General features: G+C 72.7%; 55 protein-coding genes and 2 riboswitches (1 of these 57 running past the window's edge). Of the genes, 24 read left to right on the top strand and 31 right to left on the bottom strand.

Annotation, left to right across the window (positions count from 1 at the left end; all coding sequences use genetic code 11):
• The 5 genes from ACFYVL_RS20455 to ACFYVL_RS20435 form a co-directional block, all read right to left on the bottom strand.
• Positions 1 to 136, bottom strand: partial view of an ABC transporter ATP-binding protein gene (locus ACFYVL_RS20455; RefSeq protein WP_389246690.1) — the beginning only. 668 nt of this gene lie to the left of the window's left edge; 136 of the gene's 804 nt are visible here — the first part of the coding sequence; it begins with the start codon at positions 134 to 136; the stop codon falls past the left edge of the window.
• On the bottom strand, positions 133 to 1,062 hold the full coding sequence (locus ACFYVL_RS20450) for a FecCD family ABC transporter permease (RefSeq protein ID WP_389247115.1): 930 nt from the start codon (positions 1,060 to 1,062) through the stop codon (positions 133 to 135). The genes ACFYVL_RS20455 and ACFYVL_RS20450 overlap by 4 nt, the downstream gene beginning before the upstream one ends.
• A 209-nt stretch (positions 1,063 to 1,271) precedes the next feature.
• Positions 1,272 to 2,294, bottom strand: coding sequence for a FecCD family ABC transporter permease (locus tag ACFYVL_RS20445; protein WP_389246688.1), 1,023 nt, complete (start codon positions 2,292 to 2,294; stop codon positions 1,272 to 1,274).
• Positions 2,291 to 3,298 carry an ABC transporter substrate-binding protein gene (locus ACFYVL_RS20440; RefSeq protein WP_389246686.1) on the bottom strand — a complete coding sequence of 336 codons (1,008 nt, stop codon included), beginning with the start codon at positions 3,296 to 3,298 and terminating at the stop codon, positions 2,291 to 2,293. The genes ACFYVL_RS20445 and ACFYVL_RS20440 overlap by 4 nt, the downstream gene beginning before the upstream one ends.
• A gap of 156 nt (positions 3,299 to 3,454) precedes the next feature.
• Positions 3,455 to 4,312 (bottom strand): siderophore-interacting protein, encoded by an 858-nt coding sequence (locus ACFYVL_RS20435; RefSeq protein WP_389246684.1) that lies wholly within the window; start codon positions 4,310 to 4,312, stop codon positions 3,455 to 3,457.
• A gap of 612 nt (positions 4,313 to 4,924) precedes the next feature.
• Between ACFYVL_RS20435 and ACFYVL_RS20430 the strand changes: the two genes are divergently transcribed.
• The gene (locus ACFYVL_RS20430) at positions 4,925 to 5,296 is read left to right on the top strand and encodes a phage holin family protein (RefSeq protein WP_389247113.1); all 372 of its coding nucleotides are present in this window, start codon (positions 4,925 to 4,927) and stop codon (positions 5,294 to 5,296) included.
• Positions 5,293 to 5,619, top strand: a complete 327-nt coding sequence (locus tag ACFYVL_RS20425; protein ID WP_389246682.1) for a DUF3618 domain-containing protein — start codon at positions 5,293 to 5,295, stop codon at positions 5,617 to 5,619. Before ACFYVL_RS20430 ends, ACFYVL_RS20425 begins: the two co-directional genes overlap by 4 nt.
• A gap of 70 nt (positions 5,620 to 5,689) precedes the next feature.
• On the opposite strand, the gene ACFYVL_RS20420 is transcribed toward ACFYVL_RS20425, so the two are convergent.
• The 3 genes from ACFYVL_RS20420 to ACFYVL_RS20410 form a co-directional block, all read right to left on the bottom strand.
• The gene (locus ACFYVL_RS20420) at positions 5,690 to 6,772 is read right to left on the bottom strand and encodes a GNAT family N-acetyltransferase (RefSeq protein ID WP_389246680.1); all 1,083 of its coding nucleotides are present in this window, start codon (positions 6,770 to 6,772) and stop codon (positions 5,690 to 5,692) included.
• A 117-nt stretch (positions 6,773 to 6,889) separates the two neighbouring features.
• A complete protein-coding gene (locus ACFYVL_RS20415; protein ID WP_389246678.1) occupies positions 6,890 to 8,050 on the bottom strand; it encodes an FAD-dependent oxidoreductase in 1,161 nt (386 codons plus the stop codon).
• A 47-nt stretch (positions 8,051 to 8,097) separates the two neighbouring features.
• Complete coding sequence (locus tag ACFYVL_RS20410; protein ID WP_389246676.1) at positions 8,098 to 8,856, bottom strand: TetR/AcrR family transcriptional regulator; 759 nt, start codon at positions 8,854 to 8,856, stop codon at positions 8,098 to 8,100.
• A 98-nt stretch (positions 8,857 to 8,954) separates the two neighbouring features.
• Between ACFYVL_RS20410 and ACFYVL_RS20405 the strand changes: the two genes are divergently transcribed.
• Both ACFYVL_RS20405 and ACFYVL_RS20400 read left to right on the top strand, forming a co-directional pair.
• Positions 8,955 to 9,572, top strand: coding sequence for a TetR/AcrR family transcriptional regulator (locus ACFYVL_RS20405; protein WP_389246674.1), 618 nt, complete (start codon positions 8,955 to 8,957; stop codon positions 9,570 to 9,572).
• Between the two features lie 108 nt (positions 9,573 to 9,680).
• The gene (locus ACFYVL_RS20400) at positions 9,681 to 10,448 is read left to right on the top strand and encodes a DUF3159 domain-containing protein (protein WP_389246672.1); all 768 of its coding nucleotides are present in this window, start codon (positions 9,681 to 9,683) and stop codon (positions 10,446 to 10,448) included.
• A 28-nt stretch (positions 10,449 to 10,476) separates the two neighbouring features.
• Here ACFYVL_RS20400 and ACFYVL_RS20395 read toward each other — a convergent pair whose 3' ends face one another.
• The 6 genes from ACFYVL_RS20395 to ACFYVL_RS20370 form a co-directional block, all read right to left on the bottom strand.
• The gene (locus ACFYVL_RS20395) at positions 10,477 to 11,292 is read right to left on the bottom strand and encodes a MerR family transcriptional regulator (protein WP_389246670.1); all 816 of its coding nucleotides are present in this window, start codon (positions 11,290 to 11,292) and stop codon (positions 10,477 to 10,479) included.
• A gap of 138 nt (positions 11,293 to 11,430) precedes the next feature.
• The gene (locus ACFYVL_RS20390) at positions 11,431 to 12,309 is read right to left on the bottom strand and encodes an enoyl-CoA hydratase (protein WP_389246668.1); all 879 of its coding nucleotides are present in this window, start codon (positions 12,307 to 12,309) and stop codon (positions 11,431 to 11,433) included.
• Positions 12,306 to 13,253 carry a 3-hydroxyisobutyrate dehydrogenase gene (gene mmsB / locus ACFYVL_RS20385; protein WP_389247111.1) on the bottom strand — a complete coding sequence of 316 codons (948 nt, stop codon included), beginning with the start codon at positions 13,251 to 13,253 and terminating at the stop codon, positions 12,306 to 12,308. The genes ACFYVL_RS20390 and mmsB (ACFYVL_RS20385) overlap by 4 nt, the downstream gene beginning before the upstream one ends.
• On the bottom strand, positions 13,250 to 14,317 hold the full coding sequence (locus ACFYVL_RS20380; protein WP_389246666.1) for an enoyl-CoA hydratase/isomerase family protein: 1,068 nt from the start codon (positions 14,315 to 14,317) through the stop codon (positions 13,250 to 13,252). The genes mmsB (ACFYVL_RS20385) and ACFYVL_RS20380 overlap by 4 nt, the downstream gene beginning before the upstream one ends.
• On the bottom strand, positions 14,314 to 15,474 hold the full coding sequence (locus ACFYVL_RS20375; protein WP_389246664.1) for an acyl-CoA dehydrogenase family protein: 1,161 nt from the start codon (positions 15,472 to 15,474) through the stop codon (positions 14,314 to 14,316). Before ACFYVL_RS20375 ends, ACFYVL_RS20380 begins: the two co-directional genes overlap by 4 nt.
• Positions 15,471 to 16,970 (bottom strand): CoA-acylating methylmalonate-semialdehyde dehydrogenase, encoded by a 1,500-nt coding sequence (locus ACFYVL_RS20370; protein ID WP_389246662.1) that lies wholly within the window; start codon positions 16,968 to 16,970, stop codon positions 15,471 to 15,473. Before ACFYVL_RS20370 ends, ACFYVL_RS20375 begins: the two co-directional genes overlap by 4 nt.
• A 267-nt stretch (positions 16,971 to 17,237) precedes the next feature.
• A riboswitch (cobalamin riboswitch) is annotated at positions 17,238 to 17,433 on the bottom strand.
• Between the two features lie 172 nt (positions 17,434 to 17,605).
• Positions 17,606 to 17,829: riboswitch (cobalamin riboswitch) on the top strand.
• A gap of 164 nt (positions 17,830 to 17,993) precedes the next feature.
• Here ACFYVL_RS20370 and metE point away from each other — a divergent pair.
• On the top strand, positions 17,994 to 20,312 hold the full coding sequence (gene metE, locus ACFYVL_RS20365; protein ID WP_389246660.1) for a 5-methyltetrahydropteroyltriglutamate--homocysteine S-methyltransferase: 2,319 nt from the start codon (positions 17,994 to 17,996) through the stop codon (positions 20,310 to 20,312).
• Positions 20,313 to 20,393: 81 nt separating this feature from the next.
• On the opposite strand, the gene ACFYVL_RS20360 is transcribed toward metE, so the two are convergent.
• Together ACFYVL_RS20360 and ACFYVL_RS20355 are read right to left on the bottom strand one after the other, a co-directional pair.
• The gene (locus tag ACFYVL_RS20360) at positions 20,394 to 21,257 is read right to left on the bottom strand and encodes an SMP-30/gluconolactonase/LRE family protein (RefSeq protein ID WP_389246658.1); all 864 of its coding nucleotides are present in this window, start codon (positions 21,255 to 21,257) and stop codon (positions 20,394 to 20,396) included.
• Positions 21,254 to 22,033, bottom strand: coding sequence for an IclR family transcriptional regulator (locus tag ACFYVL_RS20355; RefSeq protein WP_389246656.1), 780 nt, complete (start codon positions 22,031 to 22,033; stop codon positions 21,254 to 21,256). Before ACFYVL_RS20355 ends, ACFYVL_RS20360 begins: the two co-directional genes overlap by 4 nt.
• A 247-nt stretch (positions 22,034 to 22,280) precedes the next feature.
• On the opposite strand from ACFYVL_RS20355, the gene ACFYVL_RS20350 reads away from it, so the two are divergent.
• The 6 genes from ACFYVL_RS20350 (at position 22,281) to mmsB (ACFYVL_RS20325) (ending at position 29,632) form a co-directional block, all read left to right on the top strand.
• Positions 22,281 to 23,435: a mandelate racemase/muconate lactonizing enzyme family protein gene (locus ACFYVL_RS20350; protein ID WP_389246654.1), complete on the top strand. Its 1,155-nt coding sequence runs from the start codon at positions 22,281 to 22,283 to the stop codon at positions 23,433 to 23,435.
• Positions 23,432 to 24,478, top strand: a complete 1,047-nt coding sequence (locus ACFYVL_RS20345) for a zinc-binding dehydrogenase (RefSeq protein WP_389246652.1) — start codon at positions 23,432 to 23,434, stop codon at positions 24,476 to 24,478. The genes ACFYVL_RS20350 and ACFYVL_RS20345 overlap by 4 nt, the downstream gene beginning before the upstream one ends.
• 145 nt (positions 24,479 to 24,623) lie before the next feature.
• Positions 24,624 to 25,670, top strand: coding sequence for a hypothetical protein (locus ACFYVL_RS20340; protein WP_389246650.1), 1,047 nt, complete (start codon positions 24,624 to 24,626; stop codon positions 25,668 to 25,670).
• A gap of 4 nt (positions 25,671 to 25,674) precedes the next feature.
• A complete protein-coding gene (chvE, locus tag ACFYVL_RS20335) occupies positions 25,675 to 26,787 on the top strand; it encodes a multiple monosaccharide ABC transporter substrate-binding protein (protein ID WP_389246648.1) in 1,113 nt (370 codons plus the stop codon).
• Between the two features lie 56 nt (positions 26,788 to 26,843).
• Positions 26,844 to 28,391, top strand: a complete 1,548-nt coding sequence (gene mmsA / locus ACFYVL_RS20330; RefSeq protein WP_389247109.1) for a multiple monosaccharide ABC transporter ATP-binding protein — start codon at positions 26,844 to 26,846, stop codon at positions 28,389 to 28,391.
• Between the two features lie 8 nt (positions 28,392 to 28,399).
• Complete coding sequence (mmsB, locus tag ACFYVL_RS20325) at positions 28,400 to 29,632, top strand: multiple monosaccharide ABC transporter permease (RefSeq protein WP_389246647.1); 1,233 nt, start codon at positions 28,400 to 28,402, stop codon at positions 29,630 to 29,632.
• Between the two features lie 7 nt (positions 29,633 to 29,639).
• Here mmsB (ACFYVL_RS20325) and ACFYVL_RS20320 read toward each other — a convergent pair whose 3' ends face one another.
• Positions 29,640 to 30,470 (bottom strand): AraC family transcriptional regulator, encoded by an 831-nt coding sequence (locus ACFYVL_RS20320; RefSeq protein ID WP_389247107.1) that lies wholly within the window; start codon positions 30,468 to 30,470, stop codon positions 29,640 to 29,642.
• 363 nt (positions 30,471 to 30,833) lie between these two features.
• Here ACFYVL_RS20320 and ACFYVL_RS20315 point away from each other — a divergent pair, with 363 nt between their 5' ends.
• A complete protein-coding gene (locus ACFYVL_RS20315; RefSeq protein ID WP_389247105.1) occupies positions 30,834 to 31,955 on the top strand; it encodes an MFS transporter in 1,122 nt (373 codons plus the stop codon).
• A 100-nt stretch (positions 31,956 to 32,055) separates the two neighbouring features.
• On the opposite strand, the gene ACFYVL_RS20310 is transcribed toward ACFYVL_RS20315, so the two are convergent.
• Entirely contained in the window at positions 32,056 to 33,489 is a 1,434-nt protein-coding gene (locus ACFYVL_RS20310) for an MFS transporter (RefSeq protein ID WP_389246645.1), read from the bottom strand.
• On the bottom strand, positions 33,486 to 36,302 hold the full coding sequence (gene nirB, locus ACFYVL_RS20305; RefSeq protein WP_389246643.1) for a nitrite reductase large subunit NirB: 2,817 nt from the start codon (positions 36,300 to 36,302) through the stop codon (positions 33,486 to 33,488). Before nirB ends, ACFYVL_RS20310 begins: the two co-directional genes overlap by 4 nt.
• A 223-nt stretch (positions 36,303 to 36,525) precedes the next feature.
• On the opposite strand from nirB, the gene ACFYVL_RS20300 reads away from it, so the two are divergent.
• The 5 genes from ACFYVL_RS20300 to ACFYVL_RS20280 all read left to right on the top strand — a co-directional run bounded on the left by ACFYVL_RS20300 (position 36,526) and on the right by ACFYVL_RS20280 (position 40,055).
• A complete protein-coding gene (locus ACFYVL_RS20300) occupies positions 36,526 to 37,311 on the top strand; it encodes a sirohydrochlorin chelatase (RefSeq protein WP_389246641.1) in 786 nt (261 codons plus the stop codon).
• A 170-nt stretch (positions 37,312 to 37,481) separates the two neighbouring features.
• Positions 37,482 to 37,979: a hypothetical protein gene (locus tag ACFYVL_RS20295; RefSeq protein WP_389246639.1), complete on the top strand. Its 498-nt coding sequence runs from the start codon at positions 37,482 to 37,484 to the stop codon at positions 37,977 to 37,979.
• 178 nt (positions 37,980 to 38,157) lie between these two features.
• Complete coding sequence (locus ACFYVL_RS20290; protein WP_389246637.1) at positions 38,158 to 38,721, top strand: hypothetical protein; 564 nt, start codon at positions 38,158 to 38,160, stop codon at positions 38,719 to 38,721.
• A 105-nt stretch (positions 38,722 to 38,826) separates the two neighbouring features.
• Positions 38,827 to 39,351 (top strand): helix-turn-helix domain-containing protein, encoded by a 525-nt coding sequence (locus ACFYVL_RS20285; RefSeq protein ID WP_389246635.1) that lies wholly within the window; start codon positions 38,827 to 38,829, stop codon positions 39,349 to 39,351.
• Between the two features lie 26 nt (positions 39,352 to 39,377).
• A complete protein-coding gene (locus ACFYVL_RS20280; RefSeq protein ID WP_389246633.1) occupies positions 39,378 to 40,055 on the top strand; it encodes a formylglycine-generating enzyme family protein in 678 nt (225 codons plus the stop codon).
• Positions 40,056 to 40,092: 37 nt separating this feature from the next.
• Here the strand turns inward: ACFYVL_RS20280 and ACFYVL_RS20275 are convergent, their stop codons facing one another.
• The 4 genes from ACFYVL_RS20275 to ACFYVL_RS20260 all read right to left on the bottom strand — a co-directional run bounded on the left by ACFYVL_RS20275 (position 40,093) and on the right by ACFYVL_RS20260 (position 43,868).
• Positions 40,093 to 40,581 carry a carboxymuconolactone decarboxylase family protein gene (locus ACFYVL_RS20275; RefSeq protein ID WP_389246631.1) on the bottom strand — a complete coding sequence of 163 codons (489 nt, stop codon included), beginning with the start codon at positions 40,579 to 40,581 and terminating at the stop codon, positions 40,093 to 40,095.
• 86 nt (positions 40,582 to 40,667) lie between these two features.
• On the bottom strand, positions 40,668 to 41,561 hold the full coding sequence (locus ACFYVL_RS20270) for a pirin family protein (RefSeq protein ID WP_389246630.1): 894 nt from the start codon (positions 41,559 to 41,561) through the stop codon (positions 40,668 to 40,670).
• A gap of 367 nt (positions 41,562 to 41,928) precedes the next feature.
• A complete protein-coding gene (locus ACFYVL_RS20265; RefSeq protein WP_389246628.1) occupies positions 41,929 to 42,576 on the bottom strand; it encodes a LuxR C-terminal-related transcriptional regulator in 648 nt (215 codons plus the stop codon).
• A complete protein-coding gene (locus ACFYVL_RS20260; RefSeq protein ID WP_389246625.1) occupies positions 42,561 to 43,868 on the bottom strand; it encodes a sensor histidine kinase in 1,308 nt (435 codons plus the stop codon). The genes ACFYVL_RS20265 and ACFYVL_RS20260 overlap by 16 nt, the downstream gene beginning before the upstream one ends.
• Positions 43,869 to 44,114: 246 nt before the next feature.
• Between ACFYVL_RS20260 and ACFYVL_RS20255 the strand changes: the two genes are divergently transcribed.
• Positions 44,115 to 44,507, top strand: a complete 393-nt coding sequence (locus ACFYVL_RS20255) for a hypothetical protein (RefSeq protein ID WP_389246623.1) — start codon at positions 44,115 to 44,117, stop codon at positions 44,505 to 44,507.
• A gap of 57 nt (positions 44,508 to 44,564) precedes the next feature.
• Here ACFYVL_RS20255 and ACFYVL_RS20250 read toward each other — a convergent pair whose 3' ends face one another.
• The 6 genes from ACFYVL_RS20250 to ACFYVL_RS20225 form a co-directional block, all read right to left on the bottom strand.
• Complete coding sequence (locus ACFYVL_RS20250) at positions 44,565 to 44,897, bottom strand: DUF4288 domain-containing protein (protein ID WP_389246621.1); 333 nt, start codon at positions 44,895 to 44,897, stop codon at positions 44,565 to 44,567.
• Between the two features lie 36 nt (positions 44,898 to 44,933).
• On the bottom strand, positions 44,934 to 45,221 hold the full coding sequence (locus ACFYVL_RS20245; protein ID WP_389246619.1) for a hypothetical protein: 288 nt from the start codon (positions 45,219 to 45,221) through the stop codon (positions 44,934 to 44,936).
• Between the two features lie 177 nt (positions 45,222 to 45,398).
• On the bottom strand, positions 45,399 to 45,878 hold the full coding sequence (locus ACFYVL_RS20240) for a DUF6247 family protein (RefSeq protein WP_389246617.1): 480 nt from the start codon (positions 45,876 to 45,878) through the stop codon (positions 45,399 to 45,401).
• Between the two features lie 133 nt (positions 45,879 to 46,011).
• Positions 46,012 to 46,581, bottom strand: coding sequence for a nucleotidyltransferase domain-containing protein (locus ACFYVL_RS20235; RefSeq protein ID WP_389246615.1), 570 nt, complete (start codon positions 46,579 to 46,581; stop codon positions 46,012 to 46,014).
• The gene (locus ACFYVL_RS20230; RefSeq protein WP_389246613.1) at positions 46,581 to 47,222 is read right to left on the bottom strand and encodes an NAD(P)-dependent oxidoreductase; all 642 of its coding nucleotides are present in this window, start codon (positions 47,220 to 47,222) and stop codon (positions 46,581 to 46,583) included. The genes ACFYVL_RS20235 and ACFYVL_RS20230 overlap by 1 nt, the downstream gene beginning before the upstream one ends.
• A gap of 130 nt (positions 47,223 to 47,352) precedes the next feature.
• The gene (locus ACFYVL_RS20225) at positions 47,353 to 48,363 is read right to left on the bottom strand and encodes an EamA family transporter (protein ID WP_389246611.1); all 1,011 of its coding nucleotides are present in this window, start codon (positions 48,361 to 48,363) and stop codon (positions 47,353 to 47,355) included.
• 46 nt (positions 48,364 to 48,409) lie between these two features.
• Between ACFYVL_RS20225 and ACFYVL_RS20220 the strand changes: the two genes are divergently transcribed.
• From ACFYVL_RS20220 to ACFYVL_RS20200, 5 genes are all read left to right on the top strand, one after another.
• A complete protein-coding gene (locus ACFYVL_RS20220) occupies positions 48,410 to 48,967 on the top strand; it encodes a MarR family winged helix-turn-helix transcriptional regulator (protein WP_389246609.1) in 558 nt (185 codons plus the stop codon).
• 128 nt (positions 48,968 to 49,095) lie between these two features.
• Positions 49,096 to 49,965 (top strand): GyrI-like domain-containing protein, encoded by an 870-nt coding sequence (locus ACFYVL_RS20215; protein WP_389246607.1) that lies wholly within the window; start codon positions 49,096 to 49,098, stop codon positions 49,963 to 49,965.
• 94 nt (positions 49,966 to 50,059) lie between these two features.
• Positions 50,060 to 50,863 (top strand): methyltransferase domain-containing protein, encoded by an 804-nt coding sequence (locus ACFYVL_RS20210; RefSeq protein ID WP_389246605.1) that lies wholly within the window; start codon positions 50,060 to 50,062, stop codon positions 50,861 to 50,863.
• 91 nt (positions 50,864 to 50,954) lie between these two features.
• The gene (locus ACFYVL_RS20205) at positions 50,955 to 51,266 is read left to right on the top strand and encodes a hypothetical protein (protein ID WP_389246603.1); all 312 of its coding nucleotides are present in this window, start codon (positions 50,955 to 50,957) and stop codon (positions 51,264 to 51,266) included.
• A gap of 176 nt (positions 51,267 to 51,442) precedes the next feature.
• Positions 51,443 to 51,868, top strand: a complete 426-nt coding sequence (locus tag ACFYVL_RS20200) for an ATP-binding protein (RefSeq protein ID WP_389246602.1) — start codon at positions 51,443 to 51,445, stop codon at positions 51,866 to 51,868.
• Here the strand turns inward: ACFYVL_RS20200 and ACFYVL_RS20195 are convergent.
• Positions 51,816 to 52,442: a hypothetical protein gene (locus ACFYVL_RS20195; protein WP_389246600.1), complete on the bottom strand. Its 627-nt coding sequence runs from the start codon at positions 52,440 to 52,442 to the stop codon at positions 51,816 to 51,818. The two genes, ACFYVL_RS20200 and ACFYVL_RS20195, sit on opposite strands and share 53 nt — an antisense overlap.
• A 155-nt stretch (positions 52,443 to 52,597) precedes the next feature.
• Entirely contained in the window at positions 52,598 to 53,551 is a 954-nt protein-coding gene (locus ACFYVL_RS20190) for a DUF389 domain-containing protein (RefSeq protein ID WP_389246598.1), read from the bottom strand.
• A gap of 96 nt (positions 53,552 to 53,647) precedes the next feature.
• Between ACFYVL_RS20190 and ACFYVL_RS20185 the strand changes: the two genes are divergently transcribed.
• Positions 53,648 to 54,631 carry an aminoglycoside phosphotransferase family protein gene (locus ACFYVL_RS20185; protein WP_389246596.1) on the top strand — a complete coding sequence of 328 codons (984 nt, stop codon included), beginning with the start codon at positions 53,648 to 53,650 and terminating at the stop codon, positions 54,629 to 54,631.
• Positions 54,632 to 54,722 lie beyond the last annotated feature (91 nt).

Genomic DNA, 54,722 nt, shown 5'->3' with positions numbered 1-54,722 from the left:
CGTTGGGGCCGACGATGGCGGTGAACGCGCCGTCGGGAACGTCCAGGCCGAGCCGGGTGGAGACCACCCGGTCGCCGTAGCGCAGGGTGAGTTCCCGCGCGGTCAGGCGCGTACCACCCGTACGGGGAGTACTCATGTGCGCCGCACCTCCTTGGTGAGCAGCCAGATCAAGTAGCAGCCGCCGATCGCGGTGCTCACCACGCCGACGGGCAGCGCGACGGGGGCCAGCAGCATCTGGGCGATCAGGTCGGCGCCCAGCAGCAGTACGGACCCGGTGAGCGCGGCCGGGAGCAGGGGCACTCCGGCCGCGCCCGCGAGGCGGCGGCCGATCTGCGGGGCGGCCAGCGCGATGAACGCGATCGGCCCGGCCACCGCGGTCACCGTGGCGGTGCAGCCGACGCCGACCAGCACCATCAGCAGCCGCAGCCGGTCGAGCCGGACGCCGGTGGTCACCGCGACGGCGTCGCCGAGCGCCGCCTGGTGCATGGCGTGGGCGCGGGTGGCCATCAGGGCCAGCAGTACGGCGATGACCGCGAACGGGATGCCGAGGTCGCCCCAGCCGATGCCGTTGAGCGAGCCCGCGCTCCAGCCGACCGCGGCGATCGCCACCTCCAGGTCGGCGCGGAGCACGATCCAGGAGTTGACCGCGGTCATCATCGCGTTGAGGGCGATGCCGATGACCACGAGGCGCAGTCCGGAGAAGCCGCGGTCGTACGCGAGGAAGTAGATCGCGGCGGCGACGAGCAGGCCGCCGAGCACCGAGCCGACCGCCAGCTGGGCCGACGTACCGGAGAACACGGTGAGGGCGACCAGGGCGCCGGTGTAGGCGCCCGCGTCGAGGCCGATGACGTCGGGGCTGCCCATGGGGTTGCGGGTGAGGTTCTGGAAGAGGGCTCCGGCGACGCCGAGCGCGGCGCCCAGGACGAGGGCGGCGAGCACCCGGGCCAGCCGCCATTCCGAGATGACGACGGACCGCTCGGCTCCGGTGAGTACGGCGAACACCCGGCCGGGGCTGGACCAGGTGGCGCCGTAACAGAGCCCGAGCAGGCCGAGGCCCAGCATCAGAACGCCCAGCACCACGACGAGCGTCAGGGTACGGCGCGGAACACGCGGCACCGTGGGCTTCGGCACGGGGGTCGCGGACGGCTTGGACGCGGACGGCTTCGGAGCGGGCGGCTTCGGAGCGGACGACTCAGCCCCGGGCGCGGGCGGTTCCGGTGCGTGGAGGTCCCCGTGGGGATCGGGTACGGGTGGCTTCGGGGCGGGCGTGCTCACAGCGTCCCCGCCCCGTAGCGCCGGACGGCCCAGATCAGCATGGGGCCGCCGAGGAATGCGGTCACGATGGCGACGGGCACCTCTCCGGTGGGCAGCAGTACGCGCGAGCCGATGTCGGCGACCAGTACGAGGACCGGGCCGAGCACCATGGTGTAGAGGACCAGCCACGGCACCGAGCCGCCGGCCGGCTTGCGCACCAGGTGCGGCACGATCAGTCCGACGAACAGGATGGGGCCCGCCACCGCCGTCGCCGCCCCGCTGAGCACGGTGATCAGCACCAGGGCGAGCACCCGTACCCGGGTCACGCCCGCGCCGAGCGTCCGGGCCACGTTCTCGCCGAGCGCCAGCGCGTTGAGTGCCCGGCTGAGCAGCAGCGCACCGGCCAGGGCGAGCCCGATGGCGGTCAACGGCAGTGCCAGCGGGGCCTGTTCGCGGGCGGCGAGGGAGCCGACCGACCAGAAGCGGTACGCGTCGAAGACGTCCGGGAGCATCAGCCGCATGCCGAGCGCGAGTCCGCTGAGGACCGCGGTCAGGGCGACCCCGGTGAGTACCAGGCGCAGCGGGGAGCGGCGGCCGACGGCGGCGACGAGCAGTGCGGCGACGACGGATCCCGCGACTGCCCAGCCCAGTTGGCCGCCCTGTCCGGCGGCCAGGCCGAGCCCGGAGCCGAGGGTGATGGCGAATCCGGCGCCCGCGGTGACCCCGAGGACGCCGGGTTCGGCGAGCGGGTTGCGGGCGAGCGTCTGGATCAGCGCGCCGGACACCGCGAGGGCCGCGCCGACCGCGACGGCCAGCAGCGCGCGCGGTGCGCGGACGTCGCGCACCACCACCTGGTCGTCGGTGCCGCTGAAGTCCAGCAGTGCGCGGACGACTTCGGCGGGCGCGACCGGACGGGCGCCGATGCCGATGCTGAGCACGCCGATCACCGCGAGCAGCAGCAGGCCGGCGGCGAGGAGGACGGGCCGCGGTACGGCCCGCCCCTTCCCGGCTGCCGCCGGTGTACGGGTGGTGGCACTCACCGCTTCAGCAGCGGGGCGAACGACGTGTCGATCGCGTCCAGGGTGAGCATCGCCGACCTGTAGGTCGCGGCCTCGGTGTAGCGGACCGGGAAGACCTTGCCCGCCTTGACCGCGGGGAGGTTCTTCCACAGCGCGGACTCCATGGCGTACTTGACGGACTCCGGGATGCTGCCGTCGGCCTTGACGGAGTACGTGATCGCGTCGGCCTCGCCGAGCGAGGCGGGGAGTTCCTCGATGGAGGGGTACTCGCTGACCGCCTTCGAGCCGGGGCCCGGCTTCTTGACCTTGCCGTAGTACGCGGCGCCGGTGTCCTCGGCGATGTTGGTGCCCCAGGAGCGGGCGAACTCGCGCTGGAAGGAGCCCTTGGGGACCTCGCCGTACGCCCCGCCGAGGTGGCCCATCTTCAGCCGGGGCAGTACGTCCTTGTACTTCTTCCTCAGTTCGGCGGCCCTGGCCTCGTAGGTGCTCCTGGCGGCGTCGAACTCGCCGAGCGCGCCCGCGGCGTCGGCCTGCTTGCGGGAGAGTTCGCGCCAGGCGGAGGGCACGGTCGGGCCGATCGCGACGACCGGGGCTATGGACTCCAGCCGCTTGACGTCGATGTCGCCGAGCACGGGGGCGGGCACGCCGATGACGATCAGGTCGGGTTCGGCCTCGGCGACGGCCTCGTAGTTGGTCTCGGCCGCCTGCTCGCCCGCCACCTTGGTGAGCTTCCGGTAGGTGGCCAGGTCCTCCTTGCTCATCATCGGCTCGCCGCGCTTCCACGAGGAGATGCCGACCAGGGGCGCGTCGGCCTCGATCATGGCGGGCACGGCGTAGCCGGTGGCCACCACGCGCTTCGGCTCGGCCGGGATGGTGATCTTCCCGTTGTCCGCGGCGAACACCCGGGTCTTGCCCTTCCCCGAGGAGCCGGAGGCGTCCGAGACGCCGTCCGACGACCCGCACCCGGTGAGGGCGAGGGCCAGTGCCGCGACGGCGGCCAGGACCGGGGTTCTGCGTGGGGACATGGGGTGCTCCTTGGCTTACTGCTGGGGACTTGCTGCTGCGGGGCTCACTGCCGCGGGCGGGGAGGCCGGCCGGAGGCCCGGTGCGCGTGTGCTCGGTGCGCGTACTCAGCGGACGTGTTCGTTCTCGGTGCGCGTGCGCGTGCTCAGTGCGCGTGCTCAGTGCGCGTGGTCGTCGTCGTCGAAGTTGGAGACGCCGCACTTCCAGTAGCCGGTGATGTCGTGGTCGGCCCTGGCCAGGCGCAGTTCGTCGCGGACCCAGCGGCGGATCGGCTTGAGCTGTCCGGCCTCGCCCGCCGCCCACACGTACAACCGCGCGTCCGCGGGTACGTCCACCGCGGTCACGGCCTTCGCGAGTGCGTCGCCGGTGCCGGCCGGGCCGCCGCCGCGGTGCAGCCAGTGCACCTCAAAGCCGTCGGGAGCGGCCAGTTCGATCTCCTCGCCGGCGTCGGCGACCTCGGCGAACGCCCAGCCGCGCGCGTGCCGGGGCAGTTCCTCCAGCCAGCGGGCGAGGGCGGGCAGCGCCGTGAGGTCGGCCGCGAGGAGGTAGCGGTCGTAGGTGTGCGGGACGATCAGTCCGCCGGGCGGTCCCGCTACGGGCATGACGGCGCCGGGCTCGACCGTGCCCGCCCAATCCGAGGCGAGTCCGCCCTCGTGCAGGGCGATGTCGATGTCGATCTCGCCGGTGTCCGGGCGGTACTCGCGCACGGTGTACTGCCGGGTGGCGGCGGCCGTTCCGGCCCAGCGCAGCATCAGCCCGTCGGGCTCGGGCAGCCGCAGTGCGCCGTTCTCGTCGGGGAAGAACAACTTCACGTGCTCGTCGGGCGCATGGGACTCGAACCCCCGGGTTCCCGGGCCGCCGAGCGTCACCCGCAGCAGTCCGGAGCCGACCGCGGCGGTACGGATCACCTCGGTCTCCCGGATGCGGATCGGGTACGCCACGTCCTCGGCCCGCAGGCCCGCGCGGACCTCCGCGATCCGCTCCCGATGACGGTGCCTGTGGTCGTCCCTGCTCATGCGGCGCCGCCCGTCGGGAGCGCGGTCGCAGGCGAGTTCTGGTTCATCGGGCGGGCTCCAGCAGGGTCGGCGCGATCGGCGCATCGGCGGTGTGGGCGGTGTGGGCGGTCACGACGGCACGGCGCCGACGCGCGCACCGGATCGTGACGTTGCCGGGAGAGGACTCCGGCCGGCGGCGGCCGGGCAGCGCGCGGACGCACCGGACCGCACACGCGCGTTCCGGACCGGAACCCGCCCCCCGTTCAGTCAGGCAAGGCTAACCTAACCAACCGCCCCGAGTGCGCGCAAGCAGTCCGCACCGGACGCGGCCCCGCACGACCTGACGTAACGTCACATCGGTTCTCCCCCGGCGCGGTCCGGTCCCCGGCTCCGCGACTTCGGTCCGGATGTCCTGAACCGGCCCGTTCGGGGTACTCGCGTCCCGAACGGACGACCGGACCGCCACCGGGCGGGCCGGGGCGCGAGGACGACAGGTGGGAGGTGATCGTCGTGTCGAGCACGAAGCCGGGCACGAGGTCGGAAGCGCAGCCGGGCACGAGGACGGACACGGGGTCCGGTGCGCGGCCCGACACGCACCCGGACGCCCGGCGGCAGGACCCCGGCCAGGAGCCGGTGGGCGAGCTGGTGCAGCGGGCCTCGCAGCAGCTGACCGAGCTGGTGCGCGCGGAACTGCGGCTGGCGCAGGCGGAGATGAAGGAGAAGGGCAAGCGGTACGGCAAGGGCGGGGGCCTGTTCGGCGGCGCCGGGGTGGTCGGCTTCCTGATGCTCCAGGCGCTGGTGGCCACCGCGATCGTCGCGCTGGCGTTGGTGCTGCCGGTGTGGGCGGCGGCGCTGACCGTCACCGTGGTCCTGGGCGTGATCGCCGCGGTGATGGCGAGGAGCGGCAAGAAGCAGGTGGCCAGGGCCGCTCCGGCGGCACCCCGGCAGACGATCGAGAACGTGAAGGCCGACGTGGCCGAGATCAAGGAGAGTGCGCACCGATGACCCAGTCGCCGCACGACGGGACGAGCAGGCCGCACGAGGGCGGGGACGCGGCGAGCCCCGAGGAACTGCGCGAGCGGATCGAGCAGACACGTGCCGAACTCGGCGAAACGGTCCAGGCGCTGGCGGCCAGGGCGGACGTCAAGGCCCGCGCCCAGGAGAAGGCCGCGGAGGTGAAGGAGCAGGCCGGCGAGCTGACCACCCGGGCGGTCGACCCGGTGCTCCGGGGAACCGCCAGGAGCGCGGAGCTACTGCGCGACAACCGCGAACTCCTGGTGGCCCTCTCGTGCGTCGCGGCGGCGGTGTGGGTCGCCCGCCGCAGGTGAGGGCGGGGTACGAAGGAGCCGGACGCACCGGCCCCGAGGACGGCTCCCTCACCCACGGCATCCGCGCACCCTACGCGCGGCCCGTCTCCTCCAGCGGGCGGGCGTAGGTGACCCACTCGCGTTCCGTCGCGAACCCGGTCTGCTCGTAGAAGCCCAGCGCACCGGACGGGTTGGCGGTGTCCACGGTCAGGGACGCCGAGTCGTACCCGGCGTCGGCCGCCGCCCGCAGGAAGTCCGCGAGCAGCGCGGGGGCCGCGCCCCTGCCCCGGTGGCCGCGGCGCGTACCGAGGTAGCCGACGTGGCAGTCCCGGCGGCCGGTCGCGGCCGTCTCCGCCTCGTTCTCCTCGGCCAGCAGGTACGCGGCCACCTCGTCGCCGGACAGCAGCAGCCGGGACATCGCGGGGCGGAACGTGCCCGCGCCGGTGACCCAGGTGCGCCAGTCGGTGGTGTCGAACCGGGCGAAGTTCCAGTGGTCCCGGAAGGCGTCGTTGTGGGCGAGCCGGGTGGCCTCGTCGTACGTCTCCTCGAAGGGGACCAGCCGGGTGCCCTCGGGGGCGGGGCGCGGTTCCGGCAGGTCGGCGCCCGCCGCCCCGGTGAGCGGGCGCTTCATGTCGAACCACCAGCGGACCGGGGTGAAGCCGCGCAGCTCCATCAGCTTGCGCACCCCGACGTTCCCGGCCGTCCCGTCGATCAGCAACTCACCGCGCAGGGAGGCGAGTTCGGGCTCCGCCGCGTGCCGGGCGCGGGCGCGCTCCTCCAGCCAGGCGACGAGCCGGGTGCCGATGCCGTGCCGCCGCCACTTCGGGTGCACGGTCGCCTCGCCGTGGAAGCGCGCGGCGTCCACGGCGCCGTGCGGGGTGTGCAGGACGGCGTACGCGGCCATGCGCGGGCCGTCCCACAGCGACACGGTGTCGCGCGCGAGGTCCAGCTTGGGGTCGTCGAGTTCCTCGGCGAGCTCACCGGCGTCGGTGTGCTCCCCGGACCGGTCGGCCTCCTCGACCGCCTCGTGGAGTTCCAGCCAGGCGGGCACGCACCCCTTGTCCAGGGGGCGCGCGTCCAGGCCGCCCGTACCGCTCTCCTCTGCCCTGCCGTCCATCGCGTCCTGTCCCTCCATGCCGGCGGCCCGCTCCCAGATCGCACTTGCGTGACGCACTGCGTGCGGTCCTGCGTCACTCCTTCATGATCATGTACTTATCCGACCCTACCCGCGCACTTCGGACTCCTCTGGACGGCCCCCTGAAGGCCCCTGGACGGGTGAGGACGGGGAGGATCAGCGGGGCCGTGCGGCGGTGAACATCTCGACCAGGGGGTCCGGGGCGTCCGGTGCGAAGATCTGCTCCAGGCTTTCGGCCGAGTCCCGGGCCGTGCTCGCCGCGCGCGGAAAGAGGATCTCCTCGTACGCCGCGAGGGCCGCCTCCGGGTCGTCCCGGTGCGCCGCCAGGCAGCGGCCGAGGTCGGCGGCGTCGATCAGGGCGAGGTTGGCGCCCTCGCCCGCGAACGGCGACATCAGGTGTGCCGCGTCGCCGAGGAGCGTGACGCCCGGGGTGCGCGCCCAGTCGTGGCCCAGGGGCAGGGCGTGGATGTGGCGCGGCACCAGCGGCCCGTCGGCCTCGGTGACCAGGGCGCGCAGGGCGGGCGCCCAGTCGGTGAAGTGGCCCAGGAGGGCCGTCTTCGCGGTGGCGGGGTCGGAGAAGTCGATGGTGTCCAGCCAGGACTCGTCCGCGCGCAGGGCCGCGTAGACGTGCAGGCTGCCGTCGGTCTCGCGGTGGGCGAGGAACGCCTTGCCGTCGCCGAGGGCGAAGAACATGCCGCCGCCGATCAGCTTCGCGCACTCGGGGTGCCGGGAGTCGGCGTCGTGCAGGTCGAGTTCGACGAACGAGATGCCGGTGTAGACGGGGCTGGCCGGGGAGAGCAGCGGGCGTACCCGGGACCACGCGCCGTCGGCGCCGATCAGCAGGTCCGTGGTGAAGACGGTGCCGTCCGCGAGAGCCACCTCGTGCCTGCCCTCGCCCAGCGCCCGGCAGGCCACCGCCTTGGCGTTCCAGCGGACGGTGCCCTCGGGGAGCGAGGCGAGCAGCAGTTCGCGGAGGTCGCCGCGGTCGATCTCGGGCCGGCCGCCGTCACCGGTGTCGGCCTCCTCGTGCCGTACGGACGCCTGCTTGTCCAGGACCCGCATGGCTTCGCCGCCGGGGTGCACCCTGGCCAGAAACGCGTCGTGCAGCTTCGCCTCGCGCAGGGCCGCCTGACCGGTCTCCTCGTGCATGTCGAGCATGCCGCCCTGGGTGCGGGCGGTCGCGGACGGTTCGAGGTCGAAGACGGTGGCCGCGATGCCGTGGACGTGCAGGATCCGGGCGAGCATCAGCCCGCCCAGACCGCCGCCGATCACGGCGATGGGGTGGTGGGGGGTGGGAGTGCTGGTGGAGGAGGTCATGGGGGGGCTCCTTGCGAGTACGGGGGTGAGGGGGAGAGGAGGGGTGGTCAGGCGGGCGTCCTCGGGGTGTTCAGCGTTCCGTTGATCACCGCGCGGAAGATCCAGGCGATGCGCTGTCCGGGAGTGCCGGAGTAGAGGTCGCCGCCGAGGGCCGCGATACGGGGGTGGGTGCCGGCGGACACCCCGTGCAGGCTCCGGATCAGTGCCTGGTCCTCGTCGTCCGCCGAGACCGTCTCGTCGCGGGTGGCCTGTTCCGCCGCCGTGGCAGTCGCCACCTGGAGGAGTACGTCCACGCCCCAGGCGGCCTGCCCGTCGGGCACCCCGCCCTCGTGCAGCAGGGCGAGGACCGCCTCGACCAGCGCCAGGTAGTTCGGCCCCGCGGGGCGGGCGACCAGCGCGGAGTGCGCGAGGCTCGGGTGCTCGAACAGGACGTGCGTGTACGAGACGAGCAGCGCGACCAGTCGGTCGCACCAGTCGCCCCCGTCCGCGCCGGCCTCCTGCGCCGGGCCAAGCTCCACGGCGCCCAGGAACTCCTCCAGGATCGCCGCGTGCAGTTCGGCCGTGTTGGCCACGTACACGTACAGCGACGCCGGTCCGGTGTCGAGCTCCTTCGCCAGCCGGCGCATGGTGACCCGCTGGAGGCCCTCCGCCCGCATGATCCGGACGGCGGCCTCGACGATGGCGTCCAGGCTGAGGGCGGACTTGGCGGGGCGCTCGCGACGGCTCCGGGGACCGCTGGGGCCCTTGGGGCTCACGGCGCCCCGGGAACTTTGAGAAGCCTCGGGCGAAGGGGAGGAAGTGGACATGACTCCACCGTAACGAACATGTTCGTTACGAACAAGTTCGCCGCACTCGGCGCGTCCGTGGCAGAGACATTCTTGTTCGGGCGAGCTATTTTTAGGTTGTGCGTACAAACAAGAACTCCGGACGGCGGCCCTCGGTCGTGAGCGAGGTCCGGCGGCGGCAGATCATCGACGCCGCCGTCACCGTGCTCGCGCGCGACGGGCTCTCGCGGACCTCGCTCGGCCGGATCGCCGAGGAGGCCGGGCTGTCCAGTCCCGGGCTGATCACCTACCACTTCGCCGACAAGGACGACGTGCTGGTGACCCTGGTCGATGACCTGCTGGGCAAGTGCGCCCGGGAGGTGGAGACGGCGCTCGCCGACGCGCCCGACGCGATGTCCGCGCTGCTGGCGTACATCGGGGCGTTCGTCCGCTTCCAGGACCGGAACCGGGACGGCGTACGGGCGCTGTGGCGTCTGTCGTCGGGCTGGAAGGCGCCGGGCCGCACCGACGCGTTCGACACACGGGTGCTCGCCGGGCCCGTCGAGGAGATCCTGCGGCGCGGCACGGCGTCCGGGGAGTTCCGGCAGCTGAACGCGGTGTGGGTGGCCCAGAGCGTGCAGTGCTCGGTGGAGGGGTTCCACGAGGTGTTCCGCGCGGACCCCGACGTCGACACCGAGGCCTTCGTCGCGGAGTTGCAGACGCTGTACCGCAGGGCCGTCGCCCCGCCCGGCGGCTGAGCCGGTCCGGCGGCCGGGCCGCCGGGCACCGGAGTCCGGCACGTACGCCGCAGCCGAGCCACGTGTTCGCGCACGTGGCCACGTATCCGAGGTCGAAGAGGCACCGTCATGGCACTGAGCTACTGCACCCGCCCTCCGCAGGACCGCTCCCCCGCGCCCGGACCCGGCGCGGACCGGCCCACCGGCCGCGATCCCGACGCTCCCGACGACCGTCGCCACGACCGGCCGGAACAGGGCCCCGGCCCGCGCGGCGGCCGGCTCGCCCCCGCCGAGGCGCCCAGGCGCCGGCCCACCCTCTGGGAGGAGACCGGCGGACCCGTCGGGCTCTTCCTCTCCTCCTTCCCCTCCGTCGCCTTCGTGCTGGTCAACTCCTCCTTCGGGCTGCGGGCGGGGATCGCAGCGGCCGTCGGCACCGTGATCGCCTTCACCGTGCTGCGGGCGGTGCGCCGGCAGCCGGTGAAGCCCGCGCTCGCCGGAATCGTCGGCGTCGCGATCTCCTCGTACTTCGCCGCCCGCTCGGGCGAGGCACGGGACTTCTTCGTGACCGACATCTGGTGGAGCCTGGGCTGCTGCGCCGCCCTCGTGCTCTCCCTGCTGCTGCGCCGGCCGCTCGCCGGGGTGCTGTGGAGCGCGGCCAACCGCACCCCCATGACCTGGCGGTACGACCCGCCGTCCCGGTTCGGCTACGACCTGGCGACGGCCGTCCTGGCGCTGGTCTTCGGCGCCCGGTTCGCCGTTCAGTACTGGCTGTACGACCGCGACCTGGCGGGCTGGCTTGCCTTCGCGAAGATCGCCATGAACTACCCGCTGTGGGTGGTGGCGCTGGCCGTGTGGGCGTGGGCGGTACGCCGCGCGAACCGGCGCTCCGCCCGCTGAACCCCCGTACCCGTAGCGCCCGTTCGCCTCAGGCGGGGCGGGTGACCGGCTCCTGCAGTTCGGTCACCCAGTCCCCGTGGTTCTCCGGGCACTCCAGGTTGATCTCGCGGGGGTAGGCGGCGGAGGTGTAGCCGTTGGTGTCGATCCAGCGGGCGAGGGTCTGCACGGCCGGCAGCACGGCCTCGGGCCTGCCCCGGTGCACGACCGTCGCCGCCTCGTCGACCGGCGGCAGCTCCACGACCCGCAGCTCCCCGACGGCCTGTACGGGCGCCTGGACCTGCACCCCGGCGTGCACGACGATGCCGCCGCCGGGGGCGTCCTCGTAGTACGAGATCCCGGGGCCCGTCGGGGTGATGCCGGCCTCCGCCAGCCGTGGCAGCAGCGCCGCGTAGAGCGGCTGGATGACCGGGCCGATGGACTCGACGTCCTTGGCCACACCGGTGAGTTCGGCCACCCGCACACTCGGCAGGCTTTTCAGGACGACGTCTTCGGTGGACATGTGTCCCTCGCTCTCGATCGTACGGAGCCTCGCCTCGACCCGGACCAGCCGGGCCGCCGCCGCCTTCATCGTGGTCTCCAGCTCGGCCTGCCGCAGGCGCAGCATGGCGCGCAGTTCCTCGGTGCCGACCTTCTCGTCCAGGATCTCCTGGACCTGCGCGAGGGTGAAGCCGAGGTCCTTGAGCGCGATGAGGCGGTTGAGGCGGGAGAGCTGGGCCGCGGTGTAGTAGCGGTAGCCGCTGACGGGGTCGACCCGGGCGGGGCGCAGCAGTCCGGTGGCGTCGTAGTGGCGCAGCATCCGGACCGATACGCGGCCGTGCCGGGCGAAGTCTCCGATGGTGAACATGATGTCTCCGAGTTGAGGGCCTCACACGGTGTCAGGGTCAAGCCCCGGCCGCACGCACCGGCGGACCGGCCCGACGGGTGGCCTTCCCCGGCCCGCCGGGCCCGCTCAGGAGTGGGTGAAACCGGGCCGCCGCTTCTCTCAGGAGTGGGTGAAGCCGGGCCGTCGCTTCTCGACGAAGGCCGCCATGCCCTCCTTCTGGTCCGCGGTCGCGAAGACGGCGTGGAAGAGGCGGCGCTCGAAGCGGACCCCCTCCGCGAGGGTCGTCTCGAAGGCCCGGGACACCGCCTCCTTGGCCATCATCGCGACGGGCAGGGACATTCCGGCGACGGTCTCCGCGACGGCCAGCGCCTCGTCGAGGAGTTCACCGGCCGGCACCACCCGGGAGACGAGACCCGCCCGTTCCGCCTCCGCCGCGTCCATGGTGCGCCCCGTCAGGCACATCTCCATGGCCTTCGCCTTGCCGACCGCGCGGGTCAGGCGCTGGGAGCCGCCGATGCCCGGAATGACGCCCAGTTTGATCTCGGGCTGGCCGAACACGGCGGTGTCGGCGGCCAGCAGCATGTCGCACAGCATCGCCAGTTCGCAGCCGCCGCCCAGGGCGTATCCGGAGACGGCCGCGAGGGTCGGGGTGCGCAGCGCACCGAGCCGGTCCCAGGCGGTGAACCAGTCGCTCAGGTACATGTCCGGATAGTCCCGGGGCCGCATCTCCTTGATGTCGGCCCCGGCCGCGAACGCCTTCGGCGATCCGGTGAGGACGATGCAGCCGATGCCGGGGTCCCGGTCCAGGGCCGCCGTCGCGTCGACGACCTCGTTCATCAGCCGCAGGTCGAGCGCGTTGAGGGCCTTGGGGCGGTCGAGCGTGAGGAGCGCGGTGCGGCCCCGGCGCTCGACCCTGATCGTCTCGTACGGTCCCGGTCCGTGCCCGGTCTCCCCGGGCGTCCCCGGCGTCCCGGCTTTCGCGGGTGCCCCGGTCGTCGCGTCCGGCCCGGTGGTCGTGGCGGGGGTCTGCTCGGTCATGCGCCGTCTCCGTCCTGTGCGGTGTGCGGGGCCCCCGCCGCTGGGGGTACGGGGTGTTCCCTGAGCGTGGTGACGATGCCGGAGAAGTCCCTTGCCTGCCCCGGGCCCTCGGCGTACGCGGCGTACAACTCGGCTGCCCGGGAGCCGAGTTCCGTCGCCACCCCGGCGGCCCTGGCGGCGTCGGCGGCCAGCCCCAGGTCCTTGGCCATCAGCGGGGCGGCGAACCCGGGGCGGTAGTCCCGGTTGGCGGGGCTGCCCGGGACCGGGCCGGGGACGGGGCAGTTGGTGGTGAGGGCCCAGCACTGGCCGGACGCGGCTGAGGCCACGTCGTACAGGGCCTGGTGGGACAGGCCCAGGCGCTCGCCCAGGACGAACGCCTCGCTGACCGCGATCATCGAGACGCCCAGGATCATGTTGTTGCAGATCTTCGCGGCCTGCCCGGCGCCGGGGCCGCCGCAGTGCACCGCACGTTTGCCCAGGGCCGCCAGGACGGGTTCGGCCTCGGCGAACTCGGCTTCGCCGCCCCCGGCCATGAAGGTGAGCGTGCCGGCCTCGGCGCCGACGACTCCGCCGGAGACCGGCGCGTCCAGGGCGCGCATCCCGGCGGCGCCCGCGGCCTCGTGGGCGGCGCGCGCGTCTGCCACGTCGATGGTGGAGCAGTCGACGAACAGGGTGCCGGGCCGGGCCGCGGCCAGCAGTCCCTCCTCCCGGTACAGGCCCAGGACGTGCCGTCCCGCGGGCAGCATGGTGATCACCACGTCCGCGCCGGCGGCCACCTCGGCCGCCGATCCGGCGGCCTCCACTCCGGCTGCGACGGCCGTGGCGAGCAGCTCGGGCACCAGGTCGTGGCCGACGACCCGGTGGCCCGCCCCTGCGAGGCGGGCGGCCATGGGTCCGCCCATGTGGCCCAGTCCGACGAAGCCGATCGTGCGCCTGCCGTTCACCACGGCACCTCCTGCGGGTCTGCGGTCAGGTGGAGTTCACCGGTGGCGGGCGGGGCGAACCAGCGCGCCACGTCCGCGTCGGTCACCTCGGCCAGGGTGGCCGGTGACCACCGGGGTGTGCGGTCCTTGTCGACGACCTGCGCCCGGATTCCCTCGATGAGGTCGGGCGAGGCCAGCGCGGCGCAGGAGATCCGGTACTCCCGTTCCAGGACCCGTTCCAGCGGGCCGGGCCGCCGGGCCAGGCGCAGCGCGGCGAGGGTGACCTTCACGGCGGTGGGCGACTTCGTCAGCAGTGTGTCGGCCGCCGTTTGGGCGGCGGGCGCTCCGTGGCCGCGCAGCCGGGCGACGATCTCCTCGGCGGTGCCGGCGGCGTAGCAGTCGTCGATCCACTCGCGCAGGGCGGGCAGTTCGCCGGGCGGTGGCTGCCGCACGTGGCGGCGGAGTGCTTCGTGCACCGGGTGCGCGGCCAGGTCGTCCAGCAGCCGGGGCAGGTCCGCGGCGGGCACGAAGTGGTCGGCGAGCCCGCACAGCAGGGCGTCGGCCGCTCCGATCCGGGCACCGGTCAGTGCCAGGTGGGTGCCGAGTTCCCCGGGTGCGAGGGCGAGCAGGTAGGTGCCGCCCACGTCGGGCACGAAGCCGATGCCGGTCTCCGGCATCGCGATGCGGGAGCGTTCGGTGACGATGCGGACGCTGCCGTGCGCGGAGAGGCCGACGCCGCCGCCCATCACGATGCCGTCCATCAGGGCGACGTACGGCTTCGGGTAGCGGGCGATACGGGCGTTGAGCCGGTACTCGTCGCGCCAGAAGGCGGCGGAGGCGCCGCCCCCGGCACGCGCGTCCTCGTAGATGGCGCGGATGTCGCCGCCCGCGCACAGACCGCGCGGGCCCGCCCCGGTGAGGACGACGCTCTCCACGGCCGGATCGTGCTCCCACGCGGTGAGCGCCTCGTCGACGCGGCGCACCATGGCGGGGGTGAGGGCGTTGAGCGCCTGTGGCCGGTTGAGCGTGAGCAGGCCCGAGCGGCCCTCGGTGCGGAGCAGTACGTGGTCGTCGTCGGCGGTCACCGGAACACCTCCGTCAGCCCGCGGGCCACGATGACGCGCATGATCTCGTTGGTTCCTTCCAGGATCTGGTGGACCCGGAGGTCGCGGACGATCTTCTCGATGCCGTACTCGTGGAGGTAGCCGTATCCGCCGTGGAGCTGGAGTGCGCGGTCGGCGACGGAGTAGCCGGTGTCGGTGGCGAAGCGCTTGGCCATCGCGCACAGCTGCGGGGCCTGCGGATCCGCGCGGTCCAGGGCCTGGGCGGCCTGGTGCACCAGGGCGCGGGCCGCGGCGAGTTCGGTGGCCATGTCGGCGAGCCTGAACTGCAGTGCCTGCGCGTCGAGCAGCCGGCCGCCGAAGGCCTCGCGGTCGGCGAGGTGGGACAGGCTCCGGTTCAGGGCGCTGCGGGCGCCGCCCAGTGAGCACGCGGCGATGCCGAGCCGGCCGCCGTTGAGGCCGCGCATGGCGATCCGGAAGCCGTCGCCGGCCCGGCCGAGCAGCCGGCCGGCGGGCAGGCGCACCCCGTCGAGGACGACCTGGCGGGTGGGCTGGGCGTTCCAGCCCATCTTCCGCTCGTCGGGGCCGAAGGAGAGCCCGGGGTCGTCCCGGTCGACGAGGAACGCGGAGATGCCGCCGGGGCCCGTGCCGCCGGTGCGTGCCATGACGACGTACACCTGGGAGACGCCCGCCCCGGAGATGAACTGCTTCACCCCGGTGAGGACGTAGTGGTCGCCGTCGCGGTCCGCGCGGGTGGTGAGCGCGGCGGCGTCGGAGCCGGCGCCGGGTTCGGTGAGGCAGTAGCTGCCGAGGTCCTCCAGGGAGCACAGCCGGGGCAGCCGGCGGGCCCGCTGCTCCTCGTCGCCGTAGGTGTCGATCATCCAGGCGACCATGTTGTGGATGGAGAGGTAGCCCGCGACGGACGGGCAGCCGGAGGCCAGGGCCTCGAAGATCAGGGCCCCGTCGAGGCGGCCGAGGCCGCTGCCGCCGGCGTCCTCGCGGACGTACACGCCGCCGAGTCCCAGGCCGCCGGCCTTGCGGAGCACGTCGAGGGGGAAGTGCTTGTCCCGGTCCCAGCGGACGGCGTGCGGGGCGAGGTGGTCCTGGGCGAAGTCCAGGGTGGTTTCGACGAGGGCCCGCTGGTCCTCGGTGAGCGGGGTGGAGGTGGTCATGGCGCTCATCCCATGGTCGGCATCGTGAAGCTGGCACCCTCCCTGGCGCCGGACGGCCAGCGCGAGGTGACGGTCTTGGTGCGGGTGCAGAAGCGGATGGCGTCCGGGCCGTGCTGGTTCAGGTCGCCGAATCCGGACCGCTTCCAGCCGCCGAAGGTGTGGTAGGCGACGGGGACCGGGACGGGTACGTTGACGCCGACCATGCCGGTGCTGACGCGGCGGGTGAAGTCGCGGGCGGTGTCGCCGTCCCGGGTGAAGATCGCGACGCCGTTCCCGTACGGGTGCTCGCTGGGCAGCCGCAGGGCCTCCTCGTAGTTCCGGGCGCGTACGACGCAGAGCACGGGTCCGAAGATCTCCTCGCGGTAGATCCGCATCTTCGGGGAGACCCGGTCGAAGAGGGAGGCTCCGGCGAAGAAGCCGTTCTCGTGGCCGGGAAGGGTGAAGTCCCTTCCGTCGACGACGAGTTCGGCGCCCTCCACGACGCCGATGTCGACGTAGCGGCGCACCCGCTCCTGGGCGTCCCTGCTGACGAGGGGGCCGAAGTCGGCCTCCGGGTCGTCGGAGCGGCCGATCCGCAGGGCCTGGACGCGCTCCTTGAGCGCGGCGACCAGCCGGTCGGCGGTCTCCGCGCCGACCGGTACGGCCACCGAGATCGCCATGCAGCGCTCCCCCGCCGAGCCGTACCCGGCGCCGACGAGGGCGTCGACGGCCTGGTCGAGGTCGGCGTCCGGCATCACGACCATGTGGTTCTTGGCGCCGCCGAAGCACTGGGCGCGCTTGCCGCGGGCGGCGGCGGTGGCGTAGAGGTGGGCGGCGACCGGGGTGGAGCCGACGAAGCCGAGGGCCGCGACGCGGGGGTCCTCCAGGAGGGTGTCGACGGCTTCCTTGCCGCCGTTGACGACATTGAGGACGCCGGGCGGCAGGCCGGCCTCCAGGAAGAGTTCGGCGAGCCGCAGCGGGACCGAGGGGGCGCGCTCGGACGGCTTGAGGACGAAGGCGTTTCCGCAGGCGAGGGCGGGGGCGGCCTGCCAGAGCGGGATCATCGCGGGGAAGTTGAAGGGGGTGACTCCGGCGATGACGCCGAGCGGGGAGCGCAGCGAGTGGACGTCGATGCCGGTGCCCGCGTTGTCGGTGAACTCGCCCTTGATCAGGTGCGGGATCCCGGCGGCGAACTCGACGACCTCCAGGCCGCGTTGGAGGTCTCCGTGGGCGTCGGCGACGGTCTTGCCGTGCTCGGACGACAGCAGGGCGGCGAGCGTGTCGCGTTCCTCGTCGACGAGTTGGAGGAAGCGGAGCAGGACGCGGGCGCGCCGCTGCGGGTTCCAGTCGGCCCATTCGCGCTGGGCGTCGGCGGCGTCGGTGACGGCCGCCTCGGTGTCGGCGCGGCCCGCGAGGGGTACGCGGGCCTGCACCGTGCCGGTGTTGGGGTCGTAGACGTCGCCGAAGAGGCCGGAGGTGCCGGCGGTGTGCTTGCCGCCGGTGAAGTGGCCGAGTTCACGGACCATGGGGTGCCTGCTCTCGTCAGGTGGGATCCGGGGAGGGCACGGCGGACCGCCGACGGGGCGCACGGGTGGGTGCGGGGCCGGCGGGCGTCGTGGGACAGCGGACGGGGGCGCCCGTACGGGGGACCGGGCGCGCGAGGGCCGTGCGGCCGGACGCCGGGTACGGGTGCCGCAGTCCTACGAGTGCGGGGTGAGTGGCGCGCGCTCCGCCGGACCACCGGGGCCGTGGGTACAAACCGGTGCCATGCGTGTCTGCTCCATCCTCGTGGAAAACACGGAACGTTCCGCGGCCGGTATCCTGACTCCCGGATCTCCGTGTGCCGCCCGCCTTCCCGACCGCCCCTGGCGGGGCCCGGTCAGTGGCGAGTGGTGACAGCACACTCCCCGGTCACAGTGGCGGGACCGTGCCGGATTCACACCGGCTTCCCTGCACCGCGGACCTTGTGCCACGAACATATAGTTGGACGTCCTAGTAAGTCCACCCCCTCCCCGGGGACTCCCCCGCCCGGCCCGCCGCACTCGCGCGCGCGGATCAACTGCCCTCCTGTACACAGGTGTTGGCCGTCCGGATCGCCGCAGGTGTCCCATGTCACCGTCCGGCATCCGAGCCGTGGTGCCCAAAAGCCGCTCCGGCGCCTACTGTGTGCGGTGCAGCTGGTTCGCCCTGTCCGCCAGGCAGGCGCGTCGCAAGAGGGAACCCGGTGGGAATCCGGGACTGCCCCGCAGCGGTGAGCGGGAACGACCGCCGTCATACGCACTGGGTCCGGCCAGGACCTGGGAAGCGACGGCCAGTAGGAATCCGCCGGAGTTCCGGTGGGTGTGCCCGCGAGTCCGAAGACCTGCCCGTTGCCCGCACGCGACCGATCGCGTGCGGATGTCCCGGTGACCTCGTGGGCGGGTCGGCGTACACAGCAGGCGGAGGACCGCGCTCGTCGCGCGCGGCACACTCCGTCCGGTTTCGTCATCCCTTCGCGTCCGCGTCCCGTCGCCGGGGCTCTCAGGAGTCGTCTCGCGAAGGAGATTTCCGTGACAGCGAAGCCCGCAGCCGCGGCAGCACGGTCCACCGTGCACGGCTACCCCCGCCAGGGTGCGCACCGTGAACTGAAGAAGGCCGTCGAGGGCTACTGGAAGGGCCGGGTCACCGCCGACGCCCTCCGCCGGACCGCACAGGACCTGCGCCGGGCGAACTGGCGCCAGTTGGCCGACGCCGGCATCCACGAGGTGCCCACCGGCGACTTCTCGTACTACGACCATGTGCTGGACACCAGCGTCATGGTCGGTGCCGTCCCCGACCGCCACCGCGCGGCCGTCGACGCCGACGCGCTCGACGGGTACTTCGCCATGGCGCGCGGCAACCAGGACGTGGCGCCGCTGGAAATGACCAAGTGGTTCGACACCAACTACCACTACCTGGTGCCCGAGCTGGGGCCCGGTACGGTCTTCACGGCCGACTCCACCAAGCAGGTCGCGGAGCTGACGGAGGCCCTCGCGCTGGGGCACCGCGCGCGACCCGTGCTGGTCGGCCCGCTCACGTACCTGCTGCTGGCCAAGCCCGCCCCCGGTGTGGCCGCGGACTTCGAGCCGCTCACCCTGCTCGACCGGCTGCTGCCGGTGTACGCGGAGGTGCTCGCCGACCTGCGGGCGGCCGGGGCGCAGTGGGTGCAGCTGGACGAGCCCGCCCTGGTCCAGGACCGCACCCCGGCCGAACTGAACGCCGCTTCGCGCGCCTACCGCGACCTGGGCGGGCTGAGCGACCGGCCGCAGCTCCTGGTCGCGTCGTACTTCGACCGGCTCGGCGACGCGCTCCCCGTGCTGGCCAGGGCCCCGATCGAGGGCCTGGCGATGGACTTCACCGGTCCCGCCGCCGCCAACCTGGACGCGCTGGCCGGCGTCGGCGGGCTGCCGGGCAAGCGGCTGGTCGCGGGCGTCGTCGACGGCCGCAACATCTGGATCAACGACTTCGAGAAGTCGCTGGGTGTCCTCGGCACCCTCCTGGGCCTCGCGGACCGGGTCGACGTCGCCGCCTCCTGCTCGCTGCTGCACGTCCCGCTGGACGCCGCGGCCGAGCGCGACATCAACCGGGAGATCCTGCGCTGGCTGGCCTTCGCCAAGCAGAAGACGACCGAGATCGTCACCCTGGCCAAGGGGCTGACGCAGGGCACCTCCGCGATCACCGCCGAACTCGCCGCCAACCGGGCCGATCTGGCCTCCCGCGCGCACTCCCCCATCACCCGCGACCCGGCGGTGCGCGCCCGGGTGGCGGCCGTCACCGACGCGGACGGCCGCCGCTCGGCCCCGTACGAGGAGCGGGCGCCCGCCCAGCGCGCGCACCTGGGCCTGCCGCTGCTGCCGACCACCACGATCGGTTCGTTCCCGCAGACCGCGGAACTGCGCACGGCCCGCGCCGACCTGCGCGCCGGACGCATCGACGCGGCGGGCTACGAGCAGCGCATCGAGGCCGAGATCCGCGACGTGCTCGCCTTCCAGGAGAAGGCCGGCATCGACGTCCTGGTGCACGGCGAGCCCGAACGCAACGACATGGTGCAGTACTTCGCCGAGCAGCTGACGGGCTATCTCGCCACCCAGCACGGCTGGGTGCAGTCCTACGGCACCCGCTACGTCCGCCCGCCGGTGCTGGCCGGGGACATCTCCCGGCCGGAGCCGATGACGGTGCGCTGGACGTCGTACGCCGGTTCCCTCACCGACCGGCCGGTCAAGGGCATGCTGACCGGCCCGGTCACCATGCTCGCCTGGTCGTTCGTACGGGACGACCAGCCGCTCGGCGACACCGCGCGGCAGGTCGCGCTCGCCCTGCGCGACGAGGTCAACGACCTGGAGGCGGCGGGCACTTCGGTCATCCAGGTCGACGAACCCGCGCTCCGCGAGACCCTGCCGCTGCGCGCCGACGGCCACGGCGCCTATCTGGCGTGGGCGACGGAGTCGTTCCGGCTGAGCACCTCCGGGGTGCGTGCGCGGACCCAGATCCACACGCACATGTGCTACGCCGAGTTCGGTGACATCGTGCAGGCCATCGACGACCTCGACGCCGACGTCATCAGCCTGGAGGCGGCCCGTTCGCACATGCAGGTGGCGCGCGAGCTGGCCGAACACGGTTACCCGCGCGAGGCCGGCCCCGGCGTGTACGACATCCACTCGCCGCGGATCCCCTCCGCCGAGGAGGCGGCGGCCCTGCTGCGCAAGGGACTTGAGGCCATTCCGGCCGACCGGCTGTGGGTCAATCCGGACTGCGGACTGAAGACCCGCGGCTGGCCCGAGACCCGGGCCTCGCTGGAGAACCTGGTGGCGGCGGCCCGCACCGTACGGTCGGAGCTGCCCGAGTCCTGACCCGGGCGGCACACCAGGGCCGGGAGCGGCCACCGCGCGCTCCCGGCCCGCACGCCCGGCGAACGCGCGCTCCCGGCCCGCTCACCCCGCGAAGGCCGGGGCCGGCAGTCCCTGTCCGGCGTCCGGCACGACGAGCAGCGAGCCCGCGTACGGGTGCGGGTCGGCCGGGCCGGTGCGGGCCGTGGTGACGTAGAGGTCGCGCAGGCCGGGGCCGCCGAACGCGCAGGCGGTGGGGCGCGGGACGGGCAGCGGGAGCGTGCGGTCCAGGCGCCCGTCCGGTGTGTAGCGGCGGACCTGGCCGCCATCCCAGAGGGCGACCCAGACACAGCCCTCGGCGTCGACGGCGAGGCCGTCGGGGAAGCCGGCGCCGGCTTCGATCTCGACGAACGGCCGCCGCTCCAGCGGGAGTTGTCCGGACGGCTCGCAGATGTCGATGCGCCGGGTGGGGCTGTCCACGTAGTAGGCGCGCCGGCCGTCCGGGCTCCAGCCGATGCCGTTGCTGACGGTCACCGCGTCGAGGAGCACGGTGGGTCCGGCCGCGCCGGGGCCGATCCTGACGAGGTGGCCGCCGCCGGGTGCCTCGTCGTAGCGCATGGTGCCGGCCCAGAGCGAACCGTCGGGGGCCACCGCCGCGTCGTTGCCGCGCCGGCCGGGCACCGGGTCGTGGTGCAGCCAGCAAAAGGTGCCGTCGGGGCCGTAGGCGCCCACGCCGTCGCGGAGGTTGACGATCAGGCCGCCGCCGCGCCGGGGTTTCGCGGCGCCGACGTGCTGTTCGGTGGCCAGGACGGTGCGGCGGCCGGTGCCGGGGGCGTAGGTGTGGACGCGGGAGCCGAGGATGTCCACCCAGATCAGCCGGTCCCCGGCCGGGTCCCAGGTGGGCCCCTCACCGAGCGCGGCGCGCTCCCGTACGACGATCTCGGCCCGGGGCGGGCGTGCGGCGCTCATCCCTGCCGCCCGCTTCCCCGGTGTCCCAGCCGCACCGACAGGTCCGCGGCGCCCCGGGTGGCCAGTTCGGCGAGTTCCTTCTCCCGCTCCTCGCTCCAGCGGATCACCGGGACCGACACCGACAGGGCTGCGACGACCCGTCCGGTGCGGTCGCGGACGGGGGCGGCGACGCAGCTGACGTCGGGGTTGGACTCGCGGTGCTCGGTGGCCAGGGCGCGCTCCCGGATGCCGGCCAGGGCCGGGTACAGGGCCTGGGGGTCGGTGATGCTGTGCGGGGTCATGCCGGTCAGCGCGCGGCCGTCGACGCGGGCGCGCAGTTCGTCCTCCGGGAGGGAGGCGAGCAGCATCTTGCCCACGGAGGTGCAGTGCGCGGGAAGCTTGCGTCCGGCGGCGGAGACCATGCGGACGGCGTGCGTGGAGTCGACCTTGGCGATGTAGATGACGTCGAGGTCCTCCAGTACGGCGACGTGGACGGTCTCGCCGCAGCTCTCGGCGACCTCCCGGGCCACCCGCTGCCCCTCGGCCGCGAGGTCGAGCTGCTCGGCGTAGCGGCTGCCCAACTGGTGGTTGCGGACGCCCAGTCGGTAGCGTCCGGGCTGTTCGTCGACGGCCACCAGGTAGTTCCGGGCGGCGAGCGTGGTGACGAGTTCGTGCACGGTGGTGCGGGGCAGGCCCAGCTTGCGGGTGATGTCCGGGGCGGACAGCGTGCCGTCGCCCTCCAGGAACAGTTCGAGTATGTCCAGTGCCCTGGTCACGGCGGGAACGTGGCGTCCCATGGGCCTCCCCCTCTTTCACCGGGATGCGCGTTCCGTCCAAGAGGAGCGCGTTCGAAATCACGGTCGACGACCGGTATCACGAACGGAGATTAGCCCGGTGCCGTTCCACGGGCAACGCTCCGGTGCCGGACATCGTTCTGTGCACGACCCATTGACACCCCGGAAAGCCGCTGACTACGGTCACGCCAACATTTCGAACGCATGACGAAATATCGAACAAGAGCGATCCTGCTGAGGAGCAACTGCCGTGCGCATCACGGGAATCACCACCCATGTCGTCGGGACACCCTGGCGGAACCTCACGTACGTCCTCGTGCACACCGACGAGGGCCTGACGGGCGTCGGCGAGACCCGGATGCTCGGCCGCACCGACGCACTGACCGGATACCTCGGCGAGGCCGCCGCCAATCACATCGTCGGCTCCGACCCGTTCAACGTGGAGGACCTGGTCCGGCGGATGAAGTACGGCGACTACGGGCGGGCCGGCGAGATCGTCATGTCGGGCATCGCGGTCGTCGAGATGGCGTGCTGGGACATCAAGGGCAAGGCGCTGGGCGTGCCGGTCTGGCAGCTGCTCGGCGGGAAGGTGACCGACCGCGTCAAGGCGTACGCCAACGGCTGGTACACCACCGAGCGCACCCCGGAGGCGTACCACAAGGCGGCGCAGGCCGTCGTGGAGCGCGGCTACCGGGCCCTGAAGATCGACCCCTTCGGCACCGGGCACTTCGAACTCGACGCCGCTCGGAGCCGCTACGCCGTCTCCCTGATCGAGGCGGTACGGGACGCCGTCGGCCCGGACACCGAACTGATGCTGGAGATGCACGGCCGCTTCAGCCCCGCCACCGCGGTGCGGCTGGCCAGGGAACTGGCCCCGTTCGCGCCGGCCTGGCTGGAGGAGCCGGTCCCGCCGGAGAACCTGAAGGCGCTGGAGAAGGTGGCGGCGAAGGTGGACATGCCGATCGCGACCGGCGAGCGCATCCACGACCGCATCGAGTTCCGCGAACTCTTCGAGTCGCAGGCCGCCGACATCATCCAGCCCGACCTGGGCCACATCGGCGGCATCCTGGAGACCCGCAAGCTGGCCGCGACCGCCGAGACCCACTACCTGATGGTCGCCCCGCACAACGTCGGCGGCTCCGTACTGACCGCGGCCTCCCTCCAGCTCGCCGCCTGCACACCGAACTTCAAGATCCTGGAGCACTTCAACGACTTCGCGGACGCGGAGATCAAGAAGGTCGTGAAGGGAGCCCCGCAGGTCGACCCCGAGACCGGCTGCTTCGAGGTCTCGCACGCCCCGGGCCTCGGCGTGGAGCTGGACGTGGACGCGGCGGCCGAGTTCCCGCAGCAGCAGGCGCGGTTCGACCTGTGGGCCGAGGGCTGGGAGAAGAGGGCCCCGAAGTGAGTGCCCGCGACACCGCACGCTCCGGCGGCCGGGCGGGCCGGGCACTGGTCGTCGACGCGCCGGGACGCCACCGGCTGACGGAGGCCGAACCCGCCGCCCCGGGCCCCGGCGAGGTCCTGGTCCGGGTCGCCGCCGCCGGGATCTGCATGAGCGACCGCGAGCTGTACGACGGCCACCGCGACCCGGGCTTCGTCCGCTACCCGGTGGTGCCGGGGCACGAGTGGTCGGGGACCGTCGTGGCGGCCGGCCCGGGGGTGGACCCGGGGCTGGTCGGCCGCAGGACCGTCGCCGAGGGATTCCGGTCCTGCGGCACGTGCGCGCGCTGCCGGTGCGGGGAGACCAGCCTGTGCGCGGGCGGCTACGCGGAGACCGGGTTCACCGAACCGGGTGCCTTCGCCGACCACCTCACCGTCCCCGCAAGGCTGTTGCACCCGCTGGACGACGACGCGGACCTGCGTGCCGCCGCCCTCCTGGAGCCCGCCGCCGTGGTCGCCGCGGCGGTACGGGCCGCACGGCCGCGCCCCGGCGAGCGGATCGCGGTGGTCGGGGCCGGCACGCTCGGCCTGCTCGCCGTACAGCTCCTCGCCGCCTCCTCGCCGGACGCCCTGACGGTGATCGACCCCCGGACGGAGCGCGGCGAACAGGCGCGTGCCTTCGGCGCGGCACGGACGCTGACCCCGGACGAGGCGGAGTCGGCGCAAGGGCACTTCGACCTCGTGGTGGAGACGGCGGGCGCCCCGACCACCGCCGCCTCCTCCTGCCTGCTGGCCAGGCGGGGCGGACGGGTGGTGCTCACCGGGATGTTCACGCCGGGGGCGCTCGGCATCGACCCGGTGCACCTCTCGCTCAGCCAGCTGGAGATCCGCAGCGTCTTCGGCGCACCGTCCGCCGCCTGGTCGGACGCGGTCCGTGCGTTCGGGCTCGGGCTCCTCGACCCGGCGCCGCTGATCACCCACGAGTTCCCGCTGGAGCGGTTCGCGGAGGCTATCGCGCTGGTGGGCGGGGGCGATCCGAGGACGGGGAAGGTCCTGCTCCGGCCGTAGGGCGTGCGCGGGCCTCCGGGCCGCCCGCCCGCCCCCGGCCGCGTCCTCGCGCCCGCTCACCCGCCGCCCCGCACCCACACACCCGTACAACGTCCGAAATGTCGAACAACTGCACCCCGGGAGCCCCATGTCCCCCGCTTCAACCATGCCCCCCACCACCTCCACGTCCCCCACCACGTCCAAGTCCCCCACCACTTCCGCGTCCCGCGCCCCGACCGCACCCCGTCGTCCGGGCGCCGAGGCCCTGGCCCGCGTCGGCCACCGCTTCCCCGCCGTCGATCCCGCCGACTCCTCCGCGCACGCCTTCCCCGACGGCGGCACCTGGCGCACCGAGATCCCCTCGGTCGAGGGCCCGGAGGCGCTGGCCGTCGTACTGGAGGAGAGCGCGCGGCTCGACGTACCCGTGCACCGGATCAGCCAGGGGTCCGGCGTCTGGATGCTCACCGACACCGAGATCGCCGAGATGGCCGGGGCATGCGCGGCCCGCGACATCGAGCTGTGCCTGTTCACCGGGCCGCGCGGCACCTGGGACATCGGCGGCTCCACCCGGACCGACTCCGGCGGCGCCGGGTTGCGCGCCCGGGGGCACGACGCGCTGGCCGGCTGCGTCGAGGACGCGCTGCGCGCGACGGAACTGGGGGTGCGCTGTCTGCTGGTCGCCGACGAGGGCGTGCTGTGGACCCTGCACCGGATGCGCGTCGCCGGGGTGCTCCCCGCCGACGTCACCTTCAAGCTGTCCGCGCTCACCGGTCCGGTCAATCCGGCCTCGTACGCCGTGTACGAGCAACTGGGCGCGGACTCCCTCAACGTGCCCTCCGACCTGACCCTCGGCCACCTCACCGAGATCCGCCGGGTCAGCCGGGCGCCGATGGACATGTACGTGGAGGCCCCGGACGACCTGGGCGGCTACATCCGGATGTACGAGGCCGCCGAGCTGATCCGGCGCGGCGCCCCGCTGTACCTGAAGTTCGGGCTGAGCCGCTCCCCCGGGATCTACCCGTACGGCGCCCAATTGCGCGACACCGCGCTTGCGTCGGCCCGTGAGCGGGTACGGCGGGGGCGGCTGGTGCTTGATCTGCTGGCCCGGCACGGGGCCGACGGCGGGATGTCGCCGCTGGGTTCACGGCTGCCGGGCGCACTGCGGCGGTTCGCCGCACCGGCCGAGTCGGTCGACGTACCGGAAGGAAAGTGACCTCATGCACCACACCCGCATCCTGAGCAGTGCCGCCCTGGCCGCCCTGCTCGTCGTCTCGCTCACCGCCTGCGGCCAGGAGGCCAGGGGCGGCAGCCGGTACAAGGCGGACACCGGCAAGGGCGGCACCATCGGCCTCGCCATGCCGACCAAGTCCTCCGAGCGGTGGATCGCCGACGGCCAGAACATGGCGGAGCAGTTCCAGAAGGCCGGTTACGAGACCGACCTCCAGTTCGGCGACGACAAGGTCGAGAACCAGATCGCCCAGCTCGAAAACATGATCACCAAGGGGCGCAAGCTGCTGGTGGTCGCCGCGATCGACGGCTCCGCGCTCACCGAGGTCCTCCAGCGCGCGCACGACGCGGGCATCCCGGTGATCAGTTACGACCGGCTGATCCTCGGCACCCCGAACGTCGACTACTACGCCTCCTTCGACAACGAGCGGGTGGGCGAGCTCGAAGGCACGTACATCGTCGACAAGCTCAAGCTGGGCGCCCCGGCGAAGGGCGGTTCGGCCGCGAAGCACATCGAGCTGTTCGCGGGTTCGCCCGACGACAACAACACCAAGTACTTCTGGAACGGCGCCATGAAGGTGCTGAAGCCGTACCTGGCCAGTGGCCAGCTGGTCGTCCGCAGCAAGCAGACCCGGCTCAACCAGGCCACCACCCTGCGCTGGGACGGCGGCACCGCGCAGAAGCGGATGGACGACCTGATCAGCAAGAACTACGGCGACGAGCGGGTGGACGCGGTGCTCTCCCCGTACGACGGCATCTCGATCGGCATCATCTCCGCGCTGAAGAGCGCCGGTTACGGGTCGAAGAGCCAGCCGCTGCCCGTGGTGACCGGACAGGACGCCGAGCTGGCGTCGGTGAAGTCCATCATCGGCGGCGAACAGACACAGACCGTCTTCAAGGACACCCGGAAGCTGGCCGCGCAGGCGGTGGCGATGGGCGACGCCGTACTGAACGGCAAGAAGCCGCAGGTCAACAACACCACCGACTACAACAACGGGAAGAAGACCGTCCCCTCCTACCTCCTGAAGCCGGTGAGCATCGACAAGTCGAACACCCAACTCCTCGTCGACGAGGGGTACTTCACGGCGGGACAGCTCAAGTGACGGCCGCACCCACCGTGCCCGGCACGGCCGGTGCGGCGACCGGCGCCGTGCTGGAGATGCGCTCCATCACCAAGACCTTCCCCGGCGTCACCGCCCTCTCGGAGGTGAACCTGACCGTCCGGCCCGGCGAGATCCACGCGGTCTGCGGCGAGAACGGCGCGGGCAAGTCCACCCTGATGAAGGTGCTGAGCGGGGTCCACCCGCACGGCTCCTACGACGGCGAGGTCCTCTTCGAGGGCCGCCCCGTCGCCTTCCGGGACATCCGGGCCAGCGAGCAGCACGGCATCGTGATCATCCACCAGGAACTGGCGCTCGTCCCCTACCTGTCCATCGCCGAGAACATCTTCCTCGGCAACGAACAGACCGGCGGCAGGCGGGGGTTCATCGACTGGAACGACACCCTGCGCAAGGCGGGCGCCCTGCTCCGGCGGGTCGGACTGCGGGAGAAGCCGCAGACCCCGGTCTCCGACATCGGGGTGGGCAAGCAGCAGCTCGTGGAGATCGCGAAGGCCCTCGCCAAGGAGGTCAGGCTCCTCATCCTCGACGAGCCCACGGCCGCCCTCAACGACGACGACAGCGCGGGGCTCCTCGACCTGATCCTGGAACTGCGCGAGCAGGGCATCGCCTGCATCATCATCTCGCACAAGCTGAACGAGATCCGGCGGATCGCGGACACGGTGACGGTGCTCCGCGACGGCCGCACCATCGAGACCCTGACGGTGCGTCAGTCAGCGGACGCGGAGCCCGAACTGTCCGAGGAACGGATCATCCGCTCGATGGTCGGCCGCGACCTCGACCACCGCTTCCCCGACCGCACCGCCTACACCGGCGCGGACGCGGGCACGACCGCGCTCGCCGTCTCCGGCTGGACCGTCCGCCACCCGGTGGACCACCAGCGCAAGGTCGTCGACAACGTTTCCCTCACCGTCCGGCGGGGCGAGATCGTCGGCATCGCGGGCCTGATGGGCGCGGGCCGCACGGAGCTGGCGATGTCAGTCTTCGGGCGCAGTTACGGCCAGTACGTGTCCGGTACGGTCGAGGTCGGCGGGCGGGAGGCCGACGTCCGCTCCGTACCCGCCGCGATCGGGGCGGGGCTGGCGTACGTCACCGAGGACCGCAAGCAGTACGGCCTCAACCTCATCGACAACATCAACCGCAACATCTCGCTCGCCTCCCTGGCCGGGATGCGGCGGCGCGGTGTGGTCGACGAGCACCACGAACGGCAGGTCGCCGAGCGCTACCGCACCTCCATGAACATCAAGACCCCGACCGTCTTCGAACAGGTCGGGCGGCTCTCCGGCGGCAACCAGCAGAAGGTCGTGCTGAGCCGGTGGATCCACGCCGACCCCGAGGTCCTGATCCTCGACGAGCCGACGCGCGGGATCGACGTCGGCGCTAAGTCCGAGATCTACACGGTGATCGACGAACTCGCCGCCGCGGGCAAGGCGGTGCTCTTCATCTCCTCCGAGCTGCCCGAACTCCTCGGCATGTGCGACCGGATCTACACGATGGCCGAAGGCAGGCTGACCGGTGAGGTCACCCGCGCGGAGGCCACCCAGGAATCGCTGATGCGCCACATGACGACGACCATGACCCGAAGCTGAGGCCTCCCATGACCACCTCCACCACACTCCGCAAGGACTCGCCCGCCGAGCCGCCGCCCGCGCGCCCGGCGGCCCTCACCGCGCTCCTCGACAGCATGCGGTCGAACATGCGCCAGTACGGCATGCTCGTCGCCCTGCTCTTCATCGTCGTCCTCTTCCAGATCTGGACCGACGGGACGCTGCTGCTGCCCAACAACGTCTCCAACCTGATCCAGCAGAACGGCTACATCCTCATACTGGCCATCGGCATGATGATCGTGATCATCGCCGGCCACATCGACCTCTCGGTCGGCTCCCTGGTCGCCTTCGTCGGCGCGATGTCCGCCGTGATGATGGTCAAGCACGACATGCCCTGGGTACCGGCCCTGGTCCTGTCGCTCCTCATCGGCGCGGTCGCGGGTGCCTGGCAGGGCTTCTTCATCGCCTACGTGGGCATCCCGTCGTTCATCGTCACGCTCGCCGGAATGCTGCTCTTCCGCGGTCTGACGCAGATCGTCCTCGAAGGACAGTCCCTCGCCCCGTTCCCCGAGGGCTTCCAGAACATCGCCAAGGGCTTCATCCCGGAGATGGGCCCGTACACCCAGTACCACAACCCCACCCTGCTCCTCGGGCTGCTCGCCCTGGTCGTGCTGATCCTGCGCGAGGTCCGCGACCGCAAGCGGCAGTTGGCGTACGAACTGGAGGTCGTGCCGACCGGGCTGTGGGTCACCAAGTGCGTGGCCATCGCCGCCGCCGTCATCGCGTTCACCCTCACCCTCGCCAGCTTCCACGGCGTGCCCGTCGTCATGCTGATCATGTGCGCGCTGCTGATCGGCCTGGGCTACGTGATGCGCAACGCGGTCGTCGGCCGCCATGTGTACGCGCTCGGCGGCAACAAGGCGGCGGCGAAGCTGTCCGGCGTCAAGGACAAGCGCGTCATCTTCCTCGTCTTCGTCAACATGGGCCTCCTGGCGGCGCTCGCGGGCTGTGTGTACGCGGCCCGGCTGAACGCGGGCACCCCGCAGGCCGGTCTCAACTTCGAACTCGAAGCGATCGCCGCCTCGTTCATCGGCGGCGCGTCCATGAGCGGTGGCGTGGGCACCGTGATGGGCGCCGTGATCGGCGGCCTCGTCCTCGGCGTCCTCAACAACGGCATGTCCCTGGTCGGCATCGGCACCGACTACCAGCAGGTCATCAAGGGCCTGGTGCTGCTGGCCGCGGTCGGCTTCGACATCTGGAACAAGCGCAAGGCGGGCCGCTGACCGCCCGTCAGTTCCCCTCCGCGGGACCGCCACCGCCGCCCCGGCCGACCGGCCGGGGCGCGGTGTCGCCGCGCAGGTGCGCGCCCGGCGTGTGGCCGTAGGCGCGGCGGAAGACATCGATGAACGCGCTCGCGGACGCCCAGCCGCAGCGGTGCGCGACGGCGGTGACCGGGGTGCCCTCGGCCAGCATCCGCAGGGCGTGGAACAGCCGCAGCTGGGTGCGCCACTGGGGGAAGGTCATGCCCAGCTCGCTGCGGAAGAGCCGGCTGAGGGTGCGCTCGCCGGTGTGGGTACGGGAGCCCAGTTCGGCGAGCGTGGCGGGGTCGGCGGGGTCGGCGTGCAGCAGGTCGCAGACGGCGGCCAGACGCGGGTCGGCGGGCGCGGGCAGGTGGACCGGCTGCTGGGGCGAGGCCCTGAGCTGGTCGAGCAGCACGGCCCGCAGCCGCAGCCGCTCGGGAGTCGGCGGGCCGGGGACCCGGGGCGCGCGGGCGGGCCGCGAGGTGCGCGTCCCGTACCGGGCGGCGTCGGTGTAGGCGAGGATCAGCTCGCGCAGGAGCGGGCTCACGGACAGCACGGTGGGGACGGTGAGGCCGAGGGGGTTCTCCTCGACGGGCAGCCCGAGGGTGTGCATGTCGAGGTTCCCGTGGGCGCGGTGGGAGTGGACCGTCCCTGCGGGCACCCACAGGGCGCGGGTCCCGGGCGCGAACCAGGTACCGGCGTCGGTGGTGACGGCGAGGAAGCCGGAGCCGGCGTAGACGATCTGGTGGTCGTCGTGCCGATGCGGATCGATCCGGTCGCCGGAGACGAGGGGCCGGGTGTGGGTGGGCGCATCCGGCATGTACTCGACGGGCGGGACCACGGGGGCACTGGGGGCCGTGGGTGTCGTGGGGTCGGCGACCACGGGCGCGGGGGCGGTGCGGGCGGCGGGGTCCGGGGCCGTGCGCAGGGCGGGGCCGGAGGCGGGTGGCGGTGGTTGGCGGTTCTTCGGCATCGGCTGGCAATTTATCGGAAGCGCGACAGCTGCCGCGACACCCACGATCGGGACGTGTCCATTTCACCTGCCACCGGTGCCCCGCCCACGCCGGATCCCGTCCCCCGCCCGCCCGCTGCCGGTACGCCCGCCCGCGTCTCCCGCGCACCCCTCACCCTTCTCGCGTTCGGCCACGCCTGTGTCGACGTCTACCAGGGTGCGGTCGCCGCCCTGGTGCCGTTCTTCATCGCCGAGCACCACTACACCTATGCCGCCGCCTCCGGCATCGTCCTGGCCGCCTCGCTCCTGTCGTCCGTGGCGCAGCCGCTGTTCGGGGCGCTGACCGACAGGTGGGCGATGCCCTGGCTGCTGCCGGTGGCCACCCTGGTCGGCGGGCTGGGGGTCGCGCTCAGCGGGGTCGGCGGCATCGGCGGCTCCTACCCGCTGACCCTGGTGGTGATCGCGCTGTCCGGGATCGGGGTGGCGGCGTACCACCCGGAGTCCGCGCGCGTCGCCAGGATCGCGAGCCGGGGCAGCCACACCGCGATGGGCTGGTTCTCGCTCGGCGGCAACCTCGGGTTCGCGACCGCCCCGCTGCTGGTGTCCGGTGTCGTCGCGACCGGCGGGCTGCGCGCCTCGCCGCTGCTCGTGGTGCCGGCGCTGGCGGGTGCCGCGCTGTGCGTGGCCGCCGTACGGGCGCTGCGCGGGCCCGCCGGCACGGGGTCGGCGGCCGTGCGCGGGCCCGCCGGGAAGGACGACTGGCCCTCGTTCCTGCGGATGTCCGGTGCCGTCGTCTGCCGGTCGGTCGTCTTCATGGGGCTGAGCGCCTTCGTCGCGCTGTACGCCCACGAGCGCGTCGGCGGCGGTCACACGGGGGAACTCGTCGGAACCGGCGCCCTGTTCACGCTCTACCTCGGCGGCGCGTTCGGGACCGTGTTCGGCGGCAGGCTCGCCACCCGCTTCGGGCGGATCGCGGTGGTCCGCTGGTCGTACGCGCTGACCGTGCCCGCGGTCGCCGGAGTGGTGTTCGTGCCGGGCCCGCTGCTGTACGTGTGCGTGGCGCTGACCTCGGCCGGGCTGTACGTGCCGTTCTCGCTGCACGTCACCCTCGGCCAGGACTATCTGCCGCACCGGGTCGGCACCGCGAGCGGGGTCACGCTCGGGCTGACGGTCAGCGTCGGCGGGCTCGCGAGCCCGCTGATCGGGGCGGTGGCCGACGCGACGTCCCTCCAGGTCGCGCTGGCCCCGCTGATCCTCCTGCCCGCGGTGGGCGGGCTGCTGCTGCGCGGGCTGCGCGAACCGGAGCAGCCCGGAGCGCCGGCCCGGCAGGAGGAGCCGAGCGGGTCCGCGTAGCCCGAGGGGCCGGGAAAGCCCGAGGGGCCCGGGTGCGGTCGCACCCGGGCCCCTGGTGGCCAGCGGGTCCGGAGCCTTCCGGGCCCGCCGTCCGGGTCGGTCAGCTCGGCGCCTCCGCGCCCTTGCGTGCGTAGAACCACCAGGTGACGACCACACAGCTCGCGTAGAAGGCCACGAAGCCCCACATCGCGCTGGTCACCGCGACCGACCCGAACAGCGCCGGGATGAAGAAGAAGCCGTACGCGGCGATGGCGGCGGTGAAGCCGGTGACCGCGCCGGACTCCATCTCGGCCTGCTTCAGCGCCTGGTCGTACTCGGGAGTACCTTCGGTGAGGCCCCTGAGGTGCGTGGTGCGGAAGATGACCGGGATCTGGCGGAAGGTCGAGCCGTTGCCGATGCCGGAGAAGAGGAACGCGCTGAGGAAGCAGAGGAAGAAGCCCCAGAAGGAGCCGTTGTCGCCGCCCGACGGCAGGAAGTTGATGACTCCGACGAGGGAGACGCCCATGCCGACGAAGGACAGGATGGTGACGCGGGCGCCGCCGAGCTTGTCCGCGATCCAGCCGCCCGCCCAGCGGGCGAGCGCGCCGAGGGCCGGTCCCATCCAGGCGTACGTGGCCGCCGAGTACGCGGCGTCGATCGGCGTGAAGGTGGTCTTGATGAGCAGCGGCAGGGCGGCGGCGAAGCCGATGAAGGAGCCGAAGGTACCGACGTACAGCCAGGTCATCACCCAGTTGTGCTTGCGCTTGAAGATGACCTTCTGGCGCGAGAAGGGGGTGGAGGCGACCTTGAGGTTGTTCTGCCCGAACCAGGCGAGGGCCGCGAGCACCACCAGCACCGGGACCCACAGGAACGCGGCGTTCTGGAGGTGGACGGGGGTGCCGTCGGCCTTGTGCTGGGCGGTGCCGATGGCGATCGTCGACCAGGTGATCACGATCGGGGTGAGCAGCTGGACGACGGAGACACCCAGGTTGCCGAGGCCGCCGTTGATGCCGGTCGCGTTGCCCTTCTCGCTCTTCGGGAAGAAGAAGCCGATGTTGGCGAGCGAGGAGGAGAAGTTGGCGCCGCCGATGCCGCAGAGCGCGGCGATGGTGATCAGCACGCCGTACGGGGTGCTGGGGTCCTGGATGGCGATGCCGAGCCAGATCAGCGGGATCACCAGGACGACGGTGGACAGCGCGGTGAAGGTGCGCTGGCCGACCATCGGCCCCCAGAAGGTGTAGAGGATGCGGGCGGTGCCGCCGGTGATGCCGGGGATGGCGGTCAGCCAGAACAACTGGCTCTGGCTGAGCCCGAATCCGACGTCGGTGAGGTTCGTGGCCGTGATCGACCAGACCTGCCAGACGACGAAGGCGACCAGCAGTGCCGGAACGGCGATCCACAGGTTGCGGCGGGCGACCTTGCGGCCGGTGGTGCGCCAGAACGCGGGGTCCTCGGGGCGCCAGTCGGTGATGGTGCGCCCGGGGCGGTACTGTGCCGGGTCGGCGGCCTCGGCCGCGTCGTCACCCGTGCGGGGTGCCTGTGCGAGGGAACTCATGACTGCTTCCTGTGCGTCTGGTGCGTCCGAGGACCGTCGAGGGTCAACTCGTGTACGGGGATGAAGACTTCGGGGTCGTCCAGGCACTGCCCGGTGCGCAGGTCGAAGGCCTGCTTGTGCATCGGGGAGGAGACGACGGTGCGCTCGCCGACGGTGCCCATGATTCCGTCGGCGAGGACGTCGGCCCCGGAGAACGGGTCGCGGTTGCCGACCGCGTACACCTCGCCCGCCGCGTCCCGGAAGACGGCGGCCTGTCCCGCGCCGTCGGGGAGGAAGGCGACCCGGCCGCGGCCGGGCTCCAGGTCCTCGGTGCGCCCGGTGAACTCGCCGAACCGGTCGAGCTTCGCCGGATCGGTGAGGACCGCCTCCCACTCGTCGCGGTAGGCGTCGACATGGCGTTCCATCTGCTCCTCCAGCTCGGCGCAGATGCCGAGCGAGTCCTCGACGAGGACCTTCTTGAGGTTGTCGATGCCGCCGCCACCGTCGGGGCGCTCGATCCACGCGGCGGTGCGCTCCAGGCGCTCGCCGGTGCGCAGGTAGTACATGAGGAACCGGTCGACGAGGGCGAAGAGCTGTGCGCTGTCGAGGTCCTGGGCGAGGAGGTCGGCGTGCCGGGGGTTGGTGCCGCCGTTGCCGCCGACGTACAGGTTCCAGCCGCCCGCGGTGGCGATGACGCCGATGTCCTTGCCGCGGGCCTCGGCGCACTCGCGCAGACAGCCCGAGACGCCGCCCTTGAACTTGTGCGGGGTGCGCAGGCCCCGGTAGCGCAGTTCCAGGTCGACGGCGAGCTGGATGGAGTCGCCCTGGCCGAAGCGGCAGAAGCGGGCGCCGACACAGGACTTGACGGCGCGCAGCGACTTCCCGTACGCCTGACCCGACTCGAAGCCGTGGCCGGACAGCCGGCGCCAGATGTCGGGGAGCTGGTCCTTGCGGGCGCCGAAGAGCCCGATCCGCTGGGCGCCGGTGATCTTGGTGTAGAGGCCGTACGCCTCGGCCACCTGGCCCAGTGCGACGAGCTGGTCGGGGGTGATCTCGCCGCCCGCGACGCGCGGGATGACCGAGTAGGTGCCGTCCTTCTGGATGTTGGCCAGGAAGAGGTCGTTGGTGTCCTGGAGGGAGGCCTGCTCGCCGTCGAGGATGTGGTCGAGGCCGAGGTCGGGGCCGAGGGTGCCGAGCACGTTGGCGACGACCGGCTTGCAGACCGTGCAGCCGTCGCCGCCCGCGCCGTACCGGTCCCGCAGCTCGCTGAAGGAGCGGATCCGCTCGGTGCGTACGAGGCCGTAGATCTCGGAGCGGGTCAGCTCGGGGAAGTGCTCGCACAGGCCGCGCGCTTTCTCCACCCCGGCGGCGTCCAGTACGGCCTGGAGGGTGCCGAGGCAGCCGCCGCAGCCGGTGCCGGCCTTGGTGCAGCGCTTGACGCCGCCGATGTCGGTGACGCCCTCCTCGGTGACGGCGGCCGTGACCCGGCCCTTGGTGACGTTGTGGCAGGAGCAGACCACGGCGTCGTCGGGGAGGGAGTCGGCGCCGGGAAGCTCGGCGCCGCCGCTGTTCGGGACGATGAACGCCTCGGCCGGGCCCGGCAGTTGGCGCCCCGCGTGCGGCTTGAGGGAGCCGTACGCCTCGGCGTCGCCGACCAGGATGCCGCCGAGGAGCTGTCCGTCGGGGCCCAGCAGCAGCTTCTTGTAGACGCCGTCGCGCTCGTCGGAGAAGACCACCGCGACCGCGTCGTCCTCGACGGCGAACGGGTCGCCGAACGAGGCGACGTCCGCACCCATCAGCTTGAGCTTGGTGGAGGTGTCGGCACCGGTGAACTCGGTGCCGCCCTCCCCGGCGAGGGCGTCGGCGACTGCCTCGGCCATCTGGTAGCCGGGCGCGACCAGTCCGTAGACCCGCCCGTCGACGGTCTGCGCGCACTCGCCGATCGCGTAGACGTACGGATCGGAGGTCCGGCAGTGGGCGTCCACGGCGACCCCGCCCCGGTCCCCGACGGCGAGGCCGCACTCGCGGGCGAGCCGGTCCCTGGGCCGTACGCCCGCCGAGAAGACGACCATCTCCGCGTCGATGACCCGCCCGTCGGAGAGCCGCAGTCCGCTGGCGACGCCCGCGTCGTCCCGGACCACCTCGGCGGCGCCGACCCCGGTGTGCACGGCGACACCCATCGACTCGATGGTGGCGCGCAGCGCGGCGGCCCCGCCGTCGTCCACCTGGAGGGGCATCAGGCGCGGAGCGAACTCGACGACGTGGGTGCGCAGTCCCAGGGTCCGCAGGGCACCCGCGGCTTCCAGGCCGAGCAGTCCACCGCCGATGACGACGCCGTCGCGGGCCTTGTCGGCGTACGCGGTGAGGGTCTCGACGTCGTACTGGGTGCGGTAGGTGAAGCAGCCGGTGGCGTCCGCGCCGGGGATGGGCGGGACGAACGGGTAGGAGCCGGTGGCCAGCACCAGGGCGTCGTAGGCGAGGGTCGCGCCGGACGCGGTGGTGACGGTCCTGGCGGTGGTGTCGATGTGCTCGGCCGGGTCGCCCAGCCGGAGGTCGACGCCGTGCGCGGTCAGGAACTCCGGGTCGGAGAGGGAGAGTTCGCCCGTCGAGGTGCCGGTGAACAGCGAGGAGAGATGGACGCGGTCGTAGGCCGGTACGTCCTCCTCGGCGAGGACGACCGCGTGCCAGCCGGGGGAACCGGGCCGGGTGAGGGCGCCGCGTTCGGCGAGCGCCTCCAGCAGCCGGTGACCGACCATGCCGTGGCCGATCACCACCAGGGTCTGCGTCTCGGGGCGCTGCGCCCCGGGGCCCTGGGCCCTGCGTGCGTGCGTCATGTCCGGATCTCCGCTCCGTCACTGCCGTCCGGTACCGTGCCGGACCCTTTCGACGCTAGACGTCCCGGAAGCTCCTGATCTTCGACAAAAGTCCCAGGTCACAGGGGCGACGGTCCCTACTCTTCCGGGTCCTTCGACGGCGGCGCGAAAGGAGCCGCGGGCATAGCGTGAACAGCGACTTTCTCTCTTTCTTCCGCCCTCTCCCCCGGCCCTGGAGGCACGGATGCTGGTCCTCGCCGTACACGGCAGCGCGGTCCCGGCGGCCGCCGCGACGATCCGCAGGCTGGTCCACCGGCTGACGGAGACGACCGGGGTGCGTCCCGCGGTGGGCCACCTCGACGTGCAGCGGCCGTCCCTCGGCGAGGTGCTGGCGGAGCATCCGGGCGCGGTGGTGGTGCCGCTGCTGCTGGGCGACGGCTACCACCGCAGGGTGGACGTGCCGGCCGTGGCGCGGGCGTACGACTGCACGGTCACCGCGGGCCTGTCCGGCGAGCCGGACGTGGCGCTGGCGGTGCACGCCAGGTTGCGCGAGGCGGAGACGCCGCTCGGGGCGTGGGCGGACGCGATCGTGGTGGCGGGGGCGGGGTCCAGCAGGCCCGGCGGGAACGACGGCACGCTCACCGTGGCCGAACAGCTCCGGGACCTGCGGGACGTACCGGTGGTCCCGGCGTACTGCTCGGCGGCGGAGCCGACCGTGCCGGAGGCAGTGGCGGGGCTGCGCGCGGAGGGGCACCGGCGGATCGCGGTCGCCGCGCACCTGCTGGCCCCGGGCCGCTTCACGCTGGCGCTGGCGGAGGGGGTGACGGACGGCGGGGCGTGGACGGTGTCGGCCCCGATCGCCGACCACCCCCGGATCGCCCGGCTGGTGGCGGACCGCTACACGGCGGAATGGGCGCTGCGGGTCGGCAGGGGCAGGCCAGCCGAGGGGGAGACGGATGCCGGAGGCAGTACCGGGGAAGGCGGCGGAGCTGGGTCTGCTCGGCTTCTACGACGAGTTCGCGACGTATGACGGGTGGCCGCTGCCACGCCCCGCCGGCTGGACGGACCCGCAGCCGAACGGCCCTCTCGCGGGCGCGGTGCGCCCGAGCGGCGAACCGGACGAGGACGCGGTCTGGGAACCAGGAGATTCATCACTGTGAGTGATGACACGAACGCGCTTTTCCTGCTTTTCTTGTTCGCATGACCACTCAGCGCAAGCTCCTGACCCTTCTCTCCCGTACCGCCCTGATCGCCGCACTCGCCCTCGCGGCCCCGCTCGCCGCCGCGCCCGCCGGTGCCGCACCGGCCCCTGCCGCCGCCGGTTCCGCTCCCCGGGCCGAGGCACGAACGCCCGCCATCGAGGTCAACCACTTCTTCAAGACATACCGCAAGGCCGTCCAGGGGGTCGGCTCCAGCACCCCGGAGGCGGTCCGCAAGGCGCACCTCACGGCTCAGCTGGACGCCCGCCTCACCGAGTGGGCCGAGCAGAACCACGCCGACCCGGTGTTCCGCGCGCAGAACATCCCCAAGAACTGGAAGGTTCGCAACGTCGGCTCCTCGGCCACCACGGCGACCGTGGTCGTCACCCAGATCTGGGGCGGCAGCCCGGACACCGAGGTCTGGTACACGGTCCGCCTCTCCGACCTGAGGATCACCAACCTCACGGACCCGCCTCTCACCACCCCGCCGCAGGGCTGAACAGGAAGGAGCCGGAACGCCGTAGCCTGCCCCACAGGGGTCGGCCGCGCAGGGGACAGAACCTGCCGACCCCCGGGCTTCGGCCCGACACACCGCACCTCGCCCCGAAGCGCCCCGCCCCGCCCCGCCCCGGCAACTGGTGTCCGCCACTCCCTCCTTCACCCCCGAGGAGCCGCAATTGCCTCCCCCGGAATCCGACGCTCGCGTGCTCGCCTTCGTCGACGACTGTCTCGCCGCCGCGCGGGAGGGGCAGTCGGGCGCCCTGTGGCGGCTCGCGGAACAGGGCCGCCAGCTCGACGCCAACCTGGTGCGGCTCCTTCCCGGCACCTCGGTGGCCCGCCACTCGGAGGGCGTGCTGGACGTGCTGGTCGCCGTGGTGGACGGCGGCGGCCTGCTCGACGACGGCACGGGCAACTCCCGGGAGCTGCGGCCCGGTTGCCTGGTGTGGCTGCCGAAGGGCGCGGCCCGGGGGCTGTCGGCGGGCCCGGCCGGACTGGCGTACCTCTCCGTGCACGTACGGCGCCCGGGGATGAGCGTGGGCGGCCGTCGTGTCGCGGAGGCGGGTACGGCGGTGGGCCCGGCCGCGTCGGCGGCGCAGGCGGAGGGCGGGGAGGCTCCCTGCGCGATGGACCGGGTGTGCCCGGAGTGCGGACGGATGCGGGCGGAGGCGAGCGCGCCGTACTGCAGTTGGTGCGGCGCGCGCCTGGCGCTTCCCGACCCGACCCATCCTCCCACCTTGTAGCGGCGCATCATTCCCCGAACTTCCCCATCATCCCGCCTCTAAGGGAATTTTGGGGAAGGTTAAGCTACCTGCCGACCAGTATCGGCGGACCGGCTCGGGAGCACAGTGCAGCACTTCTACTCGGTCGACCAGGTGGCGGGCCTGCTCGACCTGCACGTCAAGACCGTGCGGGCGTACGTCCGCGAGGGCAGGCTCAGGGCGACCCGGATCGGCAAGCAGTACCGGATCGCCAGGGAGGATCTGGAGGCGTTCACGGGCGCGCCCGTGACACCCGCCTCCGCCTCCCCCGCCGCGGACCGGGCCACCCGGTACGTCGAGGCGTCGAGCATCGTGCAGATCGACGCGATCGGCCCCGACGAGGTGTCCCGGCTGACCAACGCGGTCATGGCGACAGTCGGCGGCCGGCACGGCGGTCAGGGCCGGGCGGGCGGCCGAGGCGGGTCCGGCGGGATCGTCGCGGAACGCCCCGAGGACCGCATCCGGGTCGAGACCGTGTACGACGAGGAGCGGGCCTCGCTCAAGATCATCGTACTGGGCGGCCTGTCCGTCACCGCCGACCTGCTCAAGGTCGTGGACGCCCTGGCCCGTGACCTGCCCGGCACGCCCCGGCATGCGGCGGTACCGCGATGACGGAACTCCCCAGAACCGACCTCCCCATGATCCAACTCCGCGCCGGCAAAGTAACTCTGACGGACCGTCGGACACAGCGCAGCTGGCCGGTCGAGGTGGCTCCGTTCCTGCTCGCGGCGCATCCCGTCACCCGGTCCACGTACGCCCGGATCACCGGGCGGCGGCCGGGCAGCGCGCCCCCCGGTGACCGTCTCCCCGTGGAGGGCGTCTCCTGGGAGGACGCGGTCCGCTTCTGCAACGCCCTGTCCGAGGCGGAGCGGCTGACGCCCGCCTACACGATCGGGACCGACGGAAACGTGGGGGCCGGTACCGGCCCCCACACCCCGCCCCGCTGGGACTCCTCCGCCGACGGCTACCGGCTGCCCACCGAGGCCGAGTGGGAGTACGCCTGCCGCGCGGGCACGACCGGCCCCCGGTACGGGCCGCTCGACGACATCGCCTGGCACCGTGCGAACTCGGACGACCGTCTCCACGAGGTCGGCGGCCGACAGCCCAACGCGTGGGGCCTGCACGACATGCTGGGCAATGTGTGGGAGTGGTGCTGGGACCTCTACGACCCCGAGGTGTACGGCACCTACCGGGTGCTGCGCGGCGGCGGCTGGTTCGACGAACCGTGGAGCTGCCGGGCCTCGGTGCGCCGCCGCAGCCACCCCACGTACCGCATCGACGACGTCGGCTTCCGCGTCGCACGGTCGCCGCGCTGAGCCGGGGGGCGCGCGGAGGTGGTGCGGGCCGGGGCTGTCAGGTGGCCGACAGCTGGGCGTACTGGCCGGGCCGGTAGTCGCCCGCGGGCTGCTGGGTGATGACGTTCAGCCGGTTGAAGGTGTTGAGCATCGCGATCAGGGCGACCAGGGCGGCGAGTTGGTCCTCGTCGTGGTGCTTGGCGGCGTTCGCCCAGACGTCGTCGCCGACGCCACCGGCGCCGTCGGCGATCCGGGTGCCCTGTTCGGCGAGTTCGAGGGCGGCGCGTTCGGCGTCGGTGAAGACGGTGGCCTCGCGCCAGGCGGCGACGAGGTGGAGGCGCACCGGGGTCTCACCGGCGGCGGTGGCCTCCTTGGTGTGCATGTCGAGGCAGCCCGCGCAGCCGTTGATCTGGCTGATGCGGATCTTGACCAGTTCCTGGGTCGCGGCCGGCAGCCCGGAATCGGCGAGGATCCTGCCGACCGAGGTGAAGTGCTTGACGAGCTTGCCGATGAGCGGGCTGCCGAAGAGGTTGAGGCGGGTTTCCACGAGGGGCTCCTCTGCCGTTGTCGTGTGGCGTGCTGACATCTCTGGGACGAGACAGCCCGCGGCCCTGTGACACGACCGGCCGGAACTCAGCGCGTCTGAAGGCGCCCGAGCCTGGGGACGGGGCCAAAACGGCCCTTCTCGTAGTCGACGTACGCCTGGTAGATCTCGGCCTCGCTGTTCATCACGAACGGGCCGCCGGCCACCACCGGTTCGCGCAGCGGCTCGCCCGCGAAGAGCATCACCCGGGTCTGCGCGTCAGTGGACTCGGTGGCCATGGGCAGGACGCTGGGGCCCGCCTCGCCGGTGGCCACCGGATCGCTCCAGGCCGTTTCGCCCTCCTCCACCCTGCGCCCCGCGACCGTGAGGTCGCCGGAGATGACGTGGACGAAGGCCCGGTCCCGGGCGGCGAGCAGCTGGGAGTAATCGGTCTCCGGGTCCAGGGTGATCAGCAGGCCGAGGACGGGGTGCTGGTTCAGGGCGGGGCCCGTGACGCCGCCGGACTCGCCGGAGACGACCTTCACCTGCACGCCGGGCTCGGCGTAGGTGGCGTAGTTCTTGGCGTACAGGTCCTGGTAGCGGGTGCCGGTCATCTTCTTCGCGGCGGGGAGGTTGATCCAGAGCTGGAGCAGGTGCGCGTACTCGTTCTGGTAGGCGAGTTCGCGGTGGATGATGCCGCGTCCCGCCGTCATCCACTGGGTGTCGCCCTCCACGAGGGTGCCCGCGTGGCCGATGTTGTCGCCGTGCTCCAGCACTCCGCCGAGCATGACGGTGACCGTCTCCACGCCGCGGTGCGGGTGCCAGTCGAAGCCGGGGCTGGAGAACCAGTCCTCCGCCATCAGCAGGAACGGGTCGGTCCGCCGGAAGTCGCCGGGCGGGATGACCAGCGCCTTGTTGTCGACCTGACTGTCGGGTCCGACCATGGTGCGCGGCACGACGCGCTCGACGGTACGGACGACGACGGGGTCGGTGTCGAAGGACATGAGCCATCTCCAGGGCCGCGACACGGGGGACCGCCAAGAGACCCTGACCGTCCTTCTCTCCCTGGAAACATGGCACACCACTCCCCACCGCGCATCACGTCACCAGCACGTTTGTGCTGCTGGAGGCGGTAGGGGCCGCACTCGGGGCGCGGGGAGCGTTGGGCCGATGGAGTGCATACGGGGAGGTACGGACAGGGGAACCGGCATCGGCGTCGTCGAGTGGATCGCTACCGGCAAACCGCCGGCCTCCCGCCCTCGCCGCCCTGGAACACCCGCGAGCCCCCGTCGGCGACGCCTCCCTGGGAGCCGTGACCGACGAGACGTACACCTGGGTCTGAGCGGGCCGGCGGCTCCGCCGTGGTTGGGGTCAGGGGTTGTTCAGGTAGGTGAGGACGGCGAGGACCCGGCGGTTGCCGTTCTCGTCGTCGGTGAGGCCCAGTTTGCCGAACAGGGAGGTGGTGTACTTGCTGATGGCGCTCTCGCTGAGGAAGAGGCGGCGGCCGATGGCCTGGTTGGAGAGGCCTTCGGCCATGAGGGCGAGCACGGAGTGTTCGCGTTCGGTGAGGCCGCCGAGGCGGCGCTTGGAGGGGCCGCCGGCGAGCAGTCTGGCGATGACGGCGGGGTCCATGGCGGTGCCGCCCGCCGCGACACGTTCCAGCGCGTCGAGGAACTGGTCGGCGTCGAACACGCTGTCCTTCAGCAGGTAGCCGATGCCGCCCGAGCCGTCCGCCAGGAGTTCGCGGGCGTACAACTGCTCCACGTACTGGGAGAGGATCAGGACCGGCAGCCCCGGCACTTCGCGGCGGGCCTCAAGGGCCGCCCGCAGGCCCTCGTCGGACTGGGTCGGGGGCATCCGGACGTCGATGAGCGAGACGTCCGGCCGCCACCGCAGAAGTGCGTCGAGTGTCTCCGGGCCGGTGGTCGCCGTGGCGACGACCTGGTGTCCGCAGGCTTCGATGAGGCGGACCAGCCCGTCCCGCAGGAGGTAGAGGTCTTCGGCTACGAGGATTCGCATGGCACCGTCATCCTCACACGGGTCGGGCCGCCCACCGGGCTGCTGATGTCCAGGGTGCCGTCGAAGACGGCGAGGCGGCGGCGCAGCCCGGCGAGTCCGCCGCCGGACCCGGCGGCGGGGTTCGCCGGGGCGCCGGTGGAGGTGCCGTCGAGGGCGCCGCCCCGGCCGTTGTCCTCGACCTCGACGGTGATACGGGCGTGGCTCCTGGTGAGGGAGATACGAGCGTGGGTGGCATGCGCGTGCTTCACCGCGTTGGTGAGGAGTTCGGCGGTGCCGAAGTAGAGGGCGGACTCGATGGGTGGGTCGAGGCCGGGGGCGTGGTCCGTCGTGCTGTCGGCGTCGACCGTCGTTTCGAGCGGGCTGTCCAGGGCGAGGGCGCGTACCGCGTCGACCAGGCCCCGGTCGTTGAGGACCGGCGGGTTGATTCCCCGCACCAGGTCGCGGAGTTCGGCCAGTGATCCGGCGGCACCGGCCCGCGCTTCGCGCATCAGCTCCCGCGCCCGCTCGGGGTCGGACGCCATCAGCCGCTCCGCCGTGGCGAGCGAGAGTCCGAGGGCGACCAGGCGTGCCTGTGCGCCGTCGTGCAGATCTCGTTCGATCCGGCGGATCTCCGCGGCCTGCGCGACGGTGGTGTCGGCGCGCTGGGCGGTCAGTTCGGTCACCCGCTCCGCCAGGACCATCGCGGCCGACGGACGCAGAAACCGTACGGCCACCGGCCCGATCACCTTCCAGGCGTACGGGGCGCTGGCCACCGCCACCACCAGTGCGAGCGCCCCGGCGGCTCGTGGCAGCGGCCCTTCCTGCCCCAGTCCGAGGACCGCCGCCGCGATCCCGGCCAACGGCACCGCGGCGACCGCGCCCGCGGTGAACGGGGCCACGGCCGTGAAGCGCAGATCGCGCCAGTTGGCGGGGTCGTGCCTGCGGACGCGCCACTTCTGGTCCATGAGCGCGTCACGGCTGGTGCGTTCGTAGCCGAAGCCGTTCCACCAGTACCCGGTGGACAGTTGTGTCACGGGTCCCGGCTGCCGGTATCCGGCGGGGACTACGGTGCCGGTCCACCGGGCGACCAGGAAGCGGAACATCCGGCACACGGGCCGCGACAGGCCGAGCGTCCCCACGCACACCAGCACCACCGGCATCAGCCACGACCACGGGTTGCCCGCACCCCACCGGATCCCCCACGCCACCGCACCGGTCCACAGTGCCGGGACCGCCATGCTGACGACCACCACCGCGCAGGAACGCACGAACCCCACGCAGACCTCCGCACCCCACCGCCCCAACCGCCGCACGGCCCTCTCCTCCTCCGGTCGCCCCTGTTGCCCTGTTGCTCCACTGCCTCGGTGCTCTGTTGTTCCGACGCCGCGGCCTTCGCCGATCCGGCTCGCTCGTTCAACCACCGATCCGGCTCGCTCGTTCAACTCTGCACCGCACCGGGGCCCGCCTGCGCACACATCGGCCGCGGAGTGGGTCTGGCCCCACCCCCTCGTGGGTCCAGCCGGATACCGGCCGCACGCGGCGATTTCTAGCGTCGAGGCATGGAAACCACACGGAACTTCAGCAAGGCAAAGACCTTCGTCGCGGCCTACGCCGCGCTCGGCACGGCCGTACTCGTGGCGGTCGTGCTCCTACGGGCCACCGGCCACACCGTCACCGCGTTCATGTGGGGCCGCACGGGAGGGGTGCTGGCAAGTGCGGCAGTGCTGTACTGGCTGACCGTCGTCGCCGCACGCGGAGCGCGCTGGGCGTTCGTACGGATTCGGCTCCTCACCGTCGTCATGCCGGCCGCGATCGTCGCCATCGACGTGATCCCCGGGACTCTCCCGACGTGGTTCGTCCTGGTGCAGGGCGTGTGCGCGCTCGCCCTGGTCCCGGCGGCCTTCGTCGTCAACGGGCCGGGACTGCGGACGGCCTTCCCCAAGTCGCGCTGATCCGGCGGCGGCCGGGATCCCGCAGGAGAGAGATCCGTCGAAGGGTGTGAGGCGGTGTCAGAGGGGTTCGCCCGACAGGAGGGGTTCGAAGGCGCGGTACGAGCGGTAGTCCCTGAAGTGGCGGGTGTAGAGGTCGGCGCCGTCGTGGAGGGGGGTGTCGAGGACCTCGTTGACGTCGACGACGTGCAGCAGTCTCCAGGTGATCAGCTCGCCGTCCGCGTTGCGGTAACTGGTCTCCTGCGCCTTGCCGCGAGCGAGTGCCTTGGCGCGGGCCTCCTCCTCGTTGTCCGCGGACAACAAAACGAAGTCCTCGGCATAGAGCGGATCATGACCCTCCGCTTCGGATGTCGCCTCGGTCAGCAGGACGGCGACGTACATCGTCGTTGCCATGTGCACTCCTCCCGTCACGGTCGCTTCGCACCGCGACTACTTCTTGAACCAATTGTCGTCGAGGAGTTCCCAGGCCGTACGGCACGGCTTCTCGCCGCAGTTCTTGCGGGAGTTGGCCGGGATCTCGCCGAGGTCGCCGTCCGCCGGGCGGGCGTCCGCCGGACGGGCGTCCGCGACGTCGAAGCCAACGGCCGGTCCCGGCAGGGGGATCGGGGCCGCCTGGGCAGGGGTGCCGAGGAGGAGCGGGGTACTGGCGGCCAGTGCCGCGACGAATGTCGCGAGGGTCCGGCGCGGGTGTTCGCGCCGCTGGCGGAGGGTCTTCACTTCCTCTCTTTCCTCGGGCGCACCAAGGGATTCCACGGGGTCCCGCCCCTCGCACGGACGGTCACTGAAAGCGTTCACGAGCGGACTGTACGTCACCTGTGGTGCGCAGCACCGGTTCTCCGCCGCGTGTGGTGCGGCACGGGTTCGCCGTCGCGTCCGCCGCGTGCCCGGGGCTTTTCAGCCGCCGAACACGTCCTCCAGGGCGATGTGGTCCGACTCGTCCGCGCCGGAGTCGAGGAACGCGTCGACCGCCGGGGCGGTGTCGAGCCGTGCCTGCCAGGTGCGGACGACCTCGTGGAACGGAGTGAAGGTGTAACTGTGCCGCGAGTCCTCAAGGGCCTTGTCCCAGTCCCGCTCGAAGGCGGGAACCCACCGCGCGGCACGCCGGTCGGCCCGGATCCGGACGAGCAGCCGGGCGGCGGCGGCGGGCTCGGGCACGGAAGGAGGCGCGGCCGCCCGGCACGCACCCGCCCGGACCGTACTCGCGGCGCCGACAGTTCCGGCACGGTCGGTCCCTGCCAGGTCGGTCCCGGCCAGGTCGGTACTCAGCCGGGAATCCCCGTACTCCCCCCAGGGTTCGCCGCGTTCCCCCAGGTCGGCCCGGTCTGCGAAGTCGGCGCGATCGGCGTCCTCGGGGCGTTCCGGCCGTACGCTCATGGGCTCCTCCAGGCGAGTCTGCCTCCACGGTAGCCGTCGCCCCTGCCACGAAGGGGCGCATCCGTGCGCGGAGTTGACGCAACCGCCCCCTTTCCAGCCTCTCTCCGCACCCGCCCGAGTCACACTGGCCACATCAACCCCGCTCCTCCTCCGCCCGCTCCCCCTCCGCCCGCAGCGCCGCCTCCAGTCGCGCGATGTCCGCCGCGTCCTTCGGACGGCGCGGCCTCGACGGGTCCCAGACCGGCATCATCCGCTTGATCTCGATCTGGGCCCGTGGTGCCACGATCGGACAGCTGACGTCCCCGAGCCTCCCGGGTCCCGCGTCCGGGTCGAGCATTCCGGCCGGCCAGGGTTCGCCCTTCCAGGGGCCGCCCGCGACGACGACCCGCCCCTGCGCGTCCCGGTCCACCAGGGTGAAGCTGCTCTCCAGCCCTTCCTTCTCGAAGTCGAGCTGGAGGTCGGGCGGCGGGCCCGGCACCGGCCGGTAGCCGTGCCCCAGCAGCGCATCGGCGAGGAGCGGGGCGTCCTGAACCCGGGCGAACCAGTCGATGTCCCCGTGCGGGCGGGTGACTTCGCCGAGGTGGAAGTCCATCGCCCAGCCGCCGCGCAGCCAGAGCGTGATTCCCCGTCCGTCCGCGATGCGCACGGTTTCCGCGATCTGCCGGAGCTGGTGCTCCTCGCGCGGACCCGGCAGGGGCGCCATCAGTAACCCACCGTGAAGCGTGTGCGGTGGTGCTTGGGGCGCTCAGCCTCGTCGAGCAGGGCGATGGCCATGTCCTCCATGGAGATGGCCGAGTCGCCGTCGGCGTCGACGAGCAGTTCGTCCGTGCCCAGGCGGTACGAGCCGGTGCGCGGGCCGGGTTCGAAGATCGCGGCCGGGCTCACGTACGCCCAGTCGACGTCCGGGCCGGCACTCCGGCACACGTCCAGCTGCTCGTTGCAGGCGAGGGCGATGGGACGCCAGGAGGGCGGGAAGTCCGGCCCGTCGACGACGGTGAGGTCAGCACTGCCGGGGAGGCGCAGGCTGCCCGCGCCGCCGAGCAGCAGCAGCCGTACGCCCGTGCCGGACAGTCCGGTGAACAACGCCCGCGCGGCGGCGGGCAGTTGATACTCCTGCCCTGGTACGGGTCTGGTGGCGCTGATCAGCAGGTCCTGTCCCGCGGCGAGTTCCGCGACGCTCCGGGGGTCGAGTGCGTTTCCGGTACGGCGCCGGGCGCGCGGGTCCAGGGCGGCGAAGCGTGCCGCGTCGCGGGTGACGGCGGTGACGTCGTGGCCCCGGTCGAGGGCTTCGCTGACGATGCGGCTTCCGGCGGCGCCGGTTGCTCCGAGGACGGTGATGCGCATGGTTCTTCTCGTTCCTTTGTGTGACGGACGGAGATGTACGGCGGGGTGTGTGGGGAGGGGTGCGGCAAGGGTGTGGGTCAGGGGCGGCGGGTTCGGCGGTACGTGGGTTCAGTTGGCCGGATACGTGGGTTCAGTTGGCCGGAGCCGCCGCGTCGGACCGCACCGTCCGCGCCGCGCCCGCCGCATCCGGCTGAGCAGCGCCCGCCGCATCCGGCTGAGCAGCGCCCGCCGCATCCGGCGGGGCCTGGGCGCCCGCCGCCGGGCCCGTCGCCACGACTCCTCGGCCGGTTCGCGGCCTGAGCTGGGCGAGTGCCACCGCCGCCAGGGCGAGCAGGGCGCCCACCAGCTGGAGCCCGGTGAGCTGCTGGCCGAGGACCAGCCAGCCGAGCAGGGTGGCGACCAGCGGGCTGAGCAGGCCGAGGAAGGTGACCTCGGTCGGCGAGAGGGCCTTGATGCCGCGGAACCAGAGCGCGTAGGCGACGGCGGCGCCGATCAGCGTCAGATATCCGTACCCGATCAGGTTCTCGCCGGTCAGCGAGGACGGCGGCGGGCCCTCCACGAGGAGTGCCACGGGCACCAGCAGCACACCGCCCGCGACCAGTTGCCACCCGGTGGTGGCGAGCAGCGGCGCAGGGGAGACCCAGCGCTTGCTGAGGACGACGCCGGTCGCCATGACGATCGCGCCGCCGAGCGCCGCGGCCACTCCCAGCGCGTCCAGCCGGGCGTCCGCCCGCAGTACGAGGAGGGCGACTCCGGCGATGCCGGTCACGGCCGCCAGTACGGTGCGCAGGCTGAGCCGCTGGCCGAGCAGCCCCGCCGAGAGGCCCGCCACCAGCAGGGGCTGTACGGAGCCGACGGTGGCGGCGACTCCGCCGGGGAGGCGGTAGGCGGCGACGAAGAGGAGGGCGAAGAAGATGCCGATGTTGAGCGCGCCGAGCACCAGCGACTTCCACCACCAGCTCCCCTTCGGCAGCCGCCTGGTGAGCAGGACGAGGAGCAGCCCCGCCGGGAGCGCGCGCAGGACGCCGGCGAGCAACGGCCGGTCGGCGGGCAGGAGTTCGGTGGTGACGAGGTAGGTGGAGCCCCAGACGGCAGGGGCGAGGGCGGTGAGGAGCACGAGGACGCTTCGATTTCTTAGCACTAAGACAACATATCTCACCACTAAGAGAACCACTAGGGTGTTTCCCATGACGAAGAAGGAAGCAGCGCGGCGGCAGCAGGGCACGGCCCCCGCCACGGGCGCCGGCGACGCCGCCGACCATGTGGACCACGTACTCGCCCAGTGGGCGGAGCAGCGCCCCGACCTGGACGTTTCACCGATGGCGGTGATCGGACGGCTCAAGCGGCTGATCCTGCTCATGGAGCCGGAGATGAAGCGCACCTTCGCCGCGCACGGTCTCGACTCGGCCTCCTTCGACGTGCTGGCGACCCTGCGCCGCAACGGGCCCGGCAACCCCCTCACCCCCGCCGAGCTGATGCGTTCGGCGATGGTCACCTCCGGTGCGGTGACCCAGCGGCTGGACCGCCTCCAGGAGCGCGGCCTGGTGACCCGCACCCCGAGCCCCACCGACGGGCGGGTGGTCCAGGTGGCCCTGACCGGGGCCGGGCTGGAACTGATCGAGTCCGCGCTGCCGGACCACCTGAGCACCGAGCGGCGGCTGCTGGCCGCACTCCCCCCGGCGGAGCTGGAACAGTTCGCCGGTGCGCTGCGGAGCCTGCTGCTGGGCCTGGGCGACGGCCGCTGAACCCACGCCCGCGCCCCGGACCCCCGGCGGCACGGCGGGCACACCCGACCCGATCGGGCACAGGATGTCGGGTGCGGCGCCGGCACCGCCGCCTAGCGTGGTGGGCGCGACGAGGAAGGAAGCGGGACGTGCTGGACAAGCTCAACCAGGCCATGGAGTACATCGAGCAGCACCTCGAAGGAACCGTGGACATCGCCGAGACGGCGCGGATCGCGGCCACTTCGGAGTACCACCTGCGGCGGATGTTCTCCGCGCTGTCGGGGATGCCGCTGTCGGAGTACGTACGGCGCCGACGGCTCACTCTCGCGGGCGCGGAGGTGCTCGCCGGCCCGGACACCCTGCTGGAGATCGCGGTCCGGTACGGCTACGGCTCGGGCGAGGCGTTCGCGCGGGCGTTCCGCGCCATGCACGGGGTCGGTCCGGGCGAGGCGCGGCGCACCCGCGCCGGCCTCGACTCGCAGCCCCGGATGTCCTTCCGGCTCACCATCGAGGGGAACAGCAGCATGCGCTACCGCATCGCGGACAGGCCGGACTTCACCGTCGTCGGCTTCCGGGCCCGGGTGCCGCTGGTGCACTCGGGTCCGAACCGGTCGATCATCGACTTCGTGCGCGGCCTCGACAAACCCGCCCTGGCCGCGCTGGAGAAGCTGGCGGACCAGGAGCCGGACGGCATCCTCTCGGTCTGCGACGACCTGGACCCGAGCCGCGCCGAGGGCACGGAGCTGGACTACTACCAGGGGGTGGTCACCTCGGCCCCCGCACCCGAGGGCACGGTCGCCCTGGCGGTCCCGGCGGGCACCTGGGCGGTCTTCGCCACCTCGGGCCCGGCCCCGGAGGCCGTCCAGGAACTGTGGCGGGACGCCTTCACCCAGTGGTTCCCCTCCAACCCGTACCGCAGCCGGCCGGGCCCGGAGATCCTGCGCACCCGGCTGTCCGCGGACGGCACGCGGGCGGACGCCGAGCTGTGGCTGCCGGTGGAACCGGAACGGTCGAAGTAGCCGCCGCGCGGGGCGGTGACGGGCCTGCGGAACGACGGCCCGCGGCGGGCCCCGGCGGAGGGCCCCGGCGGACGGCTCCTGCCAGAATCCCCTCATGGCCGAGCCGAGCAAGGACCGCGGATATCTGCTGGACAACCGGCAGTCGCAGGCGGGGACCCGCTTCGACGCCCTGGGCGAACTGTTCGACCCGGTGACCTTCCGGCACGTGGACGGGCTCGGGATCACCGCCGGGATGCGCTGCTGGGAGGTCGGGGCCGGCGGCCCCTCGGTGCCGCTCGGGCTGGCCGAGCGGGTCGGCCCAACGGGAGCGGTGGTCGCCACCGACATCGACGTGTCCTGGACCGCGGACATCGCCGGCGGGCAGATCGAGGTGGTGCGCCACGACGTGGCCGCCGACCCGCCGCCGCCCGGGAACTTCGACCTCGTGCACGCCCGGCTGGTCCTGGTGCACGTCACCGACCGCGCGGAGGCGCTGCGCCGGATGGTCCGGGCGCTGCGGCCCGGCGGGCACCTGCTCCTGGAGGACGCGGACCCCGGGCTGCAGCCGCTGCTGTGCCCGGACGAGTCGGGCCCCGAGCAGCGGCTCGCCAACCGGCTGCGGTCCGGCTTCCGCACCCTGATGGCGGGGCGCGGCGCGGACCTCGCCTACGGGCGCACCCTGCCCCGGCTGCTGCGCGAGGCGGGCCTGAAGGACGTACGGGCGGACGCGTACTTCCCGATCACCTCGCCCGCGTGCGCCGTCCTGGAGGCCGCGACCGTACGGCAGATCCGCGGGCTCCTGGTGGCGGAGGGGCTCGCCACCGACGAGGAGATCGACCGCCATCTGGCGAACGTGGCCTCCGGGCGGCTGGACCTGGCCACCGCACCGATGGTCTCCGCGTGGGGCCGCCGCGCCTGACCGGCCACGCTCCCCGGGCGACGCGGAATCGTGTCCGTCGGGGTCGGCGGTCGGCTGGCATTCGTAAATCGAACAGACGTACGCTTCTGGTATGTCTTCCTACGCCTCCCCCTTCCCCGACGACCTCCTGGCCCTCCAGCAGCAGCTTCACGAGGCACAGGCCGACTTCCACACGCTCGCCACCGCCCCGCCCTGGGGCCCCGAGGCCACACCCGTCTTCACCGAGGAACAGGTGGACCAGGTCGAGGAGCTCTGGGAGCGGATCCGCGAGCTGACCATGGCGGTGAACGAGCACCCGTACTGGACGGCCGTGGACACCGGCGGCCCCGGCGGGCGGATCAACCACGCGGGGCGCGGGCTTCGCGTCGTACGGGAGCCGGGCCGGGACGCGGGCGCGGCCTGACCGCCCGGCCACCGGCACCCCCGGCCACCGGCCCGCCCGCTCCCGGCGCCCCTCCCCTCCGTTCCCTTCCGCTTTCTCCCCGCCCCCGCCCTCTTCGCGCGGGCGTTCGCGGGTACACGTACCGCGAAGTGGCGTACAGGGCGAGTCGATGCGGTGGCGGAAAGGGGCAGGACACGATGTCGATGCGGGCGGTCGGCTGGGCGAGGACGTTCCCGATGTCCGGGGGTGTGCGGGAGGGCAGAAGGTGGACGGAGGAGCACCTGGCGCAGTTGCCCTGGTACGAGAGCAGTCCGGACACCGTGGACGCGATCGTCCTCGCGGTGTCCGAGCTGCTCACCAACGCGCACCTGCACGCGCGGAGCGATGCCCAGCTGGTGCTGACCTGGGACAGCAGGTGCGTGCACGTCTCGGTGCACGACGAGGCAGGGCACGGCGGGCGGCCGGTGCGCAGGCCGCGTTCCACCGGGGCGACGTCGGGGCGCGGCATCGCCATCGTCGACGCGCTCGCCGACAGCTGGGAGACGCACGACCAGCAGCACGGGAAGGCGATCACTGCCTGCTTCGTGCCGAAGGTGCCGGGGGAACAGCAGCCGACTCCGTAGCAGCGGCGACCGCACCGGCACTTGCACCAGCACCGGCGCCCGCACCCGCACCCGCACCCGCCGCGAACTCCGCGAGGGCCGCGAAGTCGGCGGGCAGCAGGCCGATGCGCGGGTTGACGTGATGGAGCAGCGCGGGGGCGTCGTGGGTGGTGGCGACGCGGTGGTCGTCGCGGCTGCTCAGTTCGTCGTCGACCCAGGCGAAGGGGCGACCCGCGGCGTGAGCGACGAGCGGGTCGGTCTTCCAGTGGATCCCGTCGGGGCGTTCGACGAGCCGGGCGTCGCCGAAGTCGACGTACGGCAGTTCCGGCAGGCCGAGGACGGGGCCGATCCAGGTGTTCGCCAGGTCCATCCAGGTGGTGGCCCAGCACAGGTCGTAGTCGAGGGCGAGCAGCGCGGGTCCGTGCGCCGGGTCGAGCCACACGCGCAGCGGCTTCTCCCGCGTCAGCCGCACCCCGGGCTCCGCCTCCCGCGGCACGCGCAGGGTGACGTAACCCTCCGGCCGTCTGGTCTGCTTCGCCGCGTACGGGTTGAGCGGTCCGTCCACGTCGAGAAAGAGCAAGGGCCGACTGCTCATGGGATCCCCCGGCTTTCGCACTGACTTCCGACGCCGCCACTGGATCACGTTCCGGCGCCGTACGCAGCTCCTTTTCGCCGCGGCTCCTCTTCGCCGCAGTGCCTTTCCGCGTTCCCCGTACGGAGCCGACGCCCCCTGCCCCGTACGGGCGCCGCTCAGTACGGGGTCGTCCGGCGGGCCACCGACACGCGCAGGCCGTAGCGGGCCCACAGCGCGCGCTGCAGGAAGAGCGTCGCGGTGCCCGCGACCAGCATTCCCGCGAGGTTGACGCCGAGCTGGATCAGGGAGGCGGTCACCTCGTTCCAGTGGCCGAGGGGGACGGCGACCGCCAGGTTGCCCGCCGCGGGCACCGTGGTCACCGAGATGAACACTCCGACCAGGGGCGAGGACTTGCCCGCGGTCATCGACAGGATGCCCGCGACGCCCGCCAGCAGCGCCACGATGAACGACCACCGGTCCGGGTGGATGATGAAGCTGGTCAGCGGCCGGTCACCCAGCATCTCCGGGGTGATCCAGCCCAGCAGCCGGCTCACCGCCGCGCACGCCATGGTGATCAGCACGGCCGCCGTGAAGCCCACGACCAGGGTGCGGACGGCGGCGCCGATCAGGACCGCCCGGCCGGCCAGCACCCCGAAGCAGATCGCCGCCACCGGGCCGAACTCCGGCCCCAGCACCATCGCACCGACTATCAGGATGGGCTGGTCGAGCAGCGCACCGATCGCCGCGATCTGCGTCGCCAGTGCCAGGAACGCAAGGAAGGCCCAGGTCAGCCGGGTCTCGGCGGCGGTGCGCGCGGTCAGCTCGTCCCAGATCACCGCATCGTCGGGATCGCCCGGAGCGGCTTCCTCCGCCTGTTCGGAGGCCGTGGAGATGGAGAGGTCCAACTGTTCGACGGTGATCGCGCCGGTCTCCTTCAGACCGAGTCCGCGCAGGGCCGCCAGTACGCCGTTGGCGCCTTCCCGCGCCACGTCGAACTCGACGAGGTCGCCGGGTGGGTCGTGCGCGGCACCGGCCAGTTTCAGCACGTTGGCGGTGGCGGGGGACTCGGCCGTGATCCGCAGCACCTCGTCCGTACGTCCGGCGGGCGCGATCACTCGTACATGCAGCATGCCGCGCATTCTGCCCCCTGCGGGCCGGGGCACGGCGGACCGCACCCCCGGGCCCGGCCGGGGCAACCGCCCGCCGTGCTCGGTAGGTTGGCCCGCATGAGCGATGCGAGCGGACAGAGCGACCGGATGGACCTCCTCATCGACGAGGAGCTGGTGCGCACCCTGCTGAAGGAGCAGCATCCCGACCTCTCGGGCCTCGGCCTGCGGCTGGTCGACGGCGGCTGGGACAATCAACTGTGGCGGCTGGGCGAGGAGTTGGCGGTACGGCTGCCGCTCACCGGCCGCGCCACCGAACTGCTGCACAAGGAGTACCGCCGGCTGCCCGAGCTGGCCCCGCGCCTCCCGCTGCCGACCCCTGTCCCGCTGCGGATCGGTACGCCCTCCACCGCCTTCCCGAGGCCCTGGACCGTGGCGAGCTGGGTGCCCGGCACTCCCGCCGACTTCGCCCCGGTGAGCGACGGGAGGGGCCCGCACTCGGCCGACACCCTGGCGGAGTTCCTGGGCGCCCTGCACCTGCCCGCCCCCGCCGACGCGCCGCTCAACCCGATGCGGCCCGTCCAGCTCTCCGCCCTGGTGGACCTGTACGGCGACCACGTCACCTCGGCGGCCCCCGCGGAGGTCGCCGACGAGGTGAACCGGGTGTGGGACGAGGCGCTGGCGGCACCCGGCTGGGCCGGGCCGCCGCGCTGGGTGCACGCGGACCTGCACCCGGCGAACGTCGTCACGGCGGACGGCACGCTCACCGGGGTCATCGACTTCGGCGACCTCTGCGCGGGCGACCCCGCGGTGGACCTCGCCTCCGCGTGGGTGCTGCTGCCTTCGGGGGCGTCCGAGCGGTTCTTCACGGCGTACGCCCGTACCGGTGTGCTCGCCGACGCGATGGCCGGCGGACTGGACGCGGCGACCGTCCGCCGCGCCCGCGGATGGGCCGTGCTGCGGGCACTCGCCCTCATCGGCATCGGCCGGGCCGGGGACCTCGGCGAGCCGGGCGGCAAACCGAGCTGGGGCCCCGCGGGCCGGGCCGCCCTCGCCCGCGCGCTGGCCGACCCGGGCCCGGCGGGCATCCTCCGGGCGGTCTAGGTGTACTGACCCGTGAGGTTGGGGACGCGGCTGGCGGGTGGTTGGCCCTTGAGCGCGGTGTGTCCGCGGTGGTGATTGTAGGTGTGCAGCC

The organism is Streptomyces sp. NPDC004111 (assembly GCF_042874215.1).
Lineage (GTDB): Bacteria > Actinomycetota > Actinomycetes > Streptomycetales > Streptomycetaceae > Streptomyces.
Note: the sequence above shows the minus strand (reverse complement) of the source record. Positions and strands in the feature narration are given on the sequence as shown.

Coding starts and splice junctions, on each gene's coding strand:
- ACFYVL_RS20450 (WP_389247115.1), bottom strand. CDS start 1,062: ATGCTGGGCCTCGGCCTGCTCGGGCTCTGTTACGGCGCCACCTGGTCC.
- ACFYVL_RS20440 (WP_389246686.1), bottom strand. CDS start 3,298: ATGTCCCCACGCAGAACCCCGGTCCTGGCCGCCGTCGCGGCACTGGCC.
- ACFYVL_RS20435 (WP_389246684.1), bottom strand. CDS start 4,312: ATGAGCAGGGACGACCACAGGCACCGTCATCGGGAGCGGATCGCGGAG.
- ACFYVL_RS20425 (WP_389246682.1), top strand. CDS start 5,293: ATGACCCAGTCGCCGCACGACGGGACGAGCAGGCCGCACGAGGGCGGG.
- ACFYVL_RS20415 (WP_389246678.1), bottom strand. CDS start 8,050: ATGACCTCCTCCACCAGCACTCCCACCCCCCACCACCCCATCGCCGTG.
- ACFYVL_RS20410 (WP_389246676.1), bottom strand. CDS start 8,856: ATGTCCACTTCCTCCCCTTCGCCCGAGGCTTCTCAAAGTTCCCGGGGC.
- ACFYVL_RS20400 (WP_389246672.1), top strand. CDS start 9,681: ATGGCACTGAGCTACTGCACCCGCCCTCCGCAGGACCGCTCCCCCGCG.
- ACFYVL_RS20395 (WP_389246670.1), bottom strand. CDS start 11,292: ATGTTCACCATCGGAGACTTCGCCCGGCACGGCCGCGTATCGGTCCGG.
- ACFYVL_RS20390 (WP_389246668.1), bottom strand. CDS start 12,309: ATGACCGAGCAGACCCCCGCCACGACCACCGGGCCGGACGCGACGACC.
- ACFYVL_RS20375 (WP_389246664.1), bottom strand. CDS start 15,474: ATGAGCGCCATGACCACCTCCACCCCGCTCACCGAGGACCAGCGGGCC.
- ACFYVL_RS20370 (WP_389246662.1), bottom strand. CDS start 16,970: ATGGTCCGTGAACTCGGCCACTTCACCGGCGGCAAGCACACCGCCGGC.
- ACFYVL_RS20360 (WP_389246658.1), bottom strand. CDS start 21,257: ATGAGCGCCGCACGCCCGCCCCGGGCCGAGATCGTCGTACGGGAGCGC.
- ACFYVL_RS20355 (WP_389246656.1), bottom strand. CDS start 22,033: ATGGGACGCCACGTTCCCGCCGTGACCAGGGCACTGGACATACTCGAA.
- ACFYVL_RS20340 (WP_389246650.1), top strand. CDS start 24,624: ATGCCCCCCACCACCTCCACGTCCCCCACCACGTCCAAGTCCCCCACC.
- chvE (WP_389246648.1), top strand. CDS start 25,675: ATGCACCACACCCGCATCCTGAGCAGTGCCGCCCTGGCCGCCCTGCTC.
- mmsA (WP_389247109.1), top strand. CDS start 26,844: ATGCGCTCCATCACCAAGACCTTCCCCGGCGTCACCGCCCTCTCGGAG.
- mmsB (WP_389246647.1), top strand. CDS start 28,400: ATGACCACCTCCACCACACTCCGCAAGGACTCGCCCGCCGAGCCGCCG.
- ACFYVL_RS20320 (WP_389247107.1), bottom strand. CDS start 30,470: ATGCCGGATGCGCCCACCCACACCCGGCCCCTCGTCTCCGGCGACCGG.
- ACFYVL_RS20310 (WP_389246645.1), bottom strand. CDS start 33,489: ATGAGTTCCCTCGCACAGGCACCCCGCACGGGTGACGACGCGGCCGAG.
- nirB (WP_389246643.1), bottom strand. CDS start 36,302: ATGACGCACGCACGCAGGGCCCAGGGCCCCGGGGCGCAGCGCCCCGAG.
- ACFYVL_RS20300 (WP_389246641.1), top strand. CDS start 36,526: ATGCTGGTCCTCGCCGTACACGGCAGCGCGGTCCCGGCGGCCGCCGCG.
- ACFYVL_RS20295 (WP_389246639.1), top strand. CDS start 37,482: ATGACCACTCAGCGCAAGCTCCTGACCCTTCTCTCCCGTACCGCCCTG.
- ACFYVL_RS20280 (WP_389246633.1), top strand. CDS start 39,378: ATGATCCAACTCCGCGCCGGCAAAGTAACTCTGACGGACCGTCGGACA.
- ACFYVL_RS20270 (WP_389246630.1), bottom strand. CDS start 41,561: ATGTCCTTCGACACCGACCCCGTCGTCGTCCGTACCGTCGAGCGCGTC.
- ACFYVL_RS20265 (WP_389246628.1), bottom strand. CDS start 42,576: ATGCGAATCCTCGTAGCCGAAGACCTCTACCTCCTGCGGGACGGGCTG.
- ACFYVL_RS20255 (WP_389246623.1), top strand. CDS start 44,115: ATGGAAACCACACGGAACTTCAGCAAGGCAAAGACCTTCGTCGCGGCC.
- ACFYVL_RS20250 (WP_389246621.1), bottom strand. CDS start 44,897: ATGGCAACGACGATGTACGTCGCCGTCCTGCTGACCGAGGCGACATCC.
- ACFYVL_RS20240 (WP_389246617.1), bottom strand. CDS start 45,878: ATGAGCGTACGGCCGGAACGCCCCGAGGACGCCGATCGCGCCGACTTC.
- ACFYVL_RS20235 (WP_389246615.1), bottom strand. CDS start 46,581: ATGGCGCCCCTGCCGGGTCCGCGCGAGGAGCACCAGCTCCGGCAGATC.
- ACFYVL_RS20230 (WP_389246613.1), bottom strand. CDS start 47,222: ATGCGCATCACCGTCCTCGGAGCAACCGGCGCCGCCGGAAGCCGCATC.
- ACFYVL_RS20220 (WP_389246609.1), top strand. CDS start 48,410: ATGACGAAGAAGGAAGCAGCGCGGCGGCAGCAGGGCACGGCCCCCGCC.
- ACFYVL_RS20210 (WP_389246605.1), top strand. CDS start 50,060: ATGGCCGAGCCGAGCAAGGACCGCGGATATCTGCTGGACAACCGGCAG.
- ACFYVL_RS20205 (WP_389246603.1), top strand. CDS start 50,955: ATGTCTTCCTACGCCTCCCCCTTCCCCGACGACCTCCTGGCCCTCCAG.
- ACFYVL_RS20200 (WP_389246602.1), top strand. CDS start 51,443: ATGTCGATGCGGGCGGTCGGCTGGGCGAGGACGTTCCCGATGTCCGGG.
- ACFYVL_RS20195 (WP_389246600.1), bottom strand. CDS start 52,442: ATGAGCAGTCGGCCCTTGCTCTTTCTCGACGTGGACGGACCGCTCAAC.
- ACFYVL_RS20190 (WP_389246598.1), bottom strand. CDS start 53,551: ATGCTGCATGTACGAGTGATCGCGCCCGCCGGACGTACGGACGAGGTG.
- ACFYVL_RS20185 (WP_389246596.1), top strand. CDS start 53,648: ATGAGCGATGCGAGCGGACAGAGCGACCGGATGGACCTCCTCATCGAC.